Source organism: Pseudanabaena sp. FACHB-2040, from assembly GCF_014696715.1.
Taxonomy (GTDB): Bacteria; Cyanobacteriota; Cyanobacteriia; order Phormidesmidales; family Phormidesmidaceae; genus JACVSF01.
Window position 1 is genome coordinate 57001 of the sequence record NZ_JACJQO010000011.1, and the last position, 57671, is coordinate 114671.

Consider the following 57671-nt stretch of genomic DNA (forward strand, 5'->3'; position numbering starts at 1 on the left):
ATGCCCCAAGTCATGCCTTCGAAGTCAGCCATAGACAGGGCCTGCCCGTCTTTCCGGGTAAAGGTCCAGCTAGCGCTTTGATAGTCGTCTTTGCCGCCCTTGAGGCCGTCTTGACCAATTTCGATGCCGCCATCGCAGCCAGTTGAGCCGCAGGGGTTGAGGGTGGGCTCTCCTTCCAGTTTGACTTTACCGACTTCAGAAACGCTGTTAGCCGCAAATTTGAAGGTGCCTACACCAGCGCTGGTGTTGATTAGGCTGAGCTGAGGTAGGATAGCCTCGTTTTTAACGTTGAAAAAGACCCCTCGCAAATCGGCTAAGGCTAAGGTCTTATCGACCTCTACCTTGACATCGATATTGCCGCTTGACAGTTCATTGAGGGTGACCGATACCCGCGCATCGTTGCCCGTAAAGGGCGTGAGAGAAAAGGTTGCCGCCTGGGCTTGGGCCAAGAGGGATGTGCCAAAGGCCAGTCCGCAGGCCGCTAGGGTTGCTGATAATAAGGTTCTCACGTTCATCTGGTTGGTGGAGAGTGACACAGCCACCAATGGAAGGCTACCGATACCGTTGAGTACTTAGATAGACGTATCCACTGATACTGCTAAGCTATCCATTCCCTACCGAGATCTGGCTCCAGGAACCTACGGAGTTAGCTGCTTAAGACGATGAAGATTGGATTTAGCAGCGGCAGCAGCGTCTCTGTGATTTCACTCGATTTCGCTGATGCGGCGCAGCTTGAGCACGTCAGTCATCTTGCGAATCTGATTAAAGGTTTGCTCCAGGTGGGCGTGGTCTCGAACATCTAGGCCCAAATCGATCTCGGCGGTTTGGCCGGGGAAGGTCTTGACCTGAGCTTTATGAACGTTGATCTGCAGGTCTGAAAGGTGGGAGAGAATATCTTTGAGCACACCAACCCGGTCGATCACCTCAATTCTGACGTGGACTGGGTAGGTCTGGCGGTTACCGTTTTGCTCCAGTGGGTTCCAGCTAACAGGGATGAGCCGGTCGCCAGGAATTTCTTCTAGATTGGGGCAGCCTTGTCGGTGGATGGAAATGCCCCGACTGCCCAAGCCCACGACTCCAATAATGGGCTCCCCCGGGAGGGGATTGCAGCAGCCCGCAACGTGGTGAAGCAACCCTTCAATGCCGAGGATAGGCGAGGCTGATGAGATGGGTTTGAGCTTGGGTCCGGTCGTAAGCATGCCGGTCAGCAGGCTTTCGGTGCCATGGGCAGCTTTACTGTGGTCGGTGGCGATGGGGGGCTGCTGCGCTTTGACAGCTTCTCGCAGGCGGTTGACGACCAGGTTTAGGGTGACTTCGCCGTAGCCCAGCCCGGCCAGCAGGTCTTCTACACTCTGGTAGTTACATCGTTCGGCGGCAGCTTGGGCAGGGGCTGATTTAAGCAGGGCTTCGAAGCCGTTTTTGCCCAGCTCTTTTTCTAACATGTCGCGGGCTCGGGCGATGTTTTCGTCGCGATGCGATCGCTTATACCACTGACGAATCCGGTTGCGGGCCCCAGCTGTGACTACAAAGTTGAGCCAGTCTAAACTAGGGTGGCCGTTTTTCTGGGTGAGGATTTCGACGATATCGCCGTTTTGCAGGGGTGTATCGAGGGTGACTAGGCGGCCATTGACTTTGGCTCCGGCGCAGTGGTTGCCTACCTCTGTGTGAATGCGGTAGGCAAAGTCTACCGAGGTGGCTCCTCTAGCTAAGGGAATGACGTCGCCATCGGGGGTAAAGACGTAGACATCTTCGTCAAAGAGGTTGCCTTTGACGTTCTCTAAGAATTCTTGAGCATCTTTGAGGTCTTTTTGCCACTCTAGGAGCTGCCGCAGCCAGGTAAATTTGTCATCGTCGGTGGTGACGCGGGCGTTGCTGGAGGTGCCGGTTTCCTTGTACTTCCAGTGGGCAGCAATTCCGTACTCAGCGACGTGGTGCATTTCCAGGGTACGGATTTGGACCTCAATGGGCTTGCCCTTGGTGCCGATGACGACGGTGTGCAGCGACTGGTAGCGGTTGGGCTTGGGTAGCCCGATGTAGTCTTTAAAGCGGCCTGGAATGGGGCGGAAGGCATCGTGGGCAATGGCCAGAGCGCGGTAGCATTCTTCGTGGGTACCGACAATTAGACGCACTGCTGCAATGTCGTAAATCTCATGGAAGTCTTTCTTCTGCATCTCCATTTTGCGGTAGATGCTGTAGAGGTGTTTGGGGCGGCTGCTGACATCGCCTACCGTAATGTCTGCGCTCTCTAGCCGCTGCCGCAGGGTTTCGGCCACCTGCCTGAGCCGCGCTTCACGGTCGGCTCGTTTCTCAGAGACATACTCCTGCATTTTTCGGTAGGCTTCTGGCTCTAGGTACTTAAACGAGAGATCTTCTAGCTCCCATTTGAAGCGACCGATCCCCAGACGATTGGCTAGGGGCGCGAAAATTTCCATCGTCTCTAGCGCGATGCGGCGGCGCTTCTGGTCGTTCAAGTGCTCCAGCGTGCGCATGTTGTGGAGCCGATCTGCGAGCTTGACGACAATAACACGCACGTCTTGAGCCATTGCCAAAAACATGCGGCGGAAGTTTTCGGCCTGCCGTTCGGTCTTACTCTCGAAGTTGAACTTGGATAGTTTGGTGACTCCCTCGACTAGCCGCCGCACATCTTGGCCAAACTGGGCTTCGATTTCTTCGGAGGTAATGTCGGTGTCTTCAACCACATCATGCAAGAACCCTGCAGCAATCATGGCGCTGTCGCCGCCTAGGTCTCGCAGCAGGTTTGCAACTTCGATGGGGTGGCAAATATAGGGCTCTCCAGAGGCCCGACGCTGCCCTTTGTGGAGCGAGTAGGCAAACTGAAAGGCTTTACAAACTAGCAGGTTGTTGGACTTTTCCTCAGGGCATTCGGCGGTATGGCCATCGCTGTCCTCCTGGTGGCTGAGCAGACAGGTCTCAAGCCAACGAGGCAGTTGACAGTCGGTGGGAAGCGTTGGAGAAACCGTTAGGTTCATCATATAAGCCGAGCCTTTCAGGAAGATTTGGAGATCCAGGAGTTAAGGGAGGGGGAACAGGGATTCAAGTACTTTAGCTAAAGCAGTTAGGGAGAATCACAGCTCTGCTCAAGAATTAGTAAGACTTGAGCAAACAGTACACTCCTCAAGGATCGTTAGTATTTTTTGGGAAGTAGAGATTTTGGACAGCTACCCGTTAAGGGATACCTATCCTAATGGATATTCCTTGTTCTAAAGCCGTTTTCTTAAGGGGGTGAGTCAGCAATTTCAAGGTGAGCTAACTGACGGAAAAAAGCGACTGGGGTGCTGCCTGGTCTAGAGCAAAAAACCAGACCAAAAATCTATTTAGTAAAACATCATAATCAAATGGGGGATGATTTGGCCGGATTATCGAGCAAATTTTTCTGTGTTTTCATGATGCTTGGGTAATTTTTCATCCTCCTTTAGGTAGAGCAGTTAACTTTTAGCTTCTATGGCTTCGTTTTCTACGACCGTTCCGGATTTTCAGACGCAATTGGGCTGTTTGCTCTCAATAGTCTCGCAGGCTAATCCAGATTCGCTCTCCCTACAGCAGCATTTTCTGGCGGTGCAGGAGCAATTTCAGGGCCAACTTAAAGGGAGCGAGGGCGATTTGGCAGAGCTAGCCCAGCCTATTTTGCTAGAAATGAGCCGCACTCTGCGCTTGCTGGGCATGGATATAGCGTTTTTACAGACGGCTCGCCAGTCTGTGACGCTACAGCAGCGGCAAAAGCAGATGTGCGATCGCATTGCCCAACTCCAAAATTTCTGTCAGGGTCTTTTGAAGTTAGCGAGCGAATATAGCCCCGAGACTGAGGGTTAGCAGACTGCCCCGCAATGGTTTAATGGGTAAACGATCCCGATTGCACGGCAGGAGGAAAGCTGAGTTGTCCCAGTGCCCTAAAGAAGGTGAGGTGACGCTGCAAGCGTGTCAGTTAAGCCTTGGACTAGCTGCAGAAGGCTGTCCAAGCTGTGGTGGAGCCTGGATTCCGCCGGAGCATTACGAAAAGTGGAAACAGCGTCAGATCGGTGCTGATGCGCCGCTACATGTTGCTGTTCTGCCGATGATGCTGAATGTGCCGTTTCAGGTTTCTCCGCTAGATAATCGAGCGGCTCTCTGCCCTGACTGCAAGCACTATATGGTGCGGGGCCGGGTCAATCTGAGCAGCAGTGCGTTTTATGTCGAGCGTTGCCCCAACTGTCAGGGCATCTGGTGCGACCAAGGCGAGTGGGAAATTCTGCAAAAGCTGAAGCTGGATGCTCACGTTGAGTACATCTTCTCAGGCGACTGGCGGGCTCAGGTAAGGGCCTTGGAGCAAGGGGAGCGGGAAAAGCTGGCTACCGTCGAAAAGCTAGGGCCTGATCTGGCTAAAAGAATTTTTGAGCTGGCTGACCTGTTAGAGAATCATCCCAACGGCGATTTTGGGGTAGCCTATCTGATGCGTCGCTTTGAATCGTGATTCGGCCTGGGGGTGCTCTAGAGAGCGTGCTTTTAGAAGTGTGTATCTAAAGCGCCGTTGAAACAGTGCCGCAACGTCGATTCCTGTTTGCCCTCTTGGTTCTCCTCCCGTCATGGCTGATTCTCTGCTGACCCTTGAAAACTTCCATGTTGCGTATCCGGGGCAGCTGGATTGGGCTGTTCAGGCGGTATCGCTGACGCTGGCACCGGGTGAAAAGTTGGGATTGGTGGGAGAGTCGGGCTGCGGCAAATCCACGTTAGGACGGGCTGCCCTGCGGCTGTTGCCTACGACTGCTCGGATGGAGGGGCGAGTGCAGTTTGAAGGCCAGTCGGTGCTAGAGTTTTCTCCCCAGCGGCTGCGGCAGTTTCGGGGCGAAGCTATTGCCTTAGTATTTCAAGATCCGATGACCCGGCTTGATCCCCTGATGACGATTGGGGATCATTGTATTGAGACTTTGCAAGCCCATCGACCTGAGCTTTCGAAAGCGGGAGCTAAGGAGCGATCTCTGCACGTCTTGGCAAAGGTTAATATTCCGGCTAATCGCTTCAACCAATACCCTCATGAGTTTAGTGGGGGGATGCGGCAACGGGTTGCGATCGCACTGGCTATGCTGCTAGAGCCAAAGCTGATTGTGGCCGATGAGCCTACGACCAGCTTGGATGTGACAGTGTCGGCCCAGATTTTGGCAGAGCTGACCCGCCTGTGTGAGGAGAACAATACGGCCCTGATCTTGATCTCTCACGACCTAGCGCTGGTGGCTGAGCAGTGCGATCGCGTGGCCGTGATGTATCAGGGCGCGCTGGTGGAGGAAGGGCCAGCCCAGTCTGTGTTGTTTGACCCGCAGCACCCCTACACACAGTCGCTGGTCGAGTCGGCCCTGCACCTACAGCGATCCAACGCTCGAACTGCAAGCGTGGAGCCGCCTCAGCCCCTGCTTCGCGTGCAAGATCTGACCAAGCACTACGTTCTAGAGGCTGGCTTTTTAGGCAAGCTGTTGGGCCGACAGCAGGATACGGTGATCAGAGCCGTCGATGGCATTTCCCTCGATCTCTATGCCGGCGAAATCTTGGGGCTGGTGGGGGAATCGGGCTGCGGTAAGAGCACCCTTTCTCGCACCATTCTGCAGCTAATTCAGCCGACCTCAGGGCGAGTGGAGTTTTTGGGCAGAGACTTAACTCAGCTCCCCCCTAGTGAACTGCGGCGGCAGCGGCGCAACCTGCAAATGGTGTTTCAAGACCCCCATGCCTGCTTAAACCCGATGATGACGGTGGGGCAAAGCATTGCCGATCCGCTGCTGATTCATGGGTTAGCCAACCGCTATGAAGCCGCCAAAAAGGCCCATGCCATGCTGGATCGAGTTGGCCTCACCCCCACCGAAACTTACTTCGATCGCTTTCCCGGCGATCTCTCAGGTGGACAGCAGCAGCGAGTTGCGATCGCACGTGCCCTAATCACCCAACCCAAGCTAATCATTTGCGATGAACCTGTCAGTATGCTCGATGCCACGGTGCAGGCTCAGGTGCTAGAGCTGATGCTAGACCTCAAGCGAGAGTTTGACCTAACCTACTTATTCATTACCCACGACCTCTGGGTTGCGAAGTTTTTGTGCGATCGCATTGCCGTAATGCAGGCGGGCAAGGTTGTGGAGCTAGGCCCCACCGAACAGCTTTTTGGCCATCCCCAGCATCCCTACACGCAGACGCTGCTACGGGCGGCACCGCTGTTTGCTCGGCAAGTTTCTTAAAACAGACGCGCCTCCCCCTTTCCGCGTCTGCCTATGCAGCCTGAGCCAAATCGCCTAATCGCCCTTCCAAATAGCCGTACAGCCCTTCGCCTGCAGCGAAGTAGATCTCAATGCCTTGCCGGGTCTGCTCGGCAGCGATAATTTCAGCTCGGTAGTGGGGAGTTACCAAAAAGTTGATCCAGTCGGCGGTTTGAGCGAGGGGGACGGTCAGCTTGCCCATCCGAGCACCGTCGATGATTTCGATGACAAACCGAGGTTCAAACCCTGTCGCCATAGGACTGCCCTTATAGTACTTTTGAACTATTTCTATTTTACTCGTGGCTTGGAGTTCTGCAACCTCTTTCTGCAGGTTAACCAGCGATGGGGTCTGCGGGCTCGCCTTGGCTGTGATACACAGAGTTCTTTAGGGGATGCTTCGGACTGCTTAGGGGGCTGAGGTTGCGATCGCACAGCACTCTTCTGCTCAAGACCCAGCACAACCAGCCTTATTTTGGGCAAACTGGCTGGCTAGTAAACTTGAAGGATCGCCTCTATGCGGAGCTTGACTAGCTCCATCAACATAGGGTGGGAGGGCAATTTTCTGCTTGAAAACAATTCTTTGCAGCCACAAAAGCTTCTACAGGATCTGAGTAGCCTTGCTCATTACCTGCCGTAGAAAACTTCTGCATCCCAAATCGATTAAATCGCGGTGTTTACCGGGCATAGACGTGGTTAGCTAGCAGGCTTTGCATTAGCTAAAACCGCCTGTGTCTAAAAGAGAAATGTGTTGCTTTAGGTGGAACCGTATTGCAGTGTGGCTCCTTCGCTAGGAGCATGTTCTATAGAGAAGTCAACTCCTATTATCTGGGAGGACTTAAAGAATTCCAACATTGATCCGGGCTTTTTTGAGACCGTCCATAGAAATAAAATAAGGTGTAGACTGAATGTTTTTCCATAAAAAAGAAGCGATTCATACCGTCAATACGGGCGAAGCCAACCCTCGTTTTGCTCAACTGCTGCTAGAGCAGTTTGGTGGAGCCACTGGAGAACTCACTGCTGCTCTGCAATATTGGGTGCAGTCGTTTCATGTTGAAGATCCTGGCCTTCGCGATATGCTTCAAGACATCGCGCTTGAGGAGTTTGGCCACCTAGAGATGGTTGGAAAGCTCATTGAAGAGCACACCAGAAATGTAGATCAAACAGAAGCCTATAAAAGCTCGCTATTTGCGGTGCGTGGCATGGGTCCTCACTTTCTTGATAGCCAGGGAAGCGCTTGGACTGCCAGCTACATCAATGAAGGCGGTGACGTTGTGCGTGACCTGAGAGCCAACATTGCGGCAGAAGCAGGTGCCCGTCAAACTTATGAATCATTGATTAAACTTTCTACCGACGAAGGAACAAAGCGTACGCTGGTACACCTGCTGACCCGCGAAATCTCGCACACCAAAATGTTCATGAAAGCGCTAGATTCCTTGGGCAAGCTTGATGATCCGTTCTTTGGGAACATCCCCCCCGATGAAACGGTAGACATCTACTACAACCTGTCATCCAACGGCAAAGATGAGCGAGGCCCGTGGAACTCTGACGAAAACTTTAAGTATGTTGCTCAGCCAGCTCCCCAAGATGAAGCCCAGCCGACACATCAGTAAACTCGTTACTTGTTTCACTTAATTACGCCGTTGAAATAACGCGAGAGAACTGGGTGTGAGTGCTTAGCATCATACCCAGTTCTTTCATCCTTCTGTTTCGCTGTAAGGCTAGCCAACAATCGCTCGTCTTCAGCTTTTGCCATTGGGATAAGAAACTGGTAGGGCGTGGCAAGATCTGCCAACATCTGCTCAAATTGAGCGAGGCTTACTTCTTGCCGTTCTACAGCCCCTAAACGCCGAAGATTCAATGTTTGGCTCATAGCCTCCTGCTCCCCCACAATCGCAATCAGCGGAATTCTGCGTTTAGAGAGTTCTCGAATTTTCTTGCTAATTGTCTGATCCTGATTGTGACATTCCGCTCTGACATTAAGCTGCTGAAGCCGAGAGAAAATCGTTTCCGCCCAAGCAGATGCTTTATCAGAAATAGAGGCAATTGCAACTTGTGTCGGAGCAGCCCAAACGGGAAGGATACCGCGATGGTGTTCTAATAAGATGCCAATCCAGCGCTCTAGTGAGCCTAAAATTGCTTGGTGCAGCATAACAGGACGCTCCAGTTCTCCCTGATCATTTACAAACGCTACCTCAAAGACTTGAGGTAGATTAAAATCTATTTGAAATGTACCGCACTGCCATGATCGCCCCAATTGGTCTTGCAAACTGATTTCAAGTTTTGGACCATAGAATGCCCCTTCATTTGGAGCTAACTGGTAACTGTGTCCCAAAGCTTGAACGGCCTCAATTAAGAGAGACTCAGCACGATCCCAAAGTTGATCGGAGCCAAGCCGTTGTTCGGGTCTGAGGGAAATCTGAAGGGAAAACTGCTCATAGCCAAAGGCAGCATAAACCTGCTGCACCATGTTGAGAAAATTGCTAATTGCATGCTGCACATCAGATTCTCGGCAGAAGATATGGGCATCATCTTGGATAAACTGTCGTAGTCGCATACAGCCCGATAATGTACCCGAGAGTTCGTTGCGATGGCACATCCCAAATTCCATCAATCGCATGGGGTTCTCTCGATAGCTGCGCTTGTGGGACTGATAAATAGCAATGTGGGCAGGGCACGACATGGGTTTAAGCGCATAACTAGGATTGATGATGAATTGGGCTGATTCATTGTCTGCCTCCGCGTCTCCGCTGCCAACTACAAACATCCCCTTACGAAATTTTTCCCAATGTCCTGAACGCTCCCAGAGTGATCGACTTAGAACAATGGGCGATCGCACTTCTTCAAACCCATGCGCTTGATACACCTGTCGCATAAAGTCTTCAATGCAATGAAAAAGCCGTAGTCCCTGGGGATGCCAAAACACCATTCCTGGACTATGCTCCTCAAAGTGGAACAAGTCCATATCCCTTGCAAGTTCACGGTGATCTGCCACTTTAGTTTCTCCTGCTGTGTGAATTATCAACAATAAAAAATCCCTCCAAAGCTTGCTTTGGAGGGACAGATGAGCTGCATGCGCAATCAATCGTCACGGCCCTCCTGGCGTGATGGTAGTGGTGGTGGTAGTAGTGGACATTGCAAGCGGTATTGGCAGCAACATGAGCGCATTCCTAATAACACAAAAATATTGCCCCCCAGAGTTTGTCTGGAGGGCAACTGAAGTAGTAAGACTGATGTCAGCGCAGCGCCTTACAACCCTCCTAAGGGAATAGTTCGGGTAGTCAGGGTGAGCGCTGCGTTCATTTTGAGAAAGTTCTGTTTTGATATATCTTCTCTAACTCAATTCTCTAGCAGGTGTCAAGTACTCAGAAAAACTAAACAACACCTCTAGTAAGCCAATGTTAGGCCCAAGGGGTACACCCAAACCGGATTGTGCCCGGTTCCAATTCAGACTCTATAACGGCGAAGCTGCTCGTCCGAGTACCCGCACCAAGGCAAAATTCGATGCTGTGGGTGGGTGGCTACACATGCTTTTTGAGCAGTCCAGGACGGAGTTAGACCACGCCTAGCTCTTGCTGAGAGAGGCTGCTGGTGCCGGACGCACCATTGTTTTAAGCAAGTGTTCGATCACGGTCGATAGATTCTTGCACAAACCTGTGTGAACCCGCGATGTCTGAATGATGGTGCTGCGGGGGGCAACAATCCAATGGAACCGTTCTCTTTGCGGCAGTTGGCCAATTGGGCCAGCCTGCTCTCCCCCCGCGCAAATAATGGAGATGGCATCTAAGTAGCCCTGAACGGTTTCCACATCTAGGGTGGGGGCCAGGGCGGTGAGTCGTTGCTGATCGAGTTCAATCTGCGCTTCGAGAAATTTACGACTCGCGCACGACACGATCACCCCTACATTGATAAACTCTTCTCGCTCAACTCTGGGAACCACACGAATGATGGCGTAATCATAGGTGAAGTGATCGTGCACGAATTGCCTCCTCTAAAAAACCACGGGGCGACTCTAGTCGTCTCAACAGGTACTCGATGTAAGCCTCGCGATGCTGCTGGATTTCGGTAAAGGGAGAGCCTTCTACCAGCCAGGTCTCGGGAATTTGATTAACGATGTGGGTAATGATCTCTGCCGTGAGTTGCGCTGTCATTTTGGCATCTGCCGCTGCAAGCTGGCTGGCAAAGCACAGCAAAACGTGGTCTTTGATGCCAGGGAAGGGGGCGTGGCTGCGCTCTAGGTAGTTGTTCCAAGTGTGGTGAAAACTGAGGGCCACGCCGTGGTCAATCAGCCAAAGCCTGCGGTGCCACATCAGCATGTTGGTGTTGCGGGCTGTGCGGTCGATGTTGGTGACGTAGGCATCGAACCAGACAATTGCCGAAGACAGCTCAGCATCGGGCTGCTGGGCCACGGGGTCGAAGGTGATGGAGCTAGGGAGGTAGTCGAGGGCAAGGTTAAGCCCCACACTGGCCCGGATTAAATCTTGAATTTCAGGATCAGGCTCTGTGCGGGCCAATTCGGCATTGACCTCTACAAAGACAATTTCGGGCACCAGCAGCCCGACAGCCCGCGCGATTTCCCCGGCAACGAGTTCGGCAATGAGGGATTTGGCCCCCTGACCGGCACCGCGAAACTTCAGCACATACATGCCATCATCATCAGCTTCCACAATCGCTGGAAGTGACCCACCCTCGCGCAAGGGCGTAACGTATCTTGTTGCAACAACTGTTCGCAAACAGATTCCTAATTACATTACTTCAGCCCATTCTAGTAGAACTCATCACCGCAATAAATCTCGCAAGCTCTCCAGCATCAGTACTTTCAAGCTGCCCTGCTGCGTCTTTCACAAACGGTTCTCACGTTTGTAGAAAGCCAGACCTTCAGATGGTGTTGCCATATTGAGGCTCGAATCAGAGTAAACGCCCCTAAATTAGCCGCCTAGAGTCGGGCTCTGGCTCCATAAGGATTTTGTTATGATAACCACCTGTAGAATCAGGGTACGTAGTGCTGATCTTTCGGAAGCTAGATCAAATATGGACTCTGCTGTGTTGAGTACCCCGTTTGAGCCTACTGCCCTGGCAGAGGCCGACATCCCTACATTGAAATCCAGCCTGTTGAAGCATGTCGAGGGCCGAGACGCAGAGCCAATGGCTAAAAAGGTTCGTTTTGCCAACGAAATCCTAATGCCACTTTTTAGTGAACTTAAAAGGCGAAATCCTACCCCTGATCTAAATCAGCAGATCCCGCTATTGAAAGGAATTTGGTTTCCTGTTTGGTCTACCAACCCTTTTCAAGATATTTTGCCGGGGCGGGTGCAGCAGGAGTCTTACCAAATCTTTGATGACAATGGCTATTACGCTAACCTAGCCCGCTACAAGCCCGGTCGAAAAGCTCCGATTCTTAATCTGATCTCTCGTTGGCTGCTGAGCTACGACCTACTGATTATGCAGAGCTATTCTGTGGAAACTCAGGCCTCCGCTGATCCTGATCGCTCGGCAGTGCCCGACCAGGCTGTTCAGGAGTATTGGGACATTCGCAATGTCTGCATCAAGCAGTCTCTGCGCTTTGGCTCTCTTTCTTTCAGCCCTGAAGCTGCTCAAACTTGGTTCAATCAAAATGTGACCAAGTATCAAGCAGATCCTAAATCTCAAGAGCAAACTTCTGTACCTGTTGAGGATAAGACCCGCATCACTGCTAAGCAATACCAACAAATCTCTAAGGCTAGACCCCAGTTGGATAACCTCTATATTGACCAGGATTTTCGCTTGGTCAAAACCCAACGGGAAAAATCACAGCGCCCTTCCTATACGGTAGCTACGCGCTTGATTTAGTCAAGATTTTGTCTTTAGTGTGGTTTGTGAAGGGGATAAATGAATTGTTAGATGTTGCTCCGTTCGGGTTACCCACGCACAGCTCTCCGAAACAGCCAGGCCGATCCGGCAAACAACGCGATAAAGAACCCATTTAGCCCCAGGATCTCTGCCGGCCCGCTCCACGGAGACCCAACCCTACGCTCAGTGCGATCGCAGTCACAAATGCCTGAGCGAGTGCCGTTGCGGATAAGGCGCGTACCATTCCATGAGGTTGGAGACGCGCAATGATGGCACCGATGATGCCGACAGCGAGCACCCCGAAATACATCAGGTTGGCGGGATCGCCGTGTTTCCCGATGATGCCAACGCTAAGACTTAACCAGATGAGGATAAATGCTGCTGCGATCGCAACGCCGATAGCGGATCGGTACGCGGTACTGTTTGTACGTGTTCGCATGAGCGCATCTCCAATGTGATGCTAGGCTCTGCAATTAAAAGGTGAAGCCGCTACGGATTCTTTGCATCGGACGCAGATAACTTTTGCATCCCGGAGGCAATCTAGATTTTTTCCGAAGCAGCAGGGTTGCTAGCCAACTTGTTATTAACCCACTTAGTTGACATACTACTATCCGCTCACACCTGTTTTAGATGATGGAGGATTTGTTAGTCAATAGCTCTTAACGGTATGTCTATCCCGATGAACCGATGAATCTCGCTCGAAAAACTCTGACATTCATAGAAATCTAGATTTGCAGATGAAAGTGGGAGTATAAGGTTACCTCTCAAAGCCAAACGAATCTGAAATGCATCCCGTCCACGCCCAGCATATCTTTCTATCTCTAATGCAGTGATTTCTCTAATATTGTATTGCGCATTTTTAATATCATATTGTGAGCCAAAAATGCCACATTTTTTATATAAAATCATCCCGGTCTTTCTATTGATAACACACCATAGTTCGCGTTCTTGAAAGAGGAGCACAACAAAACAACTAAAGAAAACTACTATGCCAATTCCAGCCAGTGACAAAATAACTCCTCTAAACAGACAGAAGACTGTGAAAACTAACAGTGCTCCAAGCATCAAAATAATAAGTGAATAATGTGGAGAATAGTGAATCAATAAAATAGAGTTACCCCTACGTTCAACCTCTAATGTCATTGCAGTTTCGACCTGTTTTCAGGTGGGTAGAGCTAGCGGTTGTGCTCACCGGATGTAGATAAGATTCTCGAACTTGATTAGCGATCGCCTCTAATGAAGTTTTGGTAGTAAGTCACTAGTCCTTTAATCTGCTATTCTCTGCGACGTCGACTAATGAAAATCGCCCCACAGGTTGCTAGTAAGCCTCCTGTAAAAATGACATTACTTCTTTTCTGAAGAACCGTTTCGTATAGCTTGTTGTGATACTTCTGAATTGTAAATTTTCCATCTTCAGAATAATAAGATACTGTTCTAGGTGGTAGGTAGACAGTTCCTAAACCCATTAGTGCTACACCTAATACAAAAGTAACCCATCCAAATACACGCGTTTTCTTAACTCTCTAAAACTCTAGGATATTCTGCTAACTCTTCGACTGTCAGTAAGAAACAGTACCCTCCCGTGAAGCCTGACGGTAAGGAGCAGGTTAAACTGGGTTGGCCGTGGAGTGTAGAGCTTGGATTAACTGACGTAGGGTTGATTGGTGCAAAAGTAACCCACAACACGAAATGAGAAAGGATGATTGTGTTGAATAGGAGACGCAAAGCATACATTAGTAGCCATTGCAGCATAAGTGTTGCTGGTATTAACCAGGCGACCTGATCAGATTGCAGGCTGCTCTCTTAGATAAGCTATCAATGAGGATAATGCAATGACTACAGTAGGGGTGATCGAAAGCATTTGGCGCTACCCTGTCAAAAGCATGAGCGGTGAACAGCTTGATGAAGTATTCGTAGCATTTTCTGGCGTAATGGGGGATCGCCTTTACGGGTTGATTAATGATAAAGGCAATCCAGGATTTCCGTGGCATACTGCTCGCGAGCAGGAAGATCTGTTGCAGTACAAACCCCGGTATAAACACCACAGCTTTACTCTCAAGCCTAAACAACTAGAGGCAGCACAAAGTTTAGCCCCTGGTGTAAATCCTCTTTATCCTGACGCGGAACATTTTGCTGTTGAAGTTGAGACTCCGTCTGGACAGGTTTATGACCTTGGCAGTGAGGAGTTTATGTCTCACTTAAGGACTCTAACCAATAGTGACACTCTGCGGTTGCATTTTACTCAAAAGAACCAGTATGACTGCCGTCCACTTTCCCTTTTCTCACAGCAAACTTGCGATCGCTTGAGCGAAGAGCTGGAGATGGACGTTGATAAGCGACGATTTAGAGCCAATTTCTACATAACGTGGAACGATGGAAAGCCGCCTCTTTATGAGAATGAATTAGTCGGGCAGCGATTAAGGATAGGAGATCGTCTGGAAATTAGCATTTTGGAGCGCGACCCCAGATGTAAAGTCATCACGCTAGATCCAGAGACATCCGAAGCTAATCCCAAAGTCATTAAGCATGTTGCTCAAGCCTATGAAGGATACGCAGGCATATATGGAGCCGTATTAGTTGAGGGTGTCGTTAAAGCGGGCGACTCAATAGAGCTTGTAGCCTAACGGTCGTGCTCACCGGACGTAGACAAGCTGGGCCACTTAACCAATCATTTTAGGATGTTCGGCGTAGCGCGGTTGTTAGACAGTGGTCCGACGATCCCATTGCGCTCTTGTAATTCGCCAATCCACCTTGCTCCAGCCTCGTTCAGACATCCATGTAGAACCCGGACGGATGGCAACTACTTCTGCTCCGATCCACTCCGCCAGCCGAGAAATTCGCACGTTTGCGTTGACAGTAGAGCCGGAGATTACCTCTAGCCTTAGTTCCCTGAATCCAAACTCGAGCAGGGCGCGCCCAACCTCAATCGCGTAGGCATATCGTCCCCAATAATCTGGTGCAAGTTCGATTCCCAGTTCCATCTCACCTGCATCACACCCCCTTCCCCGCAACCCGCAGCAACCGACAAGCACATAGGGTTCACGCCGTTGCACAATCGCAAGTTGGTAGTTGAGCCGAGGGCACTCAGAAGCCCATGTGCAAAATGTCTCGAACAAGCGGACTGAAATTTCGGGACTAGCTTCACCTGGTTCGTAGAAGATCTGGCTGCGAGGGTCAGCTTGATAGCTCAGGAATGGAGATCGATCTAACTCAATGAAATCACGCAGCAGAAATCTTTTGGTTACGATCTCCATAGCAACAAGCTTATTGTTCAAACTTGACGGTTACTTCAAAAATTTCTATTTGCTAAGCAAAATTATTGCTGGGCCTTAGAACCAAAATACCCTTAAACCTTGAACTTGGTGACAATCTATATCGAGCGGCTTCTCTGGCTCAAAAAGTCTCAAACTTGATTAGCGATTGCCTTTAACGAAGCTTTGACACCAAGACACTAGTCCTTCAAGCTGCTATTCTCTGCGACGTCGACTAATAAAAATTGCCCCACAGATTGCTAATAAGCCTCCTGTAAAAATGATATTGCTTCTTTCCTGAAGAACCGTTTCATATGGCTTGTTATGATACTTCTGGATTGTAAATTTTCCATCTTCAGAATAATAAGATACCGTTCCAGGTGGTGGGTAGACAGTTCCTAGACTCATTAGTGCTATACCTAATACAAAAGTAGCCCATCCAAATACACGCATCTCCTTAACTCTCTAAAACTCTAGGATAATCTGCCGGTTCTTTGACTGTCAGTGAGAAACAGTAACCTCTCGTGAAGCCTAGCGGCAAGGATCAGGTTAAATCGAGGTGGCCGTGGAGTGTAGAGCCGGTTAGATGTGGATTAGCCCCGTACGGTTGAACTCCTGAGCTGCTTCTAGTACTGTCTATTATTGCGGGAAATGCTTCTGGGCGGGAAAGAGAGAACTTGGTGCTTCTTAAATCCCCTGGGTGATCCCAACTTAGCCTAAGTAAGCTGGGGGTAACCTGGAATTAGTCTGGGCTCTAGCGTCTTGTTTTACCTCCATTGGGGACAAGCACTGAATGTGCCTAGTAGTGGCTGTGAATCTCAGGATAAAATGAGGGAATAGCTGATTAGAACGGTAAAGCCGTAGTGGTGTCACTTTGCTTTAGAAATCAGCTGTCTCAAAGTTTTGCCGTTTACAAGTTTCACCCATGAGCCTCAAGGATCGAATTGGCGAAGATATCAAGGCCGCTATGAAGGCCAAAGATAAAGTGCGCCTAGAGACTGTTCGCAGCATTAAAAAAGTCATTTTAGAAAAAGAAACCACTGTGCGTCCTTCCGGGCAGGATGCATTAACCGAGGAGCAAGAAATTGAAGTTTTGACCCAGCTTGCCAAGCAGCGCCGAGACTCAATTGAGCAGTATAAGCAGGCCGGTAGAACCGATCTGGCTGACAATGAATCTCAGGAGCTGGCTATTCTTGAGGAGTATCTGCCCACTCAGCTCTCTGATGAAGAGGTAGAAGCGGTGATTGACGGCATCATTGCCCAGGCAGAGGCAACGTCTCCCAAGGATATGGGCAAAGTGATGGGGCCTGCAATGAAGGAGCTGAAGGGCAAAGCCGATGGGGCTAAGGTGCAGGCATTAGTGAAGTCGAAATTAGGCGGTTAAAAGACGCGGTGAGGTAGGGGGGGATAGGGCCGAACCTGTAGCGGCAGGTTTACAACGTGACTCACGCACTCCTCCCTAATCTCAATAGGTCTGCCCAATAGATATTCCGTAAAGTGCCTCATCGCAGTGCGTGACGCATTAGATTCTAAACAAAGCAGGCTTATGCAAAATCAGTGCATTGCGCTAAAGCTGCTAGGAAAGAGGCAATTCAGACCTAGTACTGGCGATCAAAGATCTTGGGTGCGTATTCTTTGCAGCCGTCGCAGGGGCCTAGAGGATTGGTGGCACAGCGCAGATAGGGCGACCTGGCATTTAGACTGCAGGTGATGTCACCCACCATGTAGCCCATGCCCTCTACATAGTGCATATCTTTGTCTTGGCTCAGCAGGGCGTTGAGACCCTGGTTAGTAGTCACTTCCAGCGCATAATTTACGTGTTCTGCGGCTTTCCGGTTGGCCCGGTAGCTTTGAACAGCGGAAATAATGGCCGGAGTGAGACCAATGACAAAGATAAGGATGATAACCAGCATGGTTGTCTGTCAAGTCGGGATGCATTTTGCTCATCCTAACGTGACAGTCTAGGCAGGCTATCTATCCAAGTTGAGAATTGGTACGTTGCGTTGTGTTCCTTGATGTTTCGCAACGTTTCGCGCAACTAGTGCTAGCGCTGACCTATCAGGGCTGCAAAAGCATTCTATCGATAGAGATGCGACGAGTCGCGTCTCTACAAGGACCTATGCGTCTTTTTCTTTGGGTTCGTAAGTAGAGGCGACGTGAAGCTCTTTGAGCTGCTTCAGGTCTACACCCGAAGGTGCATTGGTAAGCAGACAGCGGGCCTGCTGGGTTTTGGGGAATGCGATCGCATCTCGAATCGACTCTTCGCCTACCAGCAGCATTACCAGTCGATCGATGCCGTAGGCAATGCCGCCGTGGGGTGGGGTGCCGTATTCAAAGGCTTCTAGCAAAAAGCCGAACTTGTCGTGGGCTTCTTCGGTGGTCAGGCCGATAGCCTCAAACACCTGCTGCTGAATCTCGGGTTGATAGATCCGCAGGCTACCGCCGCCAAGTTCGTAGCCGTTAAACACCAGGTCATAGGCCTGGGCGCGAGCCGTCTTGAGGTCAGCGGTATCGTCTGGGTGGGGAGCCGTAAATGGATGGTGCAGGGCCTCTAAGCGCTTCTCATCCTCATTCCACTCAAACATGGGGAAGTCGGTGATCCAGAGCAGATTGAGCTGATCGGGGGGAATCAGGTTTAGCTCTTTAGCAATGGCTTGCCGCAGCCGGTCTAGCGTGGCATTGACCGTGTCTGTAGGGCCAGCGCCAAACAGCAGCAGATGACCATCGGCTGCCCCAGTGCGCTCCAGCAGCTCCTGCTTTTGCGCCTCGCTCAAGTTGTCTTTAATTGCGCCGATGGTGTCGATGCTGCCGTCGCGCACCCGGATGTAGGCCAATCCCTTAGCCCCTGCCTCAGCGGCAATCTTAAACAGGTCGCCGCCTGGTTTAATACGAACATTCGAAATGGCGTCGTTGCCGCCAGGGATGGGCAGCACTTTGACGGTACCGCCATCGGCGACAGCGCCAGAGAAGACCTTAAAGCCCGAATCTTTGACCAGGTCAGAGACATTAACTAGCTCTAAGCCGTAGCGGGTATCGGGCTTGTCACAGCCGTAGCGCTCCATTGCCTCGGCGTAGGTCAGCCGGGGCAGGGGCAGAGGCAGATCAACGCCTTTGATTGCTTTGAAAATGTGGGCCACGAGCGCTTCATTAAGGCTCAGGATCTCATCCTGGCTCATGAAGCTCATTTCCATATCTAGCTGGGTGAACTCGGGCTGACGGTCGGCCCGCAAATCTTCATCGCGGAAGCAGCGAGCGATCTGGTAGTAGCGGTCTAGCCCCGACACCATCAGCAGTTGCTTAAAGAGCTGGGGCGACTGCGGCAGCGCAAACCACTCCCCAGGATTAGCCCGCGACGGCACCAGATAGTCCCTTGCCCCCTCTGGGGTGGAGCGGGTCAAAATGGGGGTTTCAACCTCAACAAACCCCTCCTGATCTTCCAAGAAGCGACGGATGGATTTGATGATCTGGTGGCGCGTCTGCAGGTTGCTAGCCATGCGCTCCCGGCGCAGGTCGAGGTAGCGATAGCGCAGGCGCAGGTCTTCGCGCACTGACTCGGTATCAGCTGTAGAGACCTGGAAAGGGAGCTGCTTACGAACTGCATTGAGCAGCACGATCTCGTCGGCGTAGATTTCGACTTCGCCAGTCGGCAGCTTGGGGTTGAGCGACTCGGGCGGGCGCTGGCTCACCCGTCCGGTAATGCGGACAACGTATTCGTTCCGCAGATGCTCTGCACTTGTATAGGAGTCGGGGGTCCGCTCAGGGTCGCTGACGATTTGCACAATGCCGGTGCGATCGCGCAAATCCACAAAAACAACGCCCCCATGATCGCGGCGACGATCTACCCAGCCAAAGAGGGTGACGGTTTTACCAATGTGCTCTGCCTGGACTTGGCCGCAATAATGGGTTCGCATGGTTCTAGAAAAACAGCTCGAAAGCAACGCGCTAACTTCAAAACCTTTCCATTATCGCGGATCATGGAACGGTTGAATTTGCTTTTTTGGAGGGTGCGGTCGCACAAGACCAATCCGACTCCCCCAGCCCCTTCTTAAGACAGCAGCAGCGAATCTTCGGCTCCCCCCTCTCTCAGCTCGTCCTCCCTCATATTGTCGATCTGGCGCAGCAGCACATCAGTGAGCAGAGAACTGGGCTGCTTGCGATGCGGCCAAGCAAAGGCATGGCGAAAAGCCGCTTCCTGACAGGCTCTCAATTCGTTAAAGCCGATGACATCGTGGGTCAGCAGACTTTCATACTCAAAGGGCAGCCGCACATTGTGCAGTCCAGCATTGTCGGTGCAGATAGCAATGTCTACCCCTTCATCAAAGCAGCGGTCAAACACTGGCTTGAGCTGGTTGATCTCCTGCAGCGTTCCCGTTTTTAGATAAGTAGTGGGGCACACCTCTAGGCACTGTCCCCGCGCTGCAACTTCCCGCAGCAGCTCCGGATGCCGCAGCGGAATCTGAATGCCGTGGCCAATTCGCATCAGGTAGGGCAGCAGTTTCGGGTAACAGCCCTCAGTGGTTTCATAGAGGTGCCCGGTAGTGTTCAGCCCCAAACTACGGGCATGGGCATAGAGACCCACAAACTCATCTAGCCGCTCACTGTACTGGGCATCTCCGCCAGCTAAATCAACGGCACAAATGTAATTGGGGTATTGAGCCGCCAGATCGACAATGGCCCGGTTCACCTCATAGGGCAGCCGGGAGTGCATACAAAGAATCTGACGAGTAACGATGGGATACTCGGTTTGTTGACTGGCCCGCCCGACAATCTCAATGATTTCTGCCATCTTGTCGATCCGCTCAGACTGCGGCAGATGCTCGGGGGTACGCAGATAGGGCGTGTAGCGCAGTTCTAAATAGGCTAGGTTCTCAAAAATATAAGCGCCCCGGATTAGCCGGTAGATAAAGTAGGGCAGCGCTTCGTGGGTTTGCACACTTTCCACCAGGGTGTGCAACTCCAAATACTCTGATAAAGTATTGCGGGGCCGGGTAAAAAACTCCTCAAAGTCGGAGTAGCCTGTAAACCTCTGAGCTAAGTCAGAGCGGTTGCGCTCAAAATACCGCCACAGGATTCGAGGAACGACTGATCCTCCCAGGTGACGGTGCAGTTCTGCATAAAGACTCATGGTGCCCTCGCGGTAGAGTTCGCTAAAGGATAGGACTTCAAAAACCCAGAAAACTTAAAAATCTGTAAAAAAAGGTATTAGTCTGTTCTAGCTCACAATCCCCATAGTGGGTATATTGTGGGACACATTTGTTTTGAGCGGTAGAGCCCGAATTCAAATTTGCTCAATACTGCTGACCCGATTGACACTAGCGACAATCGGTGACGATAATGGGAATTTGTGTGAACTCTAGCACCTGAATTCCCTTGGCTAACGTCGTTGTAATTGGTGCCCAGTGGGGCGATGAAGGTAAAGGCAAAATCACTGACCTGCTGAGCAAGTCAGCCGATGTTGTCGTCCGCTACCAGGGCGGCGTCAACGCAGGCCACACCGTGGTTGTCAAAGATCAAACCTTCAAGCTCCATCTCATTCCGTCCGGCATTTTGTACCCTGATACAGAGTGTGTGATTGGCTGTGGGACGGTCATTGACCCGAAGGCGCTGATCGAAGAGCTTGATATGCTAGAGTCGCTCAACATTTCAACCGAGCGGCTATACATTTCCGAGACTGCCCACGTCACCATGCCCTACCATCGCCTCATCGACCAGGCATCGGAAGAGCGACGCGGCAGCAACAAAATTGGCACAACCAAGCGCGGGATCGGCCCGACCTATGCAGATAAGTCCGAGCGCATCGGCATTCGAGTCATCGATCTGATGGACTACGAAGCCCTGCGCCAGCAGCTAGAGTGGACGATTCAGTATAAGAACGGCATTCTAGAGAAACTGTATGGGCTGGAGCCGCTTGACCCGGCCAGCGTCATCGAAGAATACGCTGGATATGCTGAGCGGTTGCGGCCCCACATTATCGACAGCTCTCTGCACATCTATAGCGCCATTCGCCAGCGCAAGAATGTGCTGTTTGAGGGAGCCCAGGGCACGCTGCTAGACCTGGATCATGGCACCTATCCCTTTGTCACCTCTTCTAATCCGGTGGCTGGAGGAGCCTGCATTGGTACCGGCATCGGCCCGACGGTGATTGACCGCGTGATCGGCGTTGCCAAGGCCTACACAACCCGCGTAGGCGAAGGCCCTTTCCCAACCGAACTCAAGGAAGAGATTGGGGCATTGCTAGGCGATCGCGGTGCAGAGTTTGGCACGACCACTGGACGACCCCGCCGCTGCGGCTGGTTTGATGCGGTGATTGGTCGCTATGCTGTACGAATCAACGGATTGGACTGTCTCGCGATTACCAAGCTAGACGTGCTGGATGAAGTTGAGGAGATCAAGGTCTGTGTGGCCTACGAGCTTGATGGTCAGATCTGCAAAGAGCTGCCCGGCAGTGCAGGTCAGTTTGCCCGCTGCAAGCCGATCTATGAGACTTTTCCAGGCTGGAAGCAGTCTACCGAGCACTGCCGCTCATTGGAAGATTTGCCCAAGCAAGCCCTGGACTACCTGAAGTTTTTGGCAGAGCTGATGGAAGTGCCCATCGCTATTGTGTCGCTTGGGGCCAGTCGGGATCAGACCATCATTGTGGAAGATCCCATTCATGGCCCTAAGCGGGCTTTGCTCTACGAGAATGGTGCGCCCCAAGTGGCTTAGCCAGTGTCTGTTTTTGAACAAACAATTTTAACGGTGAGAAACTCCCATGGAACTGACAATTGAATGCAGCAAGCGCGACCCCAAATCCAAGCCTAATGCACTGCGCCGGCAAGGTCTGCTCCCCGCAGTGCTCTACGGCCATGATGGGGCCAACTCGATCTCCCTGACCGTCAATGAGCGCGAGATGTCGACTCTGCTTCGCAAGGCCAAGGTTCAAGAAACCCCGATTATGGTCAATATCCCTGACCTGTCTTGGAACGGTGAGGCAATTGTGCAGGAAGTACAGACCCACCCTTGGAAAAAAGAGATTTACCACATCAGCTTCTTTGTTCAAAAGTAGCTGTTGAGGATAGGGCAGTAGCGCGTCTAGTTCCGTAGGATGGGCAAAGCAAGCGTGCTCATCAAAGCCTATACCCTCGAAAGCTCTAGAAGATGGGCACGGGCTATCGCCCTTTGCCCATCCTACAGGGCACCCCATGAATCTAAGATGAGTTCTAGCCAAGGGAAACGACCTTGGCTTTTTTATTGGAGTGATGCATGACTGAAACCGCCCTGCCGCCGATTGTTCAGCAGATGCTGCAGCCGCAGTTCTACCCCCATCCGGTGACGGAACCAATTCGGCTGATGCAGACCCACGTTTCCTACGTGCTGCTAACTGGAGAATATGCCTACAAGCTCAAAAAGCCGGTCGATTTTGGCTTTTTGAACTACGCTACGTTGGAAAAGCGCCGCCACTTTTGCGAGGAAGAACTGCGGTTAAATCAGCGGGGGGCAGCTTCTCTGTATCTGGAGGTAGTGCCGATTGTGGAGGCAGGCGCAGGCTTTGCGCTGAGCGAGGCAGGGACACCGGTTGAGTACGCCGTTAAAATGCGGCAATTTCCTCAAAACACGCTGCTGAGCACTTTTTTTGAGCAGGGACGGCTGACGGAGGATCTGCTAAGAAATTTGGCAGAAGCGATCGCAACTTTCCACCAGCAGGCCGAAACCAGCGACTATATTCGCTCCTTTGGCGAAATTCCTCAGGTGCGACAGTCGATTGATGAGAACTACGACCAGACGGTGAGCTACATTGGCGGCCCTCAAACTCAGGAGCAGTTTGATCAGACCCGAGCATTCACCGATCGCTTCTTTGCTGAGCAACCAGCCCTGTTTCAGCGGCGGATGCAGCAAAACAAAATTCGGGCCTGTCACGGCGACCTGCACTTAAACAACATCTGCTACTGGCAAGATCAGCTGCTGCTGTTTGACTGCATTGAATTTAATGAGCCTTTTCGCTTTGTCGATGTCATGTTTGACATCGCCTACATTGTGATGGACTTGGAGGTGCAGGGACGAACTGACCTCAGCGCTGCTTTTCTGAGTCACTATGTGGAGCAGACGGGGGATTGGGAAGGGTTGCAGGTGCTGCCGCTGTACGTGAGCCGTCAATCATATGTGCGGGCCAAGGTGACTTCCTTTTTGCTGAATGATCCATCAGTGCCTCAGGAGACTAAGCAACAGGCTGAGGCCGCAGCTGCCAAATATTACCGGCTAGCCTGGTCGTATGTTCAGCCGAAGGTGGGACAGCTGTTCCTGATGGCTGGGCTGTCGGGGTCGGGCAAGTCAACCACGGCGCGCGAGCTGACCCGGCAAGCAGCCGCAATTCAAGTACGCTCGGATGCGGTGCGTAAGCACTTGGCTGAGGTGCCGCTGCAGGAGCGCGGAGCGGCTAACCTATACACCCCAGAAATGAGCCAGAAAACTTACCAGCGGCTGCTAGATATTGGGCTGATGCTAACCCAGAGTAACTACTCGGTAGTGCTAGATGCTAAGTATGACCGCCAAGCTATGCGTCAGCCAGCCATTGAGCAGGCTCAGGTCCAGGCTATGCCGCTACGGATTGTCTACTGTGAGGCTCCGCTAGAGGTGCTGAAGGCACGGGTGCAGGGGCGGCAGGGCGACATTGCCGATGCCACGGTGGCGGTGCTAGAGAACCAGTCAATGGAGCCGTTCACGCTGGAGGAACAGCGGTATGTTACAACGGTGGATACAACTGGCAATCTCTTGGAACAGGTAGCCAGTATAGTTGGGAACAGCCAATGACCTGTATCTAGGAAAAGAGTCAGGCTGACTGTGCTGTTTGTTTTTACCCTTATTAGGGATGCGCCGTGATTGACAAGATTGTTCCTACGGCTCTGCGACTCTGGCTGACGTTTTTGCTGCTGCTGGTGCTGCTGGGCTACTCGGTTTTGAGCAGCATTTTGTTTGGTGCGATCGCAGGTTTGGCCGGAGGGATAGTTAATGCCTGGTGGACTACCCTAGGTGGCGAACCTGTAGAGATCGTACTGCCAGAGCCGATTCGTCGCTTTGGTCGTCAAATTCGTGACCGCCAGCCCCGCATCCCGCTGATTCGATCGCTGGCGCGCCAAGAGCGGCGGATTACTCGACCCAAGCGGTAACAGGGCTGTTGAGCTTTAGACAACTGGTTTGCGGCGTAGGCTCAGAAGGCTGAGACCGGTGAAGGCGAGGGCTGCGATCGCACCCGGTTCTGGCACCTTGACTGAGGGTGCGAACAGCAGCCCAATTGGGCGCTTGAGGTTGCCGTTGTTGCTGACAAACAGAGAACGCTCTTTAGTGTCGCGATCAAACTTCAGCACCGACCCTACATTTCCTGGCGTTAGATCAAAGCCGACGTTAAACAGATCGCCCTCTGGGCTAAAGGCGAGGCTGCCAATGAAGTTATTGCTGGGCTGGGTGCCAGTGTAGTTGGTCGGTAGTACCTCTTCCAGTGCGCCCGTCTCAAAATCGTAGCGAAGCAGGTCATTGGCAAAGTCACTGACGTAGAGATCGCCATCTTGGGGTCCAATGGCTAGCCCAAGGAAACTGACAAAGCCAAACCCTTCAGGGGAAGGCGTGGGTCGATCGGCAAACGTCGAGCGTTGACCAGTGCCAATGTCGTACTGCAAGATCAGGCTGGGAAAGCCAACAGAGAAGTCAGGAGTACCGTCTTTAGCAACGCTGCCCTGGGTGGTGACATAGAGCTTGCCATCGGGGCCAAACAGCAGTCCGTTAGGCCCGTTGAGCCCCTCAGGCGTGACCCCATCGCCTGAGGCAAACACGTCTAGGAAAGCGCCTGTCGTGCCGTCGTAGCGCAAGATCTGGTCTGACAAAAAGCTGCTGACATAGAGGTTTTGATCAGGGCCAAAGGCTAGCCCGTAGGGCCGAAACAGCCCACCCCCTACCGCAAATTTGTCGATAAAGGCCCCATTCTTGCCGTTAAAGCGAAAAATAGCTGAGTTTTCAGGGGTAGTGCCGCTGCTGACATAGAGGTTGCCGTCGGGGCCAAACAGGAAGGTATCTGGAGAGTCTAACCCACTGCTAGATGAGACAAACTCACCCAAGAATTGACCGCTGATCTCGTCAAAAGCGACAATATTATTACTGGCAGTATTGCCAACTAGCAAAGCTGCTTCGGCTGGGAGAGCAATACTGCCAAGCAGTCCGGCAACCGAAAGCAGCCCTGGAACCCAGGTGTTGAATGATCTCATGGTGATGCGACTCAGCCCGTAAAATTACTGAGTATTATGAGCGATCGCACCCCAAAAAAATGTTCTAAGGCTGACAGTTGAGCTTGCTTCTTTAAAGAAAGCATAGTTAACTCTTGGGCCTAAAGAGCGTAATTAATTGCCCTAACCATCTCAGTATCTGTATCGGAAATGGTGGTCTGAAAAATTATAGGCAGCTTTGCGTCAACGCCTCAACCGCCCCTAACCCTATGTCCACCCCAGCAAGCACTTCGGCTCAAGGCTGCTCGGCCCGTCAGTGTTGTAAGCCAGTCCAGCACTTGCATAGGCATGAATGGATAACTCTAAACTACCTTTCCCTTTCAAAGTGGCAAGCAGCTCCACACTAGTGAATAGCCCCACATGCAGACAGCAAAATTGCCCAGAGACGCATAACAACACTCCCCAGTCAATGCAGTAATTAAGGTGCAATTGACTTTATAAGGCTTGTTTGTCGGCGCTTGGGCAAACGTAGACTATAGATTTTATCGGGCTTGACGATTCGGTAGATCTACGATGAAAGCTGGGGTTCAATGTTTGAACCTAGCTTAAATGTTCGAATCACTAGATTCGAGGGTAGAGGTAGCGCGACCCTTAAAGAGCGGCAGTTCCCGTTCGCCCAGATACCGGTTCAAGAAAGTAGAAGCCGCTGACAAGATTACCGGACCTACTAGGAAGGCAACCAGTCCGTGAACGGCAAAACCAGGAGTAAATAAAGAGGCTAGCCAGAAGCAAAAGCCATTGAGAACTAAGGAGAACGCTCCTAAGGTCACAAAGTTAATAGGCAGAGATAGAACTGACAGGATGGGTCGAATGAAACTGTTGACCAGGCCAATAACTGCAGCTGCAATCATGGCTGCTGGGAAGTTAGCCAGACTAACACCCTTGAAAAGGATATCTACAACCAGCAGAGCCAGTGCGGTCGATAGAATGCTGAACAGGTAAAGTAACATAGAGTTTCCTCCTAAATTAGGGGATTTGCGTGGAGGCGTTAATAGTCGTTATTGACGATTGTAATCAGCTTGGGGTGAGCTTGATATCTATCTAGGGTATGTGGCTGTTTTGGGTGAATCTTTTAAGCTGGTATGCAATGGAAGTAAAATTTCCCTGTTAATGCTGTTTCTCTTGAGAACAGAAGTGCCATGAAACTGCTTCGTATTGTTCTATCGATTTTGATTCCTCCCGTTGGGGTGTTTATGACCTATGGTCTTAGCAGCACCCTAATTATCAACGTGCTGTTGACCCTACTGGGCTATTTACCGGGCATGATCCACGGCGTGTGGGCTGTGACCAAGCACTATGACAATGTCGGTCAGGGTATCTAGGTTTTTAGCTGTTTTTAGCTATCTGAGACCTGATAACTTAAGACCTTTAAGCGATTAAGAGGGGCTGCGTTGCACTCTCTCCTGGTCGCTTATTTTATTTTCTGAAATTTTTCTCATTGCGATACCAAATCTAATCGCAGCTACAGCTATTGCACCGAGCACAAAAGCTTGTGCTCGGTGCAATAGCTGTGCACTGTCTTAGCTTTATTAAGCTAGTGGGTTAGTATTTCAATAGGTTGGGTTAGCCAGGTAATTCAACAGGTCTTGCAGTTGTTGGTTGAACCTCACTTCATTCAACCCAACCTACTAAATGTCTCTTCTGGGTATGCCAAATCGCTGCGAAAGGCACAATGGGCGCAGAAGTCTGCGCCCCTACTGGAGATAACCTGTAGCTGCCTTTAGAATAGGGCTTGGCTGTTAGGCATTAATCTTTCTAGCCGACTCCCAAAGCTCTTTGAGCCGGGCTTTGATCTGCCGTTCTTTGCGAGCGGCAACGCCACCGAGTTCAGTCAGTTTAACTTCAAATTCTGTCTGAGTCTCTTGCACAGGTGTTATCCCTTTGGCCTCAGATCGAACGCGAGCTTCGTCGTACCAAACCTTGGCCTGATCTAAATGCCCCTTAACATCTTCGTAGCGCTCACCATAGCGGGCAGCTAGATTGGCATCTAGGACGGATAGTTGGGCTCTCAGCTTGGCGTATTGCTCCATTAGTGTTGCAAATCCTTCGCTGTCTCGAATTGTTTGAGTTGTTTTCCTGACCCAAGGCTGAACGTTTTCAGGATGATCTTGGCTGACCGTTTCAATTTCGCTTAGGGCGCTCTCAACGTCAGCTTGTAGGGCTGCTTCGGCTTGATCTACCTGGATTTGCAGCTCTTTAATTTGGGCTTGGGTAGATGAAATGGCATCCTGCTTCGGTCCGATAATGCCTTCTACTGTGCCCTCAATAGAGGCTTGAATGTCGGCTGCGGCGTCGGCGCTGCTGCCCTTAACGTGCTCAAAGGCAGTTACGATTGCGTCTCTAGCTACATAGCGAATTTCGCCAGAACCGGCTTTGACTTCTCGTAGGGCCTCTGCGATTGCCTGCTTAAAAATGCTTCGAATTCGCTCGCTTCGCAGCCCCCCTTCAGCTTTTGCCTTTTCCAGGTCTGCCGCAATTTGTTCTTTCAGAGTCTGGGGCATGATTTACCTTCTTTGTGACAGTCGTTTTAATGGGTTGAGCGTGATTTTTATTGGAGGCTGCAGTTTCTCCAGTCTGTCGATCGTAACGAATCGTCCTATAGCCCTTTCTCCGTCCGAAGCGGGAGGCCTCTCTCTATCGCAAGAGATACAGACTCATCTTTAAGCGCCATGCTAAGCTCTCGCAATTGATGCTTACCTGGGTTCGCCTGCTGCGGCTGCCCAATGTTTGTTGCGGCTATGTCGTGATTGTGTTGTGACTGTATGGAGATGGTGGTATGAGCCTGAATCGTGCATTTACCCTGGCAATAGGAACGGCTGTTTTGGTGAGCCTAACGGCGGGACTGCCCCTCTTTGCTCAGGAGACGATGGAACCCCCTGGTGTACTGGTGGCCCCTGAGGAGAGCTTGGAGCTGCCAGAAAGCGAAGAGGTGCCTACTGATGGCCCAATGAGTGAAGCAGACCTAGAAGAACCTGAAACCGATGAGCTGCTTGAGGAACCTGGAGCAGAGGATCTGATGCTCGAAGCCAGTGAAGTCGAGCCAGCGTTGTTTGAGGAGTCAGGAGATTTTGATTTTGATGCTGAGACTGGTGCTGAGGTGGATGGAACTCAAAATGTGATTGAGTCTATCGAAGCCCCTGAGCCTCTCGAAGCGCCCGAGTAAGACAAGAACTACCTAGACGTTACTAAACCTGATCTCCCGTAGGGCGTGCAGCCACACGCCCTTTTGTGTGTCTAGTGTCTTTGTTGGGTTTAAAGTCCTGCTGGCGAGTTAGGCCGCAACCTTCCTTGTTTTGGGGACTTTGCAGTTTTCTCCTTAGGCTGCTTAGTTGTTGTGGTGAAATGTTGCCCTAATGTTGCCTAATAGATGCCGATAGATCCCACCAAGAAGACCACGGTTCGCATAACGGTGCCTAAGGACATCCACCAAGAGCTGAAGGAAGTAGCCCAGAAACGAGGTATTTCTATGTCTCAGCTATTTCTCCAAGCTGCGATCGCAACCTATTTACCGGATCGCCCAAGTTAAGCCCTAAAGTCGCCGTATGAGAGCGAATAGGATGCTCTTAGCCGTTAGATAGGCAGCTTTTAGTTAGAAGTTAGGTAACTTGGTGAATGAACACAGTTAGATTACACACCTACTAATGCTGCGCATAGCCTGCTGCATGGCTACGCTAAAGCGACAGGCTATGCGCATCATCCCCTGGCGGAAGGATGAATTATTAGCTTGCCTAGCTCATCCACGAGTTAAGTAATTTCTTTGTTGACTTAACGGGACTGACGGGATTCGAACCCGCAACTTCCGCCGTGACAGGGCGGTGCTCTAACCAATTGAACTACAGTCCCTCGTAGAGGGGTTTCCTCGTCCGAGGTGCCTCAGGTGAGGCGATTTATATAATGACAAGCTTTGGTAGCTTTTGTCAAACATTTTCCAAAAGTTTGTTCCAGGAAGTTGGCCTAAAAATTTTGGGTAGGGCTTAAGCCTCGGGGTACCAGAAAGGCTGGGCAAACTTTGTTAGCCAGTCTTTGATGCGATAGGTGGCGCGGCAGTCGTCTTCGTTGTAGCGGAGGATGGCTTCGAGGTAGGTGCGATCGCACGTCTCTAGCCAGGCGTTGTACCAGCAAATGGATTGGGCTCCGTTGGCCCCTTCATCGCGCCAGTCAAAGCCAATCCAGCGGGCGATATGCTTGAGGGCGTAGCTTTCGACCGGGAGCGTAACAGACTCGGTAATGCTTTTGTGGACGTCAAAGAACCGAGTCAGCAGCGTTTCAATAACTGGGTCGGGGGTGCCAAAGAGCTGGCCTAGTTTGCGCACAGTCTGAGCTTCATAGGGGCAGAAGTGATAGATCGGTGCGGTGGGGTAGTCGTGCACCAGCTCCAAAAACTGCGCCCAGGCAGTTTGCTCGGCTTCGGGAGATTCTGCCAGCAGGGCATGGAAGGTTTCTTCTCCAGTGCGATAGTCGACGACTAAAACACCGTGTAGATAGATCAGATCTTGGTCGGGGGCCGCCTCGATGTCAAAGTACAGCTCGACTTCGGCAGAGGGCAGATCAGCCGGGTGCAGCGCAAAGGTCTGGGGTGGATGGGGCGTAGTGCGTGCGATCGCACGGTTGCCCAGTAGGGCTTGGGCCTGGTGCACCAGCTTTTCGGCCACAGGTTCACCAAAGCCGGGCAGCGGCGCGAGCTGCTGGGGGTTGGCGGCGGCTAGCGCTTCAACCGTGGTCAGGTGGCGCTCCTGCAAGAAGACATAGCGAGCGGGAGTGACTCCCGGCAGCAAAGAGAGGTGTTGCTCTGCTTTAGCGCTGCTGTAGCAGTGGCTAAACCAGTAGCAGAGGTCGCAGCGGCTATGGGAGATAAAAACTTCGGGCGGCTCTAACTGGCGTAGGTCGTAAAGGCAGCCGTTGAGCGTGTCTTGGAGCTTGAGCAGCTGCCGCTCTAGGTCTACGGCATAGATTTTGCCTTCGCGCAGAGCCAGCCAGCTAGTTTCTGGCCACATGCCCTGTACTCGCGCCAAGACATAGGCATGAAAGGCCGCAACCACCTGATAGTCGAGCTTGGGTTTTTTGCCTAGCTTGATGTCAATAGTGGTGTAGGTCCAGTTGCCCCAGTGAGACCAGCCGGGCTGCTTGATCAGCAGATCGGGCTGGCTGACTAGCTGAATGCCTTCAACAGCGGAGTCGGCAACTAAAACGGCCTGTGCGATCGCATCGATGCCCTGAGCCATCAAATCTTGAGTTGCCTTTGCACCTGCTGTCCAGTCTCCTTTGGGGTAGCGCGGTCGGTGCAGCGGCTCGTACTCTTGCATCACGCTGGAGCGATGCACAGTGCTGTCTTGCCTGAGTTTGGCTAGGTAGTCGCTAGGGGGGTCTTTGGCTGTAGAGCTGCCGTATAGATCTAAAAACGCCCGTCGGCTGCAGCGCTGATAGTGAAACAGGAGATCATCAGTCAGCCAGCGAACGGGCGTTTTTGAGTTGGGGGTAATTGTTTCAGACGGAAATCTCAGGGGGGCTAGATGGCCACCCCCCGACTCAGGTCGTTGCGGCAGGGGGTAACTAGCAGACAAGGTGATGTATGGAGGCAGGAGAACAGAACAGCGTCAGCCTGGATATAACCTGTTTCGTCAGCCACGGCAGCAAGCCTAGACGAAGCGGTTCCTGCTTCTGCGAACTAGCTGAAGCAGTAGAGCATGGGTTGGAACACGGGCCACATCCCCACGGGATCATCGCAACTAGAGCCTTTAAGTAATGGTGGCGGTAGCGAAACCTCAAACCGGATCAGCATAAGCCAACCGGACTCAGCACCTTCCACAAGATGAACATGCCTTATTGACAGTTATACCGTATTACGACAGATGACAGCACAGGAATAAACGATATGCAAGAGGGGAAGCATCTTTTTCTATTCTTGAAGGTCTGTCGATGAGTCTGTCTCTAGGTACCTCTAGTTAGGGGCGCAGACTCCTGCGCCTACTGCAAAATCTGAGGTTCCACAATTTTAGTCAACGAAAACCGAAAGGAGAACCCTACTTAGAGGCTCCGGGAAATCCGGTTATCCCTCACACTGGAAAAAGATCTAGATGCAACTGATGGCTTGGCCTGTGAATTCACCTTCTTCAACTCAGACTGACCTGGCTATCTTCCGGCAGCAGTTTCCGGCGCTGCTCAATAAAACCTATTTCAACTACGGCGGTCAGGGACCCATGCCCCGCGCCGCGCTTGATGCTATTTTGCAGGCTCACGAACGTACTCAGCAGGAGGGGCCGTTTTCGGTTCAGGTGAACCAGTGGGTAGGGGCTGTCGGGGCGGCGATGCGGCAAACGATGGCGGGGGAATTGGGGGCTCCGGTAGAGGCAATTGCCCTGACTGAAGATGTAACGGTGGGCTGCAACATTCCTCTCTGGGGCGTGGATTGGCAGGCGGGCGACCACATTTTGATGACGGACTGTGAGCATCCGGGGGTGATAGCGGCGGTGCAGGAGATTTGTCGCCGCTTTGGAGTGACAGCCAGCACCTGCCCAATTCTCAGTACGCTCAATGGGGGCGACCCGGTAGCGGTGATTGCTCAGCACCTGCAGCCTCAGACCCGAATGCTGGTGGTCAGCCACATTCTTTGGAATACGGGACAAGTGCTGCCGCTCAAGTCGATTGCTCAGCTCTGTCATGCTCAGGCCCGTCCGGTGCTGGTGCATGTGGACGCGGCGCAGTCGGTGGGGTCGCTGCCGCTCAATCTGACGGATCTAGAAATCGACTTTTATGCGTTTACTGGGCACAAGTGGTGGTGCGGGCCAGCGGGGTTAGGCGGGCTTTATGTACGGCCTGGGGTGTTAGAGCAGATCCAGCCCACGTATATTGGCTGGCGCGGCATTACCACTGATGCCAGCGCTAACCCCACGGGCTGGCAGCCGACTGCCCAGCGCTATGAGGTGGCAACCTCAGACTTTGCGCTGATGGCAGGGCTGGAGGCTGCGATCGCAACCCACCACACCTGGGGCACTGCCGAGCAACGCTACCAGCGCATCTGTCAGCTCAGCCACTATCTCTGGCAGCGGCTAAATGAACTGCCGGGCATTCAGTGCCTGCGCTCGGCTCCACCGGAGTCGGGCCTGATCTCTTTTTACGTGCTGGAGCAGGGGGTGCCCTCGCCGCAGCGGCATCGGCAGCTGGTCAAAGACTTAGAAGATCGCGGCTTTTTGCTGCGGGTGCTGCTGTCGCCTCACTGTGTGCGGGCCTGCGTTCACTACCTAACGCTGGAGTCGGAGATAGATGCTCTGATGGCCGAAATTGTCTCCCTTCTGTGAGGCGGGGATCAGGCAGCGTCTTCGGGAGTCCGCAAGCGAGAATTTTGGTAGGTTTTTAGGGCGAATTGGATTGCGATCGCAAGCATCACAGCGACGACGACCAAGACCACCAGCGGCAGGGCTAGGGCCAGAAACGACAGCAGCAGGGCTCCGAGGATTTCTGCGATCGCAATTAAAAAGTTCGCCAGTCCGCCTGTGGTGGCAGTCGAGACGAGCCGTGTGAAGCCGCTCAGTCCCCTAACTGTGGCTGCGGTGCCACCGCCCGCAATAATTGCCAGGCTCCACTGAGCAAAGGGATCGAGCTGATTAGTAGCCAGGGCCATCAGCAGCGTTCCGGCAACCGTCGCCAGCGGCAGCGCCACGGTTTCGGCGAGCGCGTCCAGCCAAGGAATGAAGTAGATCAGCATCTCAAAGGCCAAGGCTACCAGCAGGCCAATGAAGGCGGGATAGGTGCCCAGCCAATCCAGATTGTCCGCCAGTGGGACATGGCCAAACAGGGCCACCGCACTCAGCACCAAAAACGGCGCAACAATACGAAAGCCTGCCGCTGCCCCCAGCCCCAGGCCGATGCCGATGCTCTCAAGCAAGTCCATAGAAAATATTGAAAAGCAATACCTAGACCCTAGCTTTCCTGGCGCTGACCTGCATGGACAATCTGTCTGAATGAGGGCCAAATAGGGGGCTGAATTGGGTTTACCAAGGTAAGCGGCTGCCGTCCCAGGAAAAGAATTCGCCGCTGTCGGTTGACTCTAATTTTTCAATCACCGCCATTAGCTGAGCGACCGTTCGCTCCACGGGAAACAGTTTTTCGGGCGGCACCCCTCGCTGAAAAGGCTGTGAGAGCTGGGTGTCGGTGGTGCCAGGGTGGAGCAGGGCCAGAATCGTCTTCGGGCTTTTGCGGCTGTACTCCACGGCAGCGGTGCGAAACAGCATATTCAGAGCGGCTTTCGAGGCTCGGTAACCGTACCAGCCGCCCAGCTGGTTGTCGCCAATGCTGCCGATCTTGGCCGAGATCGCGGCGAGGACGCTGGGCGCTGAGTGCTTGAGTAGGGGCAGGCACTGCTTGGCTAGCAGCGCTCCCCCGATGCTGTTGACCTGGAAGTAGCGCAGCAGTTGATCAGCATTGAGCTGGCGCAGGCTTTTTTCGGGCTGCAGGTCGCCCTCGTGGAGCAGGCCGACGCAGGAAAGCACCAGGTGGAGCTGGGGCGTTAGGGTGCTGAGGGTTGCGATCGCGCCCTCAATCTGAGCCTCATCCGTCAGGTCGAGCGGTAGGCAATGCAGGCGTTCTGGCTGTTCTTTCTGGAGGGCAAATAGGGCTTCAGCCCGCTCAGGGGTGCGGTAGGTGGCATAGATGCGCGAGTAGCGCTGGTCAGACAGCAACTGCCGAACAAAGCCCAGGCCGATGCCTTGGTTGGCTCCCACAATTAGGGCATTAGCAGCGTGTAAGGTATCTCCAAAGGGCATAGCAAAGCGAACAGTAAAGGCCACTTGTAGCATGAAGCCTTTTGCTGTTGCTAGCAGAGAGCGGCTAGAGCGAGCTGGAGTTTAAACTCTCTGCCTCTTCTGCAGTCTGTGGCAGGTGCAGCCCGCACTCCTGCTTTAGCCCATTAAAGCGGGTATTGCGCTCGTCACTGTCGTCAGCGGTCAGGGGCCGACTGGAGTGCCAATCACCTACGGTCACGTAGCCATGATCAAAGAGCGGATGGTAAGGCAGATCGTGGGCGACCAGATAGTCGTATATGTCTTTCGAACTCCAGCGCAGGATAGGCAGAAGCTTGTAACGTCCACCCTGTAGGCCAAGCGGCTGCAGCGTTTTGCGGTGGTCGGTTTGGTTTGCTCTCAACCCCGCCAACCAGGCCGTTGCGCCCAAGTCCCTCAGGGCTCGCTGCATCGGCTCAACCTTGCGGATCTGGTCGTAGCGATTGAGCGAATCAACATCCTGCTGCTCCCAAAGCTGTCCGTAGAGGGCTTCCATGCGGGCCGGACTCAGGGGCGACTGATAAACCTGCAGATTGAGATTCAGCCGAGTGGTCAACTCCTCAGCAAAGCGGTACGTCTCTGCCGGTAAGTAGCCCGTATCTACCCAGATTACGGGAATTCTGGGAATCACCTGGGTCACTAGATGGAGCATTAGGGCCGACTGAATGCCAAAGCTGGTACTCATCACCAGGCCACCGCCAAAAGTCTCAGCGCCCCACTGCACCAGCTTGATGGCGTCAGCATTGCTAAAAGTTTGATTGAGCGCATCTAGGTCTAGCGCCGGCTGATCTAGGTGCGAAGTGTGCTGTAGCATCGCCTCGGTCATGAGGCACTCCCTATCTAAAACACAAGATTTTGCCAGCACAGACAAGCTTTACCGGCAAAAACCACTACTGCATCATAATCGAAATTGTTCACCCGTCTGACGCTTTAGAGCAGAGGCAAGCGGTTGTGGCTTGATGATTCTCGCTTGGGGTAGATTGCCTGCTCTATTGGTTTTGCTAGTGTACTAGCAGGCTTTGTAATGTCTAAAAGCCCCAGTTGGACCTGCCCAGGTTCAAAGTAGGGCTTTTTTTCAACTTCAGTCACTACCATCACTATCAACTGATTTATCAGTGGAGTTTAATATATGCACGTTGCGGTTTGGCCTGGGGACGTTTACCCCCTAGGAGCTCACTGGGATCAAAAAGGTACCAACTTTGCTCTCTTTTCTGAACATGCAACGGCTGTTGACCTCTGCCTCTTTGATAAAGATGGAGAGGAAACACGGGTGCCGCTGACAGAAGTAAGCAACTTTGTCTGGCACGGCTATCTTCCTGGCATTGGACCGGGGCAGCAGTATGGGTACCGAGTGTATGGCCCCTACGCGCCCCACGAAGGCCATCGCTTCAACCCCAATAAGCTGCTGATCGACCCCTACGCCAAAGCGATCGCAGGGGAAGTTGGCAATGGCCCTGAGCTGTTTGGCTACGACTGGGAGAGCCCCGACGAAGACCTCTCCTACTCAGAACTAGACAGCGCCGAACTGATGCCCAAGTCGGTGGTGGTCGATGAAACCTTTGACTGGGAAGGCGATGCGCTGCTGCGGACCCGCTGGCACGATACCGTCATTTACGAAGTCCACGTCAAAGGCTTTACCAAACAGCACCCGGATATCCCTAAGGAACTGCGGGGCACCTATGCCGGGTTGGCCCACCCGGTTGCGATCGAACACTTGCAGCGGTTGGGCATTACCGCTGTCGAACTGATGCCGATTCACCACTTTTTGTCGGTGCCAGGGCACTTGGCGAGCAAAAACTTGCGTAACTACTGGGGCTACGACTCCATTAACTACCTGGCCCCCTTCTCCGGCTACAGCTCCAGCGGCATTTTAGGGGAGCAGGTGTCTGAGTTTAAGGAGATGGTGAAGGCGCTGCACCGAGCCGGCATTGAGGTGATTCTCGATGTGGTCTATAACCACACTGGCGAGGGCAACCACATGGGGCCCACCCTGTCACTGCGTGGAATTGATAACGTCAGCTACTACCGGTTAGTAGAGGGCGATGCCCGCTACTACATGGACTTCACAGGCTGCGGCAACTCTCTACACATGCGTAGCCCCCAGGTGTTAAAGCTGATCATGGACAGCCTGCGTTACTGGGTCAGCGAGATGCACGTCGATGGCTTCCGCTTTGACCTGGCCTCGGCCCTGGCCCGCGAACTGTACGACGTGGATCGGCTGTCTGCCTTCTTTGACCTGATTCACCAAGACCCAGTTCTAGCTGGGGTGAAGCTGATTGCTGAACCCTGGGATGTGGGTACAGGTGGCTATCAAGTCGGTAACTTTCCGGTCAACTGGTCGGAGTGGAATGGCCGCTATCGCGACACCGTACGCGACTTCTGGCGGGGCGAAGATGAGATGCTGGGCGAATTTGCCTACCGCCTCACCGGCAGCCCCGATCTCTATTTCCAGATGAATGGACGACAGCCCAACGCCAGCATCAACTTCATCACGGCCCACGACGGCTTTACGCTTAACGACCTGGTCAGCTACAACGATAAGCACAACGAGGCCAACGGTGAAGACAACCAGGACGGCGAAAGCCACAACCGCTCTTGGAACTGTGGCGAAGAAGGTCCCACCAGCAATCCGGAGGTGCTGCAGCTAAGAGAACAGCAGCGACGCAACTTCCTCACCACGCTGATGCTCTCACAAGGGGTGCCCATGCTATTGGGGGGAGATGAGATCGGGCGATCGCAAATGGGCAATAACAACGCCTACTGCCACGATGACGAGATCTCCTGGTTTGACTGGGAGTTGCCGGAGGGCAACGAAGATCTAATTAACTTCTGCCGGGAGCTGATTTACTTCCGTAAGCAGCACCGGGTCTTCCGGAGGCGCAAGTGGTTTCAGGGTCAGGCGATCCACGGGGTAGAGGTTAACGACATTAGCTGGCACAACCCCGATGGCAGCGAGATGACTCAGGAACAGTGGGATGTGGGCTACTCGAAATCGATGGCTGTGTTTCTCAATGGCGATCGCATTCCCAGCCCTGGCCCTCAAGGCGAGCGCGTCAGCGACGACAGCTTCCTGATGTTTTTCAACGCCCACTACGAGACGATTGAGTTTAACCTGCCTGAGGTTTTGAACAGCGACTCCTGGGCCGTAGAGATCGATACCAAAGAGCCGCGCTTTGTCACTGAGGAACGTGTCTTTACAGGCACGCAAGCCGTTCCGGTGGTAGCTCGCTCCCTGGTGATCTTGAAGCGACTGATGGTTTAGCGGGCCTGGGCCGGTAGAGACAGCTCTCCTGAGCCTGCCTGGCTAGCTGGGGGCTGCGCGATTTTGAGGGTGAAGGTGGTGCCTAGCCCCACCTCACTCTCTAGCTCAATCTCCCCCTGGTGCAGGTCGAGACACTTTTTGACCACGGCCATGCCCAGGCCGCTGCCAGTGGTGTTGCCAATATTCTTGCCGCGAATAAAGGGTTCGTAGAGCTGGGCCTGATCTTCAGGGGCAATGCCCATGCCCTCGTCTCTGACCTGAAAAGCAATGCTCCCTGGCTCACAGTACAGGGTGAAGTAGATTGGGCTGTCTGCTGGCGAGTACTTAATGGCGTTGGAGAGCAGATTGCTCAAGATGGAGTACAGCAGCTTTTCGTCTAAATAGGCGTGGGTGCAGTTGCCCTGCTGGCTAAACTGTATGGCCCTGGGCGGCTCGTTGAGTAGCTGCAGATCTTCGATTAGGTTGAGGCAGAAAGATTGGATTTCAAGCAGTTCGGGCCTGCACTCCAGCTTGCCAGCATCGGCTCTAGCTAGCGTCAAAATGTCGTTGAGCAGCTGCGTCATTAGCCGAGCAGATGCCTGAATGCGAAGCAGGCCCTTGAGCTTTGCGGCGTCGATCGTGCTGTATAGCGTTTCTCTCAGCAGCTGGGCCGATCCCAAAATGCTGCTGAGCGGTGTGCGAAATTCGTGGGAAACCATCGAGAAAAACTGCAGCTTTAGCTCTCCTAGCTCCTTTTCTTGGGCTAGCTTTTGCTGCATCTGCTCTAGCTCCTGTCGCTTAAACATTTGCCGGTAGAGCAGCGCATAGACCCCTAAAAGCACGGCAAAGGTCAATGCCGTACCGCAAATCTCGATAATCATACGGGCTTGGGAGCTGGCTTGGGACTGTTTGACCTGGACTTCTAGCCGCTCCTCTTCAGTAATTTCTAGCTCGGCAATGACCTGGTAAATTTGGGTCTGGTTTTGATTGGCCTGTACCAGCAGGGGATGCTCTGCGGTCAGTTGCGATCGCATTTGGCGATAAAGCTCAGTAGACTGGGCCAATAGCTGCCGCCGCTGATGAATTAAGGCTTCTAGCTGATCAAGGCGCTGCTCCTGTCCGGGCTTGTCGGTGAGCGGCTGCCGCAGCTGCTCCAGCTTCAGATCCAGGCTCTCAATGGCTTGGTCGTAGGCCTCTAGCTCCTGCCGGTCGTCGAACAAGATGTAGCGCCAGCGACGAGACTCGGCATCGGTAAGGGTGGCTGAGACATGGGTAAGGGTCGCTAGCAGTTCGGTGGTCTGCTTAAGCTGTACTGTGCGGTCGATCAGCTGGGTCGCGTTTTGGTAGGAGATGAAGTTTACCGCGCCCATTAGCAGCAGCGCTAGGCAAAAGGCCACCGTTACCCACAGGCGTTCGACCGACCACTTCACGGTGCTTGAATTTTGGGGGCTTGAATTCATCGGGCTTGAATTCACGGTGCTTGAACTTGGGAGGCTTGAGTGGGGAAGGCTTGAACTCATGGGGTTTGCCGTAATGGGGCCAGCCGTTTGAGCAGGCGGTGCATTAGAGTGGATGGGGAATTGGCAAAGCCTCGTCTGAGCGCAAAAAGCCCCTCTTTCAACCTTTTAACTTTAAAGTCTGCTGCTCCTGAGCTTCATGCGTATTTTGGTGGTCGAAGATGATGCCCAGATTGCCGACATGCTGACGGAGGCGCTAACCCACCGCCAGTATCAGGTGGATGTAGCCCACGATGGAGAGGTTGCCTGGGAGTGGGTGAATGCCCTGGATTATGAGCTGGTAGTGCTGGATGTAACGCTGCCCAAGCTCGACGGCATCCGGCTCTGTCAAATGCTGCGGGCGCGGGGAGCTACGGCTCGCAACGCGACAATTCCGGTGATTATGCTGACGGCGCGCGACACCAAGGCCGACAAGATTTTGGGCCTCGATGCTGGGGCCGATGACTATATGGTCAAACCCTTTGACCTAGATGAGCTGATGGCCCGCATTCGGGCACTGCTGCGACGAGGTAGCCCTACTGCTAACCCCACCCTGACTTGGGGGCCGCTGCACCTAGTTCCCAGTACTTACGAAGCCACTTACGCTGACCAGCCGCTAACGCTAACGCCCAAGGAATATGCGCTGCTGGAGCTGCTGGTGGCTAACGGTCGACGGGTTTTGAGCCGTCCCGGCATCATCGAGCAGTTATGGTCTGCCGAAGATTCCCCCACGGAAGAAGCGGTTAAAACCCACATCCGCACGCTGCGACAGAAGCTCAGAGCGGTAGGCGCTCCTGATGACTTTGTGGAGACGGTGCACGGGCTGGGCTATCGTCTGCGGCAGTGGGCCTGATTTGCCTGATCCCCCCGAAATCCCCCCGAATTACTCCCAAAATTCTGACCTGGCTTCAGTAGGGTGGAGGGGCGCTAAGGTGGAAACTCAATCCTTACTATAAAGAAACTTAAAGCCTGCGACCAGTTTGTTCTAGGGCTAGAGGGCAGCTGTAGCTTTGCCTATGAGGGTTGGAAAAAGCTGTGGATCTGTGTCTGCCTGGCGCTGTTTCAGCACAGACTGTCGAGCCTCGCATTAGGGCTCGAGTACTTTTGCTGAGCCAGTCTGGACTACCCTATCCCACTAAATTGCTATGCAAACGATCACTAAAGAGAACCCATCTGTGGGTATCTACCACGAGTTGCCGGGCATGGACGTAGCTCGGCAGCTAGAAAGCCATGCTGAGCGAGGGCTGACCCCGGCAGAAGTGACGGAGCGCCGCCGCCAGTATGGCCCCAACGAGCTGGAGTCCAAACCGGGTAAGCCTGCCTGGCTGCGGTTTCTGCTGCAGTTTAACCAGGCACTGCTTTACATCTTGATCGTTGCTGGGATCATCAAAGCCTTCCTTGGTTCCTGGACCAATGCGGCGGTGATTTGGGGTGTGACGCTGATCAACGCCATTATTGGCTTTGTGCAGGAGTCGAAGGCAGAAGGTGCGATCGCAGCCCTAGCCAAAGCCGTTACCACCGAAGCCACCGTCATCCGCGATGGCAAAAAGCAGCAGATCCCTTCTCAAGAGCTGGTGCCCGGTGACCTAGTGCTGCTGACCTCGGGCGACAAAGTGCCTGCCGACTTGCGACTGCTCACGGTGCGGGGGCTACAGGTAGACGAGTCGGCCCTGACCGGGGAATCTGTGCCAGTCAACAAAGCCACCGAACCCCTAGGAGCCAATACGCCGCTAGCCGAGCGCATCAATATGGCCTTTGCCGGGAGCTTTGTTACCTTTGGCCAAGGCAGCGGCGTCGTGGTCGCCACTGGCAATACCACAGAAGTCGGCAAGATTTCCCAATCGATTGAGCAGCGCAGCAGCCTGAGCACACCGCTGACTCGCAAATTCGACAAATTCAGCCACACCCTGCTATATGTCATCCTGTCGCTAGCGACTCTGACCTTTGTGGCCGGACTGGGGCAGGGCCGTTCTTGGGCTGAGATGTTTGAGGCGGCAGTAGCTCTGGCCGTCAGCGCCATTCCCGAAGGACTGCCAGCAGTGGTGACGGTCACCCTAGCGATTGGCGTCAATCGCATGGCCCGCCGCCACGCCATTATTCGCAAACTGCCAGCGGTGGAAACCTTAGGGGGAGCCACTGTAATCTGCTCCGACAAGACCGGTACCCTAACCGAAAACCAAATGACGGTTCAAGCGGTCTATGCGGGCTGTCAGCGCTACCAAGTAAGCGGCATCGGCTACGCCCCTGAGGGAGAAATTCGGGTCGCGGCAGGAGATCGGGCCGGGCACGGGGCTAACGCAGATCCTATTGGCAATCTGCGGGGGCTGCCTGCTTTAGAAGAGTGCCTAATGGCTGGAGTGCTATGCAACGACACTCACCTGGAATGGAAGGAGGAACGCTGGACTGTTGTGGGCGACCCGACCGAGGGAGCGCTGGTCACAGCCGCGCAAAAAGCTGGACTGGAGCAGGCCAAGCTGGCCGCACAGTGGCCCAGAATAGAAACCATTCCCTTTGAATCTCAGTTTCAGTACATGGCTACACTGCACCGCATGAGGGAAGACCACACTCTCTACGTCAAGGGGGCGCTAGAGGCCATTCTCAACCGCTCCCAGACCATGCTGGATCGGCGGGGGCAGGTGGTGCCGATTGAACCAGACCGCCTGCGGATGGAGACTGAGCGCCTAGCCGAACAGGGCCTGCGAGTGCTGGCCTTGGCCAAAAAACGGGTGCCCAAGCGACAGACTCATCTGGAGCATGACGACATCGAATCTGGCCTGATCTTCTTGGGGGTGCAGGGCATGATCGACCCCCCTCGGGAGGAGGTGATGGCTGCAGTCCACGCCTGCCAAACAGCGGGCATTCAGGTGAAGATGATCACGGGAGACCACCTGACCACTGCCAAAGCGATTGCCGAACGGATTGGCCTGGAGAAGGGTGGGCAACTTCAAGGCTTTACCGGCCAGCAGCTCGCTGAGATGAATGACTCTGAGCTAACCGAGGCCCTAGAAGATGGCTCTGTGTTTGCCCGAGTTGCGCCCACCCAAAAGCTGCGCCTGGTAGAAGCGCTGCAGTCTAGGGGCGAAATCGTGGCCATGACCGGCGATGGGGTGAACGATGCCCCAGCCCTAAAGCAGGCCGATATTGGGGTAGCCATGAGCAAAGCGGGCACCGACGTGGCCCGTGAAGCGGCAGACATGCTGCTGACCGATGACAACTTTGCCTCGATTGAAGCAGCGGTAGAAGAAGGCCGGACGGTTTATCAGAATTTGCGGAAAGCGATCGCATTTATCCTGCCCGTTAATGGCGGCGAGTCGATGACCATTTTGATCAGCGCCCTGCTGGCCCGCGAACTGCCGATTTTGGCCCTGCAGGTGCTGTGGCTAAACATGGTCAACTCAGTGGCTATGACCGTGCCCCTGGCCTTTGAGCCCAAGCAAGATCGCACAATGATGCGGCCCCCCCGCAACCCTCGCGAACCGCTGCTATCCGGCAGCCTGTTCAAGCGCATTGTGATTATTTCAGTTTTTAACTGGATTTTGATCTTCGGCATGTTTGAGTGGGCTCAAGATGCCTTTGGCAGCAATGCCATTGCCCGCACTATAGCAATTCAGGCCCTAGTCGCCGGACGGATCGTTTACCTGCTTAGCATTAGCCAGCTAGGTCAGGCTTTGGTAAATCGCCTCCGAGGCCGCAAAGCTCCGATCAATGCGCCCGCTATTGGCTGGGGCATTTTGGCAACGGTGGTGCTGCAGGTACTGTTTAGCCAGTGGAGCATCGCCAATGCTCTATTTGCCACCGCTCCGCTGACGCTGACTCAGTGGCTGATTTGCCTACTCCCTGCGCTGCCGATGATTCCGGTAGCTGTGTTGGCCGATCGATTTGATCCGGCGAATTGAGGGAGGAAGGGCAGAAGGTGAAGAGGGGAAGGCGGGGGAGCAGGGGGCAGAGGAATAAGGTAACTCCGCAGGTTGGCGTCAAGCGCAGCGCAACCCAACAAGCCATCTGCTACTTTACAGGCATAGGCGTTCTGCAGCCTGGCAGCCTGTCACTTTTCCATCACATTCAACCCAGAGCATGAAAAGAGGATTACCTACCTTCCCCTCTCCTCCTTCTGTCTGTGCAGGCAAGGAAAGAGGAGTGGTGTGTCTAGTCCTTTTTTTAGGTTGGTGTCGAGCTTGCGAGACTCAACAAACCTCTGAACTTGTTGAGTTTTGCTGGGACTCAACCGAACCTACAAGCTCTGTCCCCTGCCTTCCTTTGAGCCTCCCCATTCCCGCTCAACTTCTGGGAATGGGCTGCTCACTCCACTGGAGAAACCCATGCGACTGCGAACCTTAATTCTTCTTATCTCCCTGGTCGTCTTGGTGGGCTTCCTGGGATATCGGCTAGAGCTGACGCTGCCGACTGGGCCACCAGATCTGGCGTCTACCTATACACCGATGACGCAGCCACCGCCTCGGGGCGTTGGCTCCTACGATGTGCTGGGGCATACGGTGAGTCAGGCAGAAGCGGCTCAACTGCTACAAACCGAGGAAGGGCGGCAGCAGCTGTCACCAGAACAGGGCGCAGTTGAGATTACGGAAGATCTGCTGGCCCTGGGGCGAGAATCTTTCTACCACGAGACCTTTGGTAATGAGGTGCTCTTTACCGATGTGATTGGAATCTTGGACGGTCCTTTGGGGCTGCCCAAGCTGACTAAAGCGATTTTGGCGCTGAAGGGGCAGCCTACCAATAACCTGCAGGTAACGCTGGATGAGGCGGTGACTTTGGGCGATCGCAACTTCCCAGCGGGCACTGTGATCAACACGGGGCTAGACGTGCCCAAGGGCTCTGTCTTTCCGCTGGGCCTGGTGACTCATGTGAAGAACGTTCGGCCCCAGGTGGGCGTTACCTGCGCTCTCTGTCATGCCACAGTAAACCAGGAGACGGGGCGAATTATCGAAGGGGCAACTAATACTGACGTCAACCTGGGAATGTTGCTGGCCCTGGCTCCAAACTCGGCAGCGCTGTTTCGTCAAACAGATGTAAATCCGACCGAGATTCCTTCTGGTGAGCACACCTACTTAACTGCTGAGGGAGAGACCGCAAACCTTCCCAATGCCGAGCAGGTGGAAAAGGCAGTAGACGGAGCGCTGCTGTCGTGGCCGCCGGGTAATTTTGTCTCCAACGGCGACCTGAAGAACAACTCGGCCCAGGTGCCCTCCTCTTACACCCATGAAGCATTTCCCTACGCCTGGAGCGGAGTGGCTTCTATCGGCTGGTTTCATGGTCTGACCACCCTAAATAATGCTGTCTTTGGCCTCAATGCCGACCCGACTACTACGGCAGATGCCGCCCCCGAGGTGCTGGGCATCGACAAAGAGATTTATCTAGGCACGATGCTGCAAAATGCACCTACTGACCATTTCCGTCTACCGGAAGGGGCGCGACCCTCAGAGTTTTTTGAATCTGTTGATCCCACTCCGGGTTCCCCGGGTATCAACTGGACAATTAAAATGCCGGAGTACCCAAAGGGCACGCTATTTATGCAAAACGGCCTGATGGCGGCTACGCCAGGGCACTTAGTTGCAGAGCAGCTCAATGGGATGTCGGCCTGGCAAAACACGCTGGCTCCGCCGCCAAATGAAGCCGTTACCGATGTGGCGTCAGTTCAGCGAGGGGCGAAGATCTTCGACAACGCCAACTGCGCTACCTGCCACAGCGGTCGCTACTTCACTAACCATAGAGTGATTGCCCAGCGCGAAGTGAAAACCCAGCCGGTACGGGCTCCTGCCTCTAAGGACTTCGCTGAGGCGTTTGTGCCGCCCGACACCTACGCGCCCAACGTGCCGGTGCCGCTTCCAGCAGACCCGATGGTGCTGTCGGTGCCCACCGATATCACGCCTGAAGAAGACATCAAGCTGGCCTACGCCCAGAGCGATCCGGCAGGAGGCTATAAGGTGATGAAGCTGATTGGGGTGTATCTCCATGCGCCTTACCTACATGATGGCGGCGTGGCAGCTAGCGCCACGGCCCTCAAACAGGAGGAAGACGGCTGGTACAGCGTGGCCGACCCAACCCAGATCGGCATGGTAGGTACCTTCATGCGCCACATTAAGCCCGATCCGGGTGCAAGCCTGCGGATGCTGGTAGACCGCAACCTGCGTCAGCCGATGGTAGAGGCCAACCGGGCCAATCCCGATCTGCAGCGGGCCAATGTCAGCGGTCAGGGTCACGAATATTGGGTAGACCAAAAAGCCGGGTTTGATCCTCAAGACCAGACAGATCTAGTTAACTTCCTGCTGTCTTTGGACGATGACCCGGTGGCATTGCCGCCCTCGGTGACGACGGAGGTGGCTGCTGCCCGCTGACCTATATTTTCTGCACAATAGCAATCATGAGGTGGGTGAGTAGCTAAAGGCCCTAGACAGTCAAGTAAAAGGTTTAGTCCTATGAACCAAATTTCGACTCAAAACAGCCGACTGAAGCGGCACACTGCCCTGTTGCTGAGGGGGATGGTTGCGAGTGCGATCGCACTCGCCGCCTGTCAACCCACGACACCTACCCCAACTCAGCCCGAGCAAACGCCCGAACCTCAGACCACTGCCCCCGAACAGGTTCAGCAAGTCTCAACGACCAACGCTACCTGTGAGTTGGTGGAGCAGGGCTTTGGCCCCACCGGGCAGGTCGATATTCGGGTTGAAGAAGTTGCTTCGGGGCTAGAAGTGCCCTGGGGCATCGATTTTTTGCCCAATAGCGACATGCTGGTGACGGAGCGAGCCGGACGGGTGCGCCTAGTGCGCCAGGGCCAGCTGCAGCCAAACCCAGTCGCCACTATTGAGGCCACAGATGTTGGAGAAGGGGGGCTGCTGGGCATCGCCGTTCACCCCGACTTTGCCAGCAACCGCTGGTTTTACGTTTACTACACGGCCAACCGCGACGGCTCTCGCACTAATCTGGTAGAGCGCTGGCAGCTTTCGGAGGATGGACTGAGCGCAACTCGCGATCGCACCATCCTGGGCGATATTCCCGTTGCCCAATTTCACAACGGCGGACGCATCCGCTTTGGCCCCGACGGCATGCTCTACATCGGCACGGGCGATGCCCGCGACCCCGATATCTCCCAAGACCAAAACAGCCTAGCGGGCAAAATTCTGCGCGTTACCCCCGAAGGTGAAGTGCCCGCAGACAACCCCTTCCCCGGCAACCCAGTGTTTATCTCCGGCATTCGCAATACCCAAGGCTTTGACTGGATCGATGCTTCCACCTTGTGGGTAACCGACCACGGTCCCAGCGGCGAATTGGGCCGCAGCGGCCACGACAAAGCTAGCGTTGCCCGCGCCGGAGACAACCTGGGCTGGCCCACCACATACCGCTGCGAGTCAGAACCTGGCCTGGTGACGCCCTCTATCGTCTGGCAGCAGGCCCTGCCCCCTGGCGGTTCCGTAATCTATACCGGTACTGCTATCCCTGAATGGCAAGACAGCCTCATCATTGCCACCCTGCGCTCGGAGCACCTGCAGCGAGTTGCCTTCGACCCCCAAAATCCGGGTCAGGTGCAGAGCCACGAGGTCTATCTCCAGGGCGAGTATGGCCGCCTCAGGGATGCCGTGATGGGGCCAGACGGCGAACTCTATATCACCACCAGCAACTGCGACGGACGCGGCGGTTGTCCCAGCGAGCAAGACAAAATTCTGCGGGTTACCCGCTAATCAAAAGGAGTAAACCCCCGCTTGTCATTTTCAGGTCACATTTAATCTTCACGATAAAAGTGGCGGAAACCCCAAGAAAACTAACGTGGTTCCTCTTCATGACAACAATCCGACCAAAATCACGCCCTGGGTTAACTATGGGCTGATTGTCGCCAATGTTTTGGTCTTTATCTATGAGCTGATGTTGCCGTCTGACCAGCTGCAGAGTCTATTTCAGAACTTTGCCATCGTACCCAGTCAGCTTACTGAGGCCTTTCAAAGCGGCGACCCAACCCAAATCACTGCTCAGTCACTGACCCTGATTACCTCCCAGTTTCTCCACGGCGGTTTTTTGCATCTGGGCGGCAACATGCTGTTCCTCTGGGTGTTTGGTAACAACATTGAAGAAAAGCTGGGCCGAGTTCCCTACCTCTTTTTTTACCTGGCCTGTGGAGCGCTGGCAGGGCTGGCCCAGTGGTTTTTCTCCATGCAGTCCAGCATTCCTACGGTGGGGGCGAGTGGTGCGATCGCAGGTGTTCTCGGAGCCTACATTCTGCGCTTTCCCAAGGCCCGCATTCTCACCCTGATACCCCTGGGAATTTTCCTGACCACCTTCCGCATTCCCGCCGTATTTTTCCTGGGATTTTGGTTTTTTCAGCAGGCGTTCTACGGTGTGGCCAGCCTGCAAGCCACCACGAGCATCGAGACTGGCGGCATTGCCTACTGGGCCCATGCCGGAGGCTTTCTCGTAGGCCTGGCCTTGGGTCCGCCCCTAGGCCTGTTTTCATCCAAAGGCGATGCGATTGAAGGCTCGCGTCCCAATCGGCGGATTCGATAGTCGTTTGCTGCTCCACCTCTGGCCTTCCTTTGACAAGCCAATTTCTATCCCTTTTCCAAAGGTTGAGGGTTTATCGTTTTTGAGGTTGAAATTAATGAAGTTTTTGAAGCGTCAGCTCAAGTACGTACTCTCGGGCATGGCAGCCCTACTGCTATTGGTGGCCTGCCAAGGCGTACCCCAAGCCCAAACTCCTGCCGGACAACCCCAGGCCCAACAGGCCCAGGCTGAGACCTCACCTGTTGCTTATGTAGACCGCGAACTAGCGACCCCCGCTGAACTGCCGCCCCTACCCTACGACTACGGTGCCCTAGAAGCCGCAATCGATGCCGAAACCATGCGGCTGCACCACGACCGGCACCACGCCGCCTACGTAAACAACCTGAATGAAGCCTTACAAGACTACCCAGACCTGCAGGGCCGCAGCGTTGAGTCTCTGCTGCGCGATCTAGACAACCTGCCCGACGATATCCAGACGACGGTGCGTAATAACGGGGGTGGTCACCTCAATCACACCATCTTCTGGCAAATCATGAGCCCCGATGGCGGCGGCGAACCCACTGGCGAAATCGCCCAAGCCATCGAACAAACCTTTGGTGACTTCAGCAGCTTCCAGGAGCAGTTTAACGAAGCAGGCGGTGATCAGTTCGGTAGCGGTTGGGTATGGCTAGTGCGCAACGGCCAGGGTAGTCTAGAAATCACCAGCACCGCCAATCAAGACAGCCCCATCATGGACGGCCAGTACCCAATCATGGGCAACGACGTGTGGGAACACGCCTACTACCTGCGCTACCAGAACCAGCGGGCTCAGTACCTAGAGAACTGGTGGAACGTCGTCAACTGGCCGGAGGTGGAGCGGCGGTTTCAGGCTGCTTCTTAGGGAAATGAGAGGTAGATGAGTGGGCGGGTGGAGGAGTGAGGGGGTGGAGCAGCATTTAATAAAGCCTCCCCATCTCCCCTACCTTCCCCATCTCCCCTACCTTCCCCATCTCCCCTACCTTCCCCATCTCCCCTACCTTCCCCATCTCCCCTACCTTCCCCCTACTCATCCACTCTTCTACCTCCACCCCTACCCCCTAGCAAGGAGAACAGCGATGAGACGCCTGTTAATGCACAGCCCGATCGCAGTAGCCTTACTGTGGATCTTGGCTTACCTGCTGATTACCCTGCTGCCCTTGGTGGTGATGGTGCTGCACCCAGCTCCATCGGGGCGAGGCTTTTGGGTTGAGTTTTCGGTGGCGCTGGGCTTTATTGCTTTGGCGCTGATGGCGCTGCAGTTTGTGCTGACTGCTCGGGTGAACCGGATTGAGTCATCCTACGGCATTGACATCTTGCTCCAGTTCCACCGCTACACCTCGATTGTGGCCTTTCTCATGGTGCTGGTGCATCCTGCCATTCTGTTCATCACGCAGCCTGAGACGCTTCAGCTTTTAAACTTTCCCCAGGCTCCACTGCGAGCGCAGATGGCGGTGCTGGCGACGCTTGCTTTTCTGGCGATGGTGATCACTACGATTTGGCGTAAGCAGCTCAAAATTCCCTACGAACCTTGGCGGGCTAGCCACACCATCTTGGCTGTGCTAGCGGTGGGATTGGGCTTTGGCCACGGGTTGGGAGTGGGGAACTACTTGGGCTATTTCTGGAAGGCGGTGTTGTGGTCTGGCTTTATGCTGGGGGCGCTCTGGCTGATTCTCTACGTGCGCCTGATCAAGCCGTGGATGATGACTAAGCGCCCCTACTTGGTGGAGGAGGTGATTCCCCAGCGAGGAGATGTTTGGACGCTGGCCTTGCGGCCCTACGGCCACAATGGGTTTACCTTTAATCCGGGTCAGTTCGCCTGGTTGACGCTCAATATTACCCCTTTGAGTATGCGAGAGCATCCGTTCTCTATGTCCTCTAATGGGGACCATCCGGAGCGGATTGAGTTTGGCATTAAGGCTATTGGCGACTTTACTGAACGCATTAAGGACATTGAGCCGGGTACTCGCGCCTACCTTGATGGCCCCTATGGCGTGTTTACGACCGAGCTCTATTGGGATACTGCCGGGTTTGTGCTAATTGCGGGCGGTGTTGGCATTACGCCCATTTTCAGCATCCTCAAAACAGCAGCAGAGCGGAAAGATGACCGCCCCTTCCTGCTGATCTATGGCAGTAAGTCTTGGGATGATGTGACCTACCGGGAAGAGTTGGAGGAACTGAAGGAGAAGCTGGATCTAGAAATTGTCCATGTGATCCGCAAGGCTGAGGACGATTGGGCGGGCGAAACGGGCTATGTCGATAAGGATGTGTTGGAGAAGTACATTCCTCGCCACCGAGGCAGCCGACAGTACTTTATTTGCGCCGCTCCCGTGATGATGGACTCTGTCGAACGGGCCTTGTTTGATTTAGGGGTTCCGGTTACACATGTGCATATGGAGCACTTTAACCTGGCGTAGGAGGATGTATGCGGTACAGCATTATGCTGCAGTTGGTAACGCTGACAACGTTGTTTTTGTTGGGGGCAGCAGCAGTGTTTGCCTGGGTGCAAAATCGCCCGACCACGGCTGAGAGCAGTGATGATACGCTATCTCACTCCTTAACTGCTGTGCTCCTGGCATGATCACAATTGAGCGTCGTCCCCAAGTTGTCCAAACCCGGCCCGTGAAGCGGCGGGTAGGAAACTGGCGCGATCGCATTCTGGCTGTTCTAGCCCTGGTCAATCTGGGACTGGTTGCTTTTGATGCAACTTACCTCAAGTTTCGCAATTTTTACCGGCAGGAATTGCCTGGGCTGGCGCAGCTCTACGACCCAGTCAAGGGCATTCGGCCCCATGCGGCGGCGGTACGCTACGAGGAACTGGTGGCGGCGCTGCAAAATCAGCTGGTGGCAACGGGCGTGAACTCGCCAGAGGTAGCGCAGCGGCTGGCAGACTTGCGATCGCACAGCACCCAATTTCTCATTGACAATCCTCTGGTAGCGACCGATCAGGGCAATATCGCTGAAAAGATTAAGGCCGAGATCCGTCAGCGTACGGGCACAGCAACCACCCCGGCAGGCTTTGCTCGCTTTTGGAGCCAAGCTTATCTAGCCCAGACCAACTGGCCAGGAGAACTGGCCTTTTGGAATGAGCAGATTAACCCCCGAGTGCAGACGGCCTATTTTCGCGACAGCAACCGCTGGGGGCTGCCGGTCAACTATTTTTGGTTGCTGGACTGGCCCTTTATTTTGATCTTTCTGGCTGACTTTCTGATTCGCACCCGCATCACGAGTCAGCGCAACCCCCGGCTAGACTGGCTAGAGGCAATGCTGCGGCGCTGGTATGACCTGCTGTGGCTGCTGCCTGTCTGGCGCTGGCTGCGGCTGATTCCCACCACGGTGCGGCTCTACGAGGCGCGGCTGCTAAACCTAGAGGCGGTGCGATCGCAGGTCAACCACGATGTTGCCGTCAACTTTGCCCAAGAGTTGATGGAGCTGATCGGCATCCAGGTGATCGACCAGATGCAGGCTTCAATTCGCAAAGGCGATCTGGCCGAGATGATTTTTCATCCCGAAGCACGGCGGCCTTACGTGCAGGTTAACGGGGTTAATGAGGTGCAGGCCATTGCCAGCCGCATCGTCAATGTCGGCCTCTATGACGTAGTGCCCCAAGTGCAGAGCGACATTGAGGCGCTGCTAACCCACAGCCTGACGACCAGCCTCAGCCAAATTCCCCTCTACAGTCAGCTAAAGAACCTGCCTGGAATTGGGCACCTACCCAGCCAGTGGACTGAGCAGCTAGCCCGTGAGCTGTCACAAGCAACATATCAAAATGTGTTGCGATCGCTCGAAGATCCCGTCGCGGCAGACATTCTCGAACGCCTCAGCACCAACTTCCGTGAAACCCTCGAAGTCGAGCTGCAAAAGCGCCATAACCTGAAGGACATACAGGACTGGCTGGTAGACATGCTGGAGGAATTTAAGATCAACTACGTTCAGCAAATCGCCGACGCCGAAATCGAGCAGCTCGTCGAAAAAACAGAGAACCTACACTACAGCGTTCGCTCCTCTCGGCGCTCGGCCTGAGCGGCTGTCACTCTCAGGTCACAATTAGGGTGAACACTGGAGTCAGTTTGCTTAGGTTTTCTCCGGATGCATGAGAACGAAAGAGAACACAGCCTGACTGCTCAGACTGCTCTCCCCATGCCGCCCACACATTCCCACGAGGCCTATCAAGAATGGCTGCACAATCGCCTATGCGTCTTGATCGAGAACCAGGACTTTGAGGCAGCTAAAGCTCTACTTGTCCCTGTGCAGCCTGCTGACGTAGCCGATGCGATCGAAACCCTGCCCGACAAAGCCCAGGCCATCGCCTTTCGCCTGCTGGCTAAAGATCAGGCTGTTGAGGTTTACGAACACCTGCAGCCCCGGGTGCAGTACTCGCTGATTGAAGACTTTAAACAGCCCGATGTGCAGTCTGTTGTAGATAGCATGTCGCCCGACGATCGGGCTCGATTGTTTGACGAACTGCCTGCCAAAGTCGCGCGCCAGATCGTACAGCAGCTCACCCCGGCAGAGCGCAGCGCCACAGCTCTGCTGTTGGGCTACAAGCCTGGCACCGCCGGACGCATCATGACACCGGAATACATCTCCCTCAAAGAAGGGCAGACGGTGCAGCAAGCCTTAGAAAAAATTCGGCGAGAAGCACAACAGGCCGAAACCATTGCCTACCTGTACGTGACCGATACTGACCGACAGTTGACAGGTCTGCTCTCCCTGCGAGAGCTGGTGATGGCCCCGTCTGATCAGGTCATCGGGGCCTTGATGATTCGCAACGTGGTATTTGCCCACACTGATACCGACCAAGAGGAAGTGGCCCGACTGATCCAGCGCTATGACTTTGTGGCCCTCCCCATAGTCGATAGTGAGCAGCGCCTGGTGGGTATTGTCACCATCGACGATGTGCTAGACGTGCTAGAGCAGGAAACCACTGAAGATATTTATGCCCTAGGCGGTGTGCAGTCAGGCGGCGACTCCTATTTCCAGTCCAACCTGTTTACCGTGGCCCGCAAGCGGGTGGCCTGGCTGATGGTGCTGCTAGTCACTAACACGATGACGACTGCGGTGATTACTAGTCAGGAGGCTGTTTTAGAGCAGGTAATTGCTTTGGCGGCATTCATTCCGCTGCTCATCGATGCGGGGGGTAATGTGGGAGCCCAATCTTCCACTGTCGTCATTCGGGGTCTCAGCACAGAAGAAACTCACATGAAGCGGGCACTCTGGGTGATCTGGCGAGAAGCGATGGCCGGAATCATTTTGGGGCTGATGCTAGGAACTGTCGTGTTTGTCTGGGCCACCATACTGCAGGGCGATATGCTGGTAGCTTTAGCAGTGGGCATTAGTCTCTTTGCCATTTCGGCCATTGCCTCTCTAGCTGGATCAGCCTTGCCCTATGTTTTCAATTCCTTTGGCCTAGATCCAGCGCTGATGTCAGCCCCCTTTATTACCACAGCCGTAGATGTGTTGGGGGTGTTGATTTACCTCAACGTGGCTCGAATAATTTTGCAGCTTTAGGAACCGCCCTATTCCTGTCGGCAATCAACTAAAAAACGCCGCATCACGGAGAAATTGATGGGGCGTTCCAACCAAGCACGATTAAGTATTTCCCTTGGTAGGGATTTCCTAAAGACTGGCCGCAAATTGATCTGTGGTAGGGGCGCAGGGGCCTGCGCCCAGTGCAATATCTTTAGTTCTAATAACAAGAACCAGAATAACCGAAGCTGGGCTTAATTCTTGCTAATTCCTAACAGAGTACAGGAGAATTTTAACTGATCAATCTGGCGAGGTCATCACGCCCATTTCTGAAGCGGCAACCGTGTCAGGGGTGTCGTCAAAAGCAGATTTATTGCCGTCAGCAGACCTAGCAATCTCGTCAGGATCGATGTTTCCAGTACCGCTGGTCGGGACTTGATTTTGCTCCAGTTTCTTTAGGGTCTCATCTTTGACTTCCTTAGACTGCAGCTCCTCAGGGTTAAAGGTGCTGGGGGGTATTGATTGATCTTCGGGATTTTGGGGTGACATAGCTTCAGGTGAGAGGTGAGAAGAAGGTTGGCGTTGGTTGAAGGAACCCCTTGGCCGGGAACCTCTCTATTCAGTGTTGAATTCCCTGATGCTGTCGGTATCTCCCCAAAGGGATAAAGCCGAAAACTGCTGATGGGAAATGTGGTTTGGCAAACCTTAAAGAATTAAACTAGCGGCCCTACCCATCGGCAGAGATCTTCTGAGGGTGCGAGGTTTACTACTTTGGGGCAGGCCGTTGTCATTTTTTCTTCACATTTGCCCCCAACGATGGGATTTAGAACTTGCAGGTTGAGTGCGAGCGACATCTTTCAAAGAATGTCTGAACGAGTTCTTTAGCTACAGCCTTTCATCCCAGCAGCGGAAAAACCCGTGAGTAGATTTAACAATTCTGTTCTTCTGCGGCAGCCTTCATCCGTGGAGGTTGGCAAGCCTCAGCTGCATTTGCCCGGTGCGATCGCATTAATCGTCGGCATTGTTATCGGTGCTGGCATCTTTGAAACGCCGTCGCTAGTAGCTGACAACATTGGCAGCACTCAGGGCGTGATCGGGGTTTGGCTATTGGGGGGTTTAATCTCGTTCTTAGGAGCCCTATGCTACGCCGAGCTAGCCACCACCTATCCCCATGTTGGCGGCAACTACTACTACCTGCAGCGGGCCTTTGGTCAGCCGCTGGCGACCCTGTTTGCTTGGGCTCGCATGACTGTGATCCAAACGGGGTCGATTGCGCTGCTGGCCTTTGTTTTTGGTGACTACGCTTCTCAACTGCTGCCCTTGGTTGGGTACTCGCCCTCGATCTATGCAGCGCTGGCGATTGTGCTGCTGACAGGGCTAAACATTCTGGGGCTGCGGCACAGCGGGCGGGCACAGACTTGGCTCACCTCAGCGCTTATCCTTGGCCTGCTACTGGTCATCGTGATTGGCTTGGCCTTGGCCCCGGCAGCAACTCCGGCGGCGACAGTCTCCTTTGGGCAAGCGCCTGCTTGGGGTCTGGCCCTGGTTTTTGTGCTGCTGTCTTACGGCGGCTGGAATGAGGCTGCCTATATCTCGGCTGAGATTGCCCCGCCTCGGCGCAACATAGTGCGATCGCTGCTGTGGAGCATCGGCATTATTACCAGCATTTACCTGCTGGTCAACCTGGCCTACCTGCGCGGACTGGGAGTGGTTGGCATGGCTAATTCCGATGCGGTGGGGGCAGAACTGCTGCGGCGCACCGTAGGCGAACCGGGTGCGATGCTGATTAGCCTGTTGGTGGTGCTGGCCACCCTAGGGTCGATCAACGCCACGATCTTTACCGGAGCCCGCACCAACTATGCGCTAGGGCAAGACGTTTCGCCCCTAAGCTTTTTAGGAAAATGGCAGCCTGGGCCTGGTGCGCCCACGGCAGCCTACGTTTTGCAGGCTGCGATCGCACTGGCCCTGGTCGGTCTAGGCACCTTCACCCGCCAGGGATTTGAAACCATGGTGGACTATACCGCCCCAGTGTTCTGGTTTTTCTTTTTGCTCAGCACTGCCTCTTTAATCATTCTGCGATCGCGCGATCCCAATCGGCTGCGGCCCTTTCAGGTGCCTTTTTACCCGGCGGTGCCCCTGCTGTTTTGCGCGGTATGTGTCTATCTGCTCTACTCCAGTCTGGCCTACACGGGCGTAGGGGCCCTACTAGGCGTGGCTGTGTTGGGGCTGGGCCTGCCGCTGCTGCATCGTGATTTTTCTCGGCCGTTGCGGCGCTAGCATCGCTGGGTCTTTAGCTAGTGAACTGGTTTCTGTTGGGCTGTTCGATCAGATTTTGTGACCTGTGTTTCTGCCTTTCTTAACTTGTCTTAACTAATGGAGAGATTTGCCATGCAACCCCGCAAACGCCTGTCCCTGCTGTTAGCTGGCGTCAGCATTGTTGGCCTGAGTGTGGCCGGATGCAACTCTGGGCGCGATTTTGAGGCAGAAACAGCCCCAAGCCCGACCCAGGCTCAGCTGGATCAGACCGCCCCAGCCGTAGATCCGACTGCCGACCCCGATCGAGGCCCGGACGTGGTCTATGTGCCCACGCCCCAGCCCGTGGTTGAGGAAATGCTGCGCATTGCCGATGTGCAGGCAGACGATGTGGTCTATGATTTGGGCAGCGGCGACGGTCGGATTGTGATCACAGCGGCTCAACAAGTGGGAGCTCGCGGCATCGGCATTGACATCGATCCCCAGCGCATCCGAGAGGCCAACGAAAATGCTGAGCAGGCAGGCGTTACCGATTTAGTTGAGTTTCGTCAAGAAGACCTGTTTCAAACAGACTTTAGCGAGGCCACGGTGGTTACACTCTACCTGCTGCCCGAGCTGAACCTGCAGCTGCGGCCCCGCTTGCTGGAAGAGCTGCAGCCGGGCACGCGGATTGTTTCCCACGCCTTTGATATGGGTGACTGGGAACCAGATGAGGTGGTGCGGGTTGGGTCTCAAACGATTTACTACTGGGTAGTTCCTGAAAATGCTCAGGCTAAGCTGCAGTAGCCACGGTACGGATTGAAGCATGATTTCCAGAGTCAAAACCCGACGGTGCTGGTGGCGTTGGCTGGGATTTGCTCTGGGTTTGGGGCTAGTCCTAATAGTTCAACTGCCCTGGAGCCAAGCTCTAGGGACATCCCCAGAAGCTGTGCCTGTGCCCGTGGTAGAAGAGGTTGCTCCTGCAGAGGGGCTATTTTTTGCAGATGTGGTAGTGCGAAACCAGCCTGTTTTTCAAATTGGGGGTCTCTCTGATCTGAGCGCTACAGAACGGGCTCAGATCGTCAATCGCCGCATCGCCAGCGTGTTAGCTCAGAATCGGAATCAAACGGTGCGAACGGTGACGGTGCAGCCTGATCCAGTGCGGGGAATCGCTACGCTGCAGGTCAATAACCGGGTTTTGATGACGGTAACTCAGCAAGATTCCCAGGACTTTAACTTACCAATCGAGGAACTTGCCCAGCGGTGGTCTGAGCAGCTAACTCAAGCCTTTGAGCAGCCGCCTTTGGCGATTGACGTGGGCCAGCGACTCTACTCCACCGTGCGGCAGTTTCAGCGCGATGTGATTGATCAACTCCCGGCTCTAATCGGGGCGGTGCTGGTGGTGGTAATGACCTGGCTGCTGGCGGTCAGTGTGCGGCATCTGATGATGACCGGAGCGCAGCACTGGGAGGTTGATCACAACTCCAAGGCACTGGTCAGCCGCTTAGGCTATGGGGCTGTCTGGGTAGTGGGCTCAATCGTAGCGCTGGGAGTACTGGGATTGGATTTTGGCACACTAGTAGGCACCTTAGGCCTGACTAGCGTAGCCATTGGCTTTAGCCTGCGAGACGTGCTGAGCAACTATTTTTCGGGCGTTGTATTGCTGGCCTCGCGGCCCTTTCGGTTGGGCGATCAGATTGTGCTCAATGACTATGAGGGCACCGTTACTCAGATCCAGCTGCGGGCAACCACGATTAAAACTTACGATGGCCGCACAGTCTTTATTCCTAACCAGGAAGTTTTTAATAGCAGCATTGTCAACAACACGACGGCTACGGTTCGTCGCAGTGCCTTTATGGTGGGCATTGATTTTGGGGCTGATATCAATCAGGTCAAGCAGATCATGCGAGAGGCGGTGCTAGCCACGATTGGAGTTGAGCCCGATCCGCCGCCGGAAATTTTGGTGCGAGAGCTGGGGGCCAGTGCCGTCAAGATTGAGGTGCGGGTCTGGGTCAATTCGCGGCGGCTGTCGTTTTTAGAAAGTACGTCGCGGGCTGCCCAAGCGGTAAAGGAGGCTCTGCAGCAGGCTGGAATTGGGATGCCCACAGAAATTTACACCGTCAAGCTGCAGGCTCCCTTGGCGGATGTAGCTGATTCGGCTGATGGCCAAATCGCTCTGGCGCTGCCGCTATCTGCCGCTTCCCGGCAGGCGAGCAACTCCTCTACTTCGGAAAGCAGCACACCTCGTTCCCAGGAGGACCATGATCAGCTTTAAAAGGGCTCGTCGCTTAGTTAAAGGCACGGTGGCTGAGTGGAGATCTCACGAGGTGTCTTTGCTGGCCTCCTCTCTGGCCTATTCCACTGTGTTTACCCTGGCTCCAC

General features: G+C 53.8%; 51 protein-coding genes and 1 tRNA gene (2 of these 52 only partly in view). 30 read left to right on the forward strand and 22 right to left on the reverse strand.

Features of this window, described 5'->3' with window-relative positions:
* Together H6G13_RS14305 and H6G13_RS14310 are read right to left on the reverse strand one after the other, a co-directional pair.
* Positions 1 to 536 carry the 5' portion of a PEP-CTERM sorting domain-containing protein gene (locus tag H6G13_RS14305; RefSeq protein ID WP_206756525.1) on the reverse strand. The gene continues 181 nt to the left of window position 1, outside the view, so 536 of the gene's 717 nt are visible here — the first part of the coding sequence; its start codon is at positions 534 to 536; its stop codon lies off the left edge, out of view.
* A 168-nt stretch (positions 537 to 704) separates the two neighbouring features.
* Positions 705 to 2990: a bifunctional (p)ppGpp synthetase/guanosine-3',5'-bis(diphosphate) 3'-pyrophosphohydrolase gene (locus tag H6G13_RS14310; RefSeq protein WP_190483974.1), complete on the reverse strand. Its 2286-nt coding sequence runs from the start codon at positions 2988 to 2990 to the stop codon at positions 705 to 707.
* A 472-nt stretch (positions 2991 to 3462) separates the two neighbouring features.
* Here H6G13_RS14310 and patD point away from each other — a divergent pair, with 472 nt between their 5' ends.
* From patD to H6G13_RS14325, 3 genes are all read left to right on the forward strand, one after another.
* Entirely contained in the window at positions 3463 to 3831 is a 369-nt protein-coding gene (gene patD, locus H6G13_RS14315) for a heterocyst frequency control protein PatD (protein ID WP_190483904.1), read from the forward strand.
* A gap of 64 nt (positions 3832 to 3895) precedes the next feature.
* On the forward strand, positions 3896 to 4468 hold the full coding sequence (locus H6G13_RS14320; RefSeq protein WP_190483905.1) for a zf-TFIIB domain-containing protein: 573 nt from the start codon (positions 3896 to 3898) through the stop codon (positions 4466 to 4468).
* 112 nt (positions 4469 to 4580) lie between these two features.
* Complete coding sequence (locus H6G13_RS14325; protein WP_190483906.1) at positions 4581 to 6212, forward strand: ABC transporter ATP-binding protein; 1632 nt, start codon at positions 4581 to 4583, stop codon at positions 6210 to 6212.
* Between the two features lie 31 nt (positions 6213 to 6243).
* Here H6G13_RS14325 and H6G13_RS14330 read toward each other — a convergent pair whose 3' ends face one another.
* Positions 6244 to 6486, reverse strand: a complete 243-nt coding sequence (locus H6G13_RS14330) for a hypothetical protein (RefSeq protein ID WP_190483907.1) — start codon at positions 6484 to 6486, stop codon at positions 6244 to 6246.
* Between the two features lie 649 nt (positions 6487 to 7135).
* Here H6G13_RS14330 and H6G13_RS14335 point away from each other — a divergent pair.
* On the forward strand, positions 7136 to 7840 hold the full coding sequence (locus H6G13_RS14335) for a manganese catalase family protein (RefSeq protein WP_190483908.1): 705 nt from the start codon (positions 7136 to 7138) through the stop codon (positions 7838 to 7840).
* Positions 7841 to 7854: 14 nt separating this feature from the next.
* Here the strand turns inward: H6G13_RS14335 and thrS are convergent, their stop codons facing one another.
* The 3 genes from thrS to H6G13_RS14350 form a co-directional block, all read right to left on the reverse strand.
* Positions 7855 to 9222, reverse strand: coding sequence for a threonine--tRNA ligase (thrS, locus tag H6G13_RS14340; protein ID WP_190483909.1), 1368 nt, complete (start codon positions 9220 to 9222; stop codon positions 7855 to 7857).
* Between the two features lie 570 nt (positions 9223 to 9792).
* Positions 9793 to 10206, reverse strand: coding sequence for a DUF3037 domain-containing protein (locus H6G13_RS14345; protein WP_190483910.1), 414 nt, complete (start codon positions 10204 to 10206; stop codon positions 9793 to 9795).
* Entirely contained in the window at positions 10184 to 10960 is a 777-nt protein-coding gene (locus H6G13_RS14350; protein ID WP_190483911.1) for a HipA family kinase, read from the reverse strand. The genes H6G13_RS14345 and H6G13_RS14350 overlap by 23 nt, the downstream gene beginning before the upstream one ends.
* A gap of 298 nt (positions 10961 to 11258) precedes the next feature.
* Here H6G13_RS14350 and H6G13_RS14355 point away from each other — a divergent pair, with 298 nt between their 5' ends.
* Positions 11259 to 12056 (forward strand): hypothetical protein, encoded by a 798-nt coding sequence (locus tag H6G13_RS14355; protein ID WP_190483912.1) that lies wholly within the window; start codon positions 11259 to 11261, stop codon positions 12054 to 12056.
* 133 nt (positions 12057 to 12189) lie between these two features.
* Here the strand turns inward: H6G13_RS14355 and H6G13_RS14360 are convergent, their stop codons facing one another.
* A complete protein-coding gene (locus H6G13_RS14360) occupies positions 12190 to 12495 on the reverse strand; it encodes a hypothetical protein (RefSeq protein WP_190483913.1) in 306 nt (101 codons plus the stop codon).
* 206 nt (positions 12496 to 12701) lie between these two features.
* Positions 12702 to 13199, reverse strand: coding sequence for a hypothetical protein (locus H6G13_RS14365; RefSeq protein ID WP_190483914.1), 498 nt, complete (start codon positions 13197 to 13199; stop codon positions 12702 to 12704).
* A 689-nt stretch (positions 13200 to 13888) separates the two neighbouring features.
* Between H6G13_RS14365 and H6G13_RS14370 the strand changes: the two genes are divergently transcribed.
* Positions 13889 to 14680 carry an MOSC domain-containing protein gene (locus H6G13_RS14370; protein ID WP_190483915.1) on the forward strand — a complete coding sequence of 264 codons (792 nt, stop codon included), beginning with the start codon at positions 13889 to 13891 and terminating at the stop codon, positions 14678 to 14680.
* Between the two features lie 75 nt (positions 14681 to 14755).
* Here H6G13_RS14370 and H6G13_RS14375 read toward each other — a convergent pair whose 3' ends face one another.
* Entirely contained in the window at positions 14756 to 15310 is a 555-nt protein-coding gene (locus H6G13_RS14375; protein WP_190483916.1) for a GNAT family N-acetyltransferase, read from the reverse strand.
* A gap of 922 nt (positions 15311 to 16232) precedes the next feature.
* Here H6G13_RS14375 and H6G13_RS14380 point away from each other — a divergent pair.
* Positions 16233 to 16691 (forward strand): GatB/YqeY domain-containing protein, encoded by a 459-nt coding sequence (locus H6G13_RS14380; protein WP_190483917.1) that lies wholly within the window; start codon positions 16233 to 16235, stop codon positions 16689 to 16691.
* A 214-nt stretch (positions 16692 to 16905) separates the two neighbouring features.
* Here the strand turns inward: H6G13_RS14380 and H6G13_RS14385 are convergent, their stop codons facing one another.
* From H6G13_RS14385 to H6G13_RS14395, 3 genes are all read right to left on the reverse strand, one after another.
* Positions 16906 to 17220 (reverse strand): DUF6464 family protein, encoded by a 315-nt coding sequence (locus tag H6G13_RS14385; protein ID WP_190483918.1) that lies wholly within the window; start codon positions 17218 to 17220, stop codon positions 16906 to 16908.
* A gap of 204 nt (positions 17221 to 17424) precedes the next feature.
* Complete coding sequence (gene aspS, locus H6G13_RS14390; protein ID WP_190483919.1) at positions 17425 to 19218, reverse strand: aspartate--tRNA ligase; 1794 nt, start codon at positions 19216 to 19218, stop codon at positions 17425 to 17427.
* A gap of 134 nt (positions 19219 to 19352) precedes the next feature.
* Complete coding sequence (locus H6G13_RS14395) at positions 19353 to 20432, reverse strand: adenosine deaminase (protein WP_190483920.1); 1080 nt, start codon at positions 20430 to 20432, stop codon at positions 19353 to 19355.
* Positions 20433 to 20677: 245 nt separating this feature from the next.
* Between H6G13_RS14395 and H6G13_RS14400 the strand changes: the two genes are divergently transcribed.
* The 4 genes from H6G13_RS14400 (at position 20678) to H6G13_RS14415 (ending at position 24450) form a co-directional block, all read left to right on the forward strand.
* Entirely contained in the window at positions 20678 to 22012 is a 1335-nt protein-coding gene (locus H6G13_RS14400; RefSeq protein WP_190483921.1) for an adenylosuccinate synthase, read from the forward strand.
* Positions 22013 to 22058: 46 nt separating this feature from the next.
* Positions 22059 to 22352: a 50S ribosomal protein L25 gene (gene rplY, locus H6G13_RS14405; protein ID WP_190483922.1), complete on the forward strand. Its 294-nt coding sequence runs from the start codon at positions 22059 to 22061 to the stop codon at positions 22350 to 22352.
* A 197-nt stretch (positions 22353 to 22549) separates the two neighbouring features.
* The gene (locus tag H6G13_RS14410; protein WP_190483923.1) at positions 22550 to 24094 is read left to right on the forward strand and encodes an AAA family ATPase; all 1545 of its coding nucleotides are present in this window, start codon (positions 22550 to 22552) and stop codon (positions 24092 to 24094) included.
* Between the two features lie 65 nt (positions 24095 to 24159).
* A complete protein-coding gene (locus H6G13_RS14415) occupies positions 24160 to 24450 on the forward strand; it encodes a hypothetical protein (protein ID WP_190483924.1) in 291 nt (96 codons plus the stop codon).
* Between the two features lie 15 nt (positions 24451 to 24465).
* Here H6G13_RS14415 and H6G13_RS14420 read toward each other — a convergent pair whose 3' ends face one another.
* Both H6G13_RS14420 and H6G13_RS14425 read right to left on the reverse strand, forming a co-directional pair.
* A complete protein-coding gene (locus tag H6G13_RS14420) occupies positions 24466 to 25539 on the reverse strand; it encodes an esterase-like activity of phytase family protein (protein ID WP_190483925.1) in 1074 nt (357 codons plus the stop codon).
* Positions 25540 to 26102: 563 nt separating this feature from the next.
* Positions 26103 to 26507 (reverse strand): phage holin family protein, encoded by a 405-nt coding sequence (locus H6G13_RS14425; protein ID WP_190483926.1) that lies wholly within the window; start codon positions 26505 to 26507, stop codon positions 26103 to 26105.
* Between the two features lie 189 nt (positions 26508 to 26696).
* On the opposite strand from H6G13_RS14425, the gene H6G13_RS14430 reads away from it, so the two are divergent.
* Entirely contained in the window at positions 26697 to 26879 is a 183-nt protein-coding gene (locus tag H6G13_RS14430; protein ID WP_190483927.1) for a YqaE/Pmp3 family membrane protein, read from the forward strand.
* A 417-nt stretch (positions 26880 to 27296) separates the two neighbouring features.
* Here H6G13_RS14430 and H6G13_RS14435 read toward each other — a convergent pair whose 3' ends face one another.
* Positions 27297 to 28058: a histidine kinase gene (locus H6G13_RS14435; RefSeq protein ID WP_190483928.1), complete on the reverse strand. Its 762-nt coding sequence runs from the start codon at positions 28056 to 28058 to the stop codon at positions 27297 to 27299.
* A 275-nt stretch (positions 28059 to 28333) separates the two neighbouring features.
* On the opposite strand from H6G13_RS14435, the gene H6G13_RS14440 reads away from it, so the two are divergent.
* Both H6G13_RS14440 and H6G13_RS14445 read left to right on the forward strand, forming a co-directional pair.
* Positions 28334 to 28720 (forward strand): hypothetical protein, encoded by a 387-nt coding sequence (locus H6G13_RS14440; RefSeq protein ID WP_190483929.1) that lies wholly within the window; start codon positions 28334 to 28336, stop codon positions 28718 to 28720.
* A gap of 204 nt (positions 28721 to 28924) precedes the next feature.
* Positions 28925 to 29083 (forward strand): hypothetical protein, encoded by a 159-nt coding sequence (locus H6G13_RS14445; RefSeq protein ID WP_190483930.1) that lies wholly within the window; start codon positions 28925 to 28927, stop codon positions 29081 to 29083.
* Positions 29084 to 29326: 243 nt separating this feature from the next.
* On the opposite strand, the gene H6G13_RS14450 is transcribed toward H6G13_RS14445, so the two are convergent.
* A tRNA-Asp gene (locus H6G13_RS14450) sits at positions 29327 to 29400 on the reverse strand.
* Positions 29401 to 29531: 131 nt separating this feature from the next.
* Positions 29532 to 31118 carry a TM0106 family RecB-like putative nuclease gene (locus tag H6G13_RS14455; RefSeq protein WP_242028322.1) on the reverse strand — a complete coding sequence of 529 codons (1587 nt, stop codon included), beginning with the start codon at positions 31116 to 31118 and terminating at the stop codon, positions 29532 to 29534.
* A 534-nt stretch (positions 31119 to 31652) separates the two neighbouring features.
* Between H6G13_RS14455 and H6G13_RS14460 the strand changes: the two genes are divergently transcribed.
* On the forward strand, positions 31653 to 32852 hold the full coding sequence (locus tag H6G13_RS14460) for an aminotransferase class V-fold PLP-dependent enzyme (RefSeq protein WP_347277484.1): 1200 nt from the start codon (positions 31653 to 31655) through the stop codon (positions 32850 to 32852).
* Positions 32853 to 32860: 8 nt separating this feature from the next.
* On the opposite strand, the gene H6G13_RS14465 is transcribed toward H6G13_RS14460, so the two are convergent.
* The 3 genes from H6G13_RS14465 to H6G13_RS14475 all read right to left on the reverse strand — a co-directional run bounded on the left by H6G13_RS14465 (position 32861) and on the right by H6G13_RS14475 (position 35157).
* Positions 32861 to 33445, reverse strand: coding sequence for a DUF4126 domain-containing protein (locus tag H6G13_RS14465; RefSeq protein WP_190483932.1), 585 nt, complete (start codon positions 33443 to 33445; stop codon positions 32861 to 32863).
* Between the two features lie 100 nt (positions 33446 to 33545).
* Positions 33546 to 34316, reverse strand: a complete 771-nt coding sequence (locus H6G13_RS14470) for an SDR family NAD(P)-dependent oxidoreductase (protein WP_190483976.1) — start codon at positions 34314 to 34316, stop codon at positions 33546 to 33548.
* A 64-nt stretch (positions 34317 to 34380) separates the two neighbouring features.
* On the reverse strand, positions 34381 to 35157 hold the full coding sequence (locus H6G13_RS14475; RefSeq protein ID WP_190483933.1) for a phosphoadenylyl-sulfate reductase: 777 nt from the start codon (positions 35155 to 35157) through the stop codon (positions 34381 to 34383).
* Positions 35158 to 35460: 303 nt separating this feature from the next.
* Between H6G13_RS14475 and glgX the strand changes: the two genes are divergently transcribed.
* Positions 35461 to 37593 (forward strand): glycogen debranching protein GlgX, encoded by a 2133-nt coding sequence (glgX, locus tag H6G13_RS14480; RefSeq protein WP_190483934.1) that lies wholly within the window; start codon positions 35461 to 35463, stop codon positions 37591 to 37593.
* Here glgX and H6G13_RS14485 read toward each other — a convergent pair.
* Positions 37590 to 39032, reverse strand: a complete 1443-nt coding sequence (locus tag H6G13_RS14485; protein WP_190483935.1) for an ATP-binding protein — start codon at positions 39030 to 39032, stop codon at positions 37590 to 37592. The genes glgX and H6G13_RS14485 overlap by 4 nt on opposite strands.
* Positions 39033 to 39228: 196 nt before the next feature.
* On the opposite strand from H6G13_RS14485, the gene H6G13_RS14490 reads away from it, so the two are divergent.
* The 10 genes from H6G13_RS14490 (at position 39229) to mgtE (ending at position 53099) form a co-directional block, all read left to right on the forward strand.
* Entirely contained in the window at positions 39229 to 39921 is a 693-nt protein-coding gene (locus H6G13_RS14490; RefSeq protein ID WP_190483936.1) for a response regulator transcription factor, read from the forward strand.
* Positions 39922 to 40213: 292 nt separating this feature from the next.
* Positions 40214 to 42964: a cation-transporting P-type ATPase gene (locus H6G13_RS14495; protein ID WP_190483937.1), complete on the forward strand. Its 2751-nt coding sequence runs from the start codon at positions 40214 to 40216 to the stop codon at positions 42962 to 42964.
* 423 nt (positions 42965 to 43387) lie between these two features.
* Positions 43388 to 45418 carry a di-heme oxidoredictase family protein gene (locus tag H6G13_RS14500; RefSeq protein WP_190483938.1) on the forward strand — a complete coding sequence of 677 codons (2031 nt, stop codon included), beginning with the start codon at positions 43388 to 43390 and terminating at the stop codon, positions 45416 to 45418.
* A gap of 81 nt (positions 45419 to 45499) precedes the next feature.
* Positions 45500 to 46759 (forward strand): PQQ-dependent sugar dehydrogenase, encoded by a 1260-nt coding sequence (locus H6G13_RS14505; RefSeq protein ID WP_242028324.1) that lies wholly within the window; start codon positions 45500 to 45502, stop codon positions 46757 to 46759.
* 85 nt (positions 46760 to 46844) lie between these two features.
* A complete protein-coding gene (locus tag H6G13_RS14510; RefSeq protein WP_190483939.1) occupies positions 46845 to 47576 on the forward strand; it encodes a rhomboid family intramembrane serine protease in 732 nt (243 codons plus the stop codon).
* 94 nt (positions 47577 to 47670) lie between these two features.
* On the forward strand, positions 47671 to 48453 hold the full coding sequence (locus H6G13_RS14515) for a superoxide dismutase (RefSeq protein ID WP_199305909.1): 783 nt from the start codon (positions 47671 to 47673) through the stop codon (positions 48451 to 48453).
* 214 nt (positions 48454 to 48667) lie between these two features.
* On the forward strand, positions 48668 to 50005 hold the full coding sequence (locus H6G13_RS14520; protein WP_190483940.1) for a ferric reductase-like transmembrane domain-containing protein: 1338 nt from the start codon (positions 48668 to 48670) through the stop codon (positions 50003 to 50005).
* Between the two features lie 8 nt (positions 50006 to 50013).
* A complete protein-coding gene (locus tag H6G13_RS14525) occupies positions 50014 to 50169 on the forward strand; it encodes a hypothetical protein (protein ID WP_190483941.1) in 156 nt (51 codons plus the stop codon).
* Complete coding sequence (locus tag H6G13_RS14530; RefSeq protein ID WP_199305910.1) at positions 50166 to 51611, forward strand: hypothetical protein; 1446 nt, start codon at positions 50166 to 50168, stop codon at positions 51609 to 51611. Before H6G13_RS14525 ends, H6G13_RS14530 begins: the two co-directional genes overlap by 4 nt.
* Positions 51612 to 51728: 117 nt before the next feature.
* On the forward strand, positions 51729 to 53099 hold the full coding sequence (gene mgtE / locus H6G13_RS14535; RefSeq protein ID WP_190483942.1) for a magnesium transporter: 1371 nt from the start codon (positions 51729 to 51731) through the stop codon (positions 53097 to 53099).
* A 258-nt stretch (positions 53100 to 53357) separates the two neighbouring features.
* Here the strand turns inward: mgtE and H6G13_RS14540 are convergent, their stop codons facing one another.
* Complete coding sequence (locus H6G13_RS14540; protein ID WP_190483943.1) at positions 53358 to 53606, reverse strand: hypothetical protein; 249 nt, start codon at positions 53604 to 53606, stop codon at positions 53358 to 53360.
* A gap of 396 nt (positions 53607 to 54002) precedes the next feature.
* On the opposite strand from H6G13_RS14540, the gene H6G13_RS14545 reads away from it, so the two are divergent.
* The 4 genes from H6G13_RS14545 to H6G13_RS14560 all read left to right on the forward strand — a co-directional run.
* Positions 54003 to 55334 carry an amino acid permease gene (locus H6G13_RS14545; protein WP_199305919.1) on the forward strand — a complete coding sequence of 444 codons (1332 nt, stop codon included), beginning with the start codon at positions 54003 to 54005 and terminating at the stop codon, positions 55332 to 55334.
* 111 nt (positions 55335 to 55445) lie between these two features.
* Complete coding sequence (locus H6G13_RS14550; RefSeq protein ID WP_190483945.1) at positions 55446 to 56096, forward strand: methyltransferase domain-containing protein; 651 nt, start codon at positions 55446 to 55448, stop codon at positions 56094 to 56096.
* A gap of 19 nt (positions 56097 to 56115) precedes the next feature.
* On the forward strand, positions 56116 to 57564 hold the full coding sequence (locus tag H6G13_RS14555; RefSeq protein WP_190483946.1) for a mechanosensitive ion channel family protein: 1449 nt from the start codon (positions 56116 to 56118) through the stop codon (positions 57562 to 57564).
* A protein-coding gene (locus H6G13_RS14560; RefSeq protein ID WP_190483947.1) for a YhjD/YihY/BrkB family envelope integrity protein crosses the window boundary here: on the forward strand, positions 57551 to 57671 show its beginning. 215 nt of this gene lie beyond the right edge of the window; 121 of the gene's 336 nt are visible here — the first part of the coding sequence; the start codon lies at positions 57551 to 57553; its stop codon lies beyond the right edge, outside the window. The genes H6G13_RS14555 and H6G13_RS14560 overlap by 14 nt, the downstream gene beginning before the upstream one ends.

What these genes read in the sequence shown, in the direction of transcription:
- H6G13_RS14310 (WP_190483974.1), bottom strand. Translation starts at nt 2,990, where the DNA reads ATGAACCTAACGGTTTCTCCAACGCTTCCCACCGACTGTCAACTGCCT.
- patD (WP_190483904.1), top strand. Translation starts at nt 3,463, where the DNA reads ATGGCTTCGTTTTCTACGACCGTTCCGGATTTTCAGACGCAATTGGGC.
- H6G13_RS14325 (WP_190483906.1), top strand. Translation starts at nt 4,581, where the DNA reads ATGGCTGATTCTCTGCTGACCCTTGAAAACTTCCATGTTGCGTATCCG.
- H6G13_RS14330 (WP_190483907.1), bottom strand. Translation starts at nt 6,486, where the DNA reads ATGGCGACAGGGTTTGAACCTCGGTTTGTCATCGAAATCATCGACGGT.
- H6G13_RS14335 (WP_190483908.1), top strand. Translation starts at nt 7,136, where the DNA reads ATGTTTTTCCATAAAAAAGAAGCGATTCATACCGTCAATACGGGCGAA.
- H6G13_RS14355 (WP_190483912.1), top strand. Translation starts at nt 11,259, where the DNA reads ATGGACTCTGCTGTGTTGAGTACCCCGTTTGAGCCTACTGCCCTGGCA.
- H6G13_RS14360 (WP_190483913.1), bottom strand. Translation starts at nt 12,495, where the DNA reads ATGCGAACACGTACAAACAGTACCGCGTACCGATCCGCTATCGGCGTT.
- H6G13_RS14365 (WP_190483914.1), bottom strand. Translation starts at nt 13,199, where the DNA reads ATGACATTAGAGGTTGAACGTAGGGGTAACTCTATTTTATTGATTCAC.
- H6G13_RS14370 (WP_190483915.1), top strand. Translation starts at nt 13,889, where the DNA reads ATGACTACAGTAGGGGTGATCGAAAGCATTTGGCGCTACCCTGTCAAA.
- H6G13_RS14375 (WP_190483916.1), bottom strand. Translation starts at nt 15,310, where the DNA reads ATGGAGATCGTAACCAAAAGATTTCTGCTGCGTGATTTCATTGAGTTA.
- H6G13_RS14380 (WP_190483917.1), top strand. Translation starts at nt 16,233, where the DNA reads ATGAGCCTCAAGGATCGAATTGGCGAAGATATCAAGGCCGCTATGAAG.
- H6G13_RS14385 (WP_190483918.1), bottom strand. Translation starts at nt 17,220, where the DNA reads ATGCTGGTTATCATCCTTATCTTTGTCATTGGTCTCACTCCGGCCATT.
- aspS (WP_190483919.1), bottom strand. Translation starts at nt 19,218, where the DNA reads ATGCGAACCCATTATTGCGGCCAAGTCCAGGCAGAGCACATTGGTAAA.
- H6G13_RS14395 (WP_190483920.1), bottom strand. Translation starts at nt 20,432, where the DNA reads ATGAGTCTTTATGCAGAACTGCACCGTCACCTGGGAGGATCAGTCGTT.
- rplY (WP_190483922.1), top strand. Translation starts at nt 22,059, where the DNA reads ATGGAACTGACAATTGAATGCAGCAAGCGCGACCCCAAATCCAAGCCT.
- H6G13_RS14410 (WP_190483923.1), top strand. Translation starts at nt 22,550, where the DNA reads ATGACTGAAACCGCCCTGCCGCCGATTGTTCAGCAGATGCTGCAGCCG.
- H6G13_RS14420 (WP_190483925.1), bottom strand. Translation starts at nt 25,539, where the DNA reads ATGAGATCATTCAACACCTGGGTTCCAGGGCTGCTTTCGGTTGCCGGA.
- H6G13_RS14425 (WP_190483926.1), bottom strand. Translation starts at nt 26,507, where the DNA reads ATGTTACTTTACCTGTTCAGCATTCTATCGACCGCACTGGCTCTGCTG.
- H6G13_RS14430 (WP_190483927.1), top strand. Translation starts at nt 26,697, where the DNA reads ATGAAACTGCTTCGTATTGTTCTATCGATTTTGATTCCTCCCGTTGGG.
- H6G13_RS14435 (WP_190483928.1), bottom strand. Translation starts at nt 28,058, where the DNA reads ATGCCCCAGACTCTGAAAGAACAAATTGCGGCAGACCTGGAAAAGGCA.
- H6G13_RS14440 (WP_190483929.1), top strand. Translation starts at nt 28,334, where the DNA reads ATGAGCCTGAATCGTGCATTTACCCTGGCAATAGGAACGGCTGTTTTG.
- H6G13_RS14445 (WP_190483930.1), top strand. Translation starts at nt 28,925, where the DNA reads ATGCCGATAGATCCCACCAAGAAGACCACGGTTCGCATAACGGTGCCT.
- H6G13_RS14465 (WP_190483932.1), bottom strand. Translation starts at nt 33,445, where the DNA reads ATGGACTTGCTTGAGAGCATCGGCATCGGCCTGGGGCTGGGGGCAGCG.
- H6G13_RS14470 (WP_190483976.1), bottom strand. Translation starts at nt 34,316, where the DNA reads ATGCCCTTTGGAGATACCTTACACGCTGCTAATGCCCTAATTGTGGGA.
- H6G13_RS14475 (WP_190483933.1), bottom strand. Translation starts at nt 35,157, where the DNA reads ATGACCGAGGCGATGCTACAGCACACTTCGCACCTAGATCAGCCGGCG.
- glgX (WP_190483934.1), top strand. Translation starts at nt 35,461, where the DNA reads ATGCACGTTGCGGTTTGGCCTGGGGACGTTTACCCCCTAGGAGCTCAC.
- H6G13_RS14485 (WP_190483935.1), bottom strand. Translation starts at nt 39,032, where the DNA reads ATGAATTCAAGCCCCCAAAATTCAAGCACCGTGAAGTGGTCGGTCGAA.
- H6G13_RS14490 (WP_190483936.1), top strand. Translation starts at nt 39,229, where the DNA reads ATGCGTATTTTGGTGGTCGAAGATGATGCCCAGATTGCCGACATGCTG.
- H6G13_RS14495 (WP_190483937.1), top strand. Translation starts at nt 40,214, where the DNA reads ATGCAAACGATCACTAAAGAGAACCCATCTGTGGGTATCTACCACGAG.
- H6G13_RS14500 (WP_190483938.1), top strand. Translation starts at nt 43,388, where the DNA reads ATGCGACTGCGAACCTTAATTCTTCTTATCTCCCTGGTCGTCTTGGTG.
- H6G13_RS14505 (WP_242028324.1), top strand. Translation starts at nt 45,500, where the DNA reads ATGAACCAAATTTCGACTCAAAACAGCCGACTGAAGCGGCACACTGCC.
- H6G13_RS14515 (WP_199305909.1), top strand. Translation starts at nt 47,671, where the DNA reads ATGAAGTTTTTGAAGCGTCAGCTCAAGTACGTACTCTCGGGCATGGCA.
- H6G13_RS14520 (WP_190483940.1), top strand. Translation starts at nt 48,668, where the DNA reads ATGAGACGCCTGTTAATGCACAGCCCGATCGCAGTAGCCTTACTGTGG.
- H6G13_RS14525 (WP_190483941.1), top strand. Translation starts at nt 50,014, where the DNA reads ATGCGGTACAGCATTATGCTGCAGTTGGTAACGCTGACAACGTTGTTT.
- H6G13_RS14530 (WP_199305910.1), top strand. Translation starts at nt 50,166, where the DNA reads ATGATCACAATTGAGCGTCGTCCCCAAGTTGTCCAAACCCGGCCCGTG.
- mgtE (WP_190483942.1), top strand. Translation starts at nt 51,729, where the DNA reads ATGCCGCCCACACATTCCCACGAGGCCTATCAAGAATGGCTGCACAAT.
- H6G13_RS14540 (WP_190483943.1), bottom strand. Translation starts at nt 53,606, where the DNA reads ATGTCACCCCAAAATCCCGAAGATCAATCAATACCCCCCAGCACCTTT.
- H6G13_RS14550 (WP_190483945.1), top strand. Translation starts at nt 55,446, where the DNA reads ATGCAACCCCGCAAACGCCTGTCCCTGCTGTTAGCTGGCGTCAGCATT.
- H6G13_RS14555 (WP_190483946.1), top strand. Translation starts at nt 56,116, where the DNA reads ATGATTTCCAGAGTCAAAACCCGACGGTGCTGGTGGCGTTGGCTGGGA.